Annotated in this window: 44 protein-coding genes (1 of these 44 running past the window's edge); 23 read left to right on the forward strand and 21 right to left on the reverse strand. The window is 68.5% G+C overall.

Annotated features, from left to right (window positions below):
- Nucleotides 1-9, forward strand: the 3' end of a protein-coding gene (locus tag DBV10_RS01340) for a hypothetical protein (protein ID WP_233589769.1). It extends 240 nt beyond the left edge of the window; 9 of the gene's 249 nt are visible here — the last part of the coding sequence; the start codon falls outside the window, past its left edge; the stop codon is at nucleotides 7-9.
- A 34-nt stretch (nucleotides 10-43) separates the two neighbouring features.
- Here the strand turns inward: DBV10_RS01340 and DBV10_RS01345 are convergent, their stop codons facing one another.
- Complete coding sequence (locus tag DBV10_RS01345) at nucleotides 44-691, reverse strand: YitT family protein (RefSeq protein ID WP_124509959.1); 648 nt, start codon at nucleotides 689-691, stop codon at nucleotides 44-46.
- Between the two features lie 311 nt (nucleotides 692-1,002).
- Here DBV10_RS01345 and DBV10_RS01350 point away from each other — a divergent pair, with 311 nt between their 5' ends.
- Entirely contained in the window at nucleotides 1,003-2,673 is a 1,671-nt protein-coding gene (locus tag DBV10_RS01350; RefSeq protein ID WP_124509870.1) for a SulP family inorganic anion transporter, read from the forward strand.
- Between the two features lie 130 nt (nucleotides 2,674-2,803).
- Here the strand turns inward: DBV10_RS01350 and DBV10_RS01355 are convergent, their stop codons facing one another.
- Complete coding sequence (locus DBV10_RS01355) at nucleotides 2,804-3,316, reverse strand: outer membrane protein assembly factor BamE (RefSeq protein WP_124509872.1); 513 nt, start codon at nucleotides 3,314-3,316, stop codon at nucleotides 2,804-2,806.
- Between the two features lie 43 nt (nucleotides 3,317-3,359).
- On the opposite strand from DBV10_RS01355, the gene DBV10_RS01360 reads away from it, so the two are divergent.
- The 9 genes from DBV10_RS01360 (at nucleotide 3,360) to bioF (ending at nucleotide 10,834) form a co-directional block, all read left to right on the forward strand.
- Entirely contained in the window at nucleotides 3,360-3,566 is a 207-nt protein-coding gene (locus DBV10_RS01360) for a DUF3460 family protein (RefSeq protein WP_124509874.1), read from the forward strand.
- A 64-nt stretch (nucleotides 3,567-3,630) separates the two neighbouring features.
- Nucleotides 3,631-4,494, forward strand: coding sequence for a ScpA family protein (locus tag DBV10_RS01365; RefSeq protein WP_233589764.1), 864 nt, complete (start codon nucleotides 3,631-3,633; stop codon nucleotides 4,492-4,494).
- Between the two features lie 59 nt (nucleotides 4,495-4,553).
- The gene (nadB, locus tag DBV10_RS01370; RefSeq protein WP_124509876.1) at nucleotides 4,554-6,143 is read left to right on the forward strand and encodes an L-aspartate oxidase; all 1,590 of its coding nucleotides are present in this window, start codon (nucleotides 4,554-4,556) and stop codon (nucleotides 6,141-6,143) included.
- Entirely contained in the window at nucleotides 6,140-6,775 is a 636-nt protein-coding gene (gene queE, locus DBV10_RS01375) for a 7-carboxy-7-deazaguanine synthase (RefSeq protein ID WP_124509878.1), read from the forward strand. Before nadB ends, queE begins: the two co-directional genes overlap by 4 nt.
- Before the next feature lie 23 nt (nucleotides 6,776-6,798).
- Nucleotides 6,799-7,173: a 6-carboxytetrahydropterin synthase gene (locus tag DBV10_RS01380; protein ID WP_124509880.1), complete on the forward strand. Its 375-nt coding sequence runs from the start codon at nucleotides 6,799-6,801 to the stop codon at nucleotides 7,171-7,173.
- A 55-nt stretch (nucleotides 7,174-7,228) separates the two neighbouring features.
- Nucleotides 7,229-7,609, forward strand: coding sequence for an aspartate 1-decarboxylase (gene panD, locus DBV10_RS01385; protein WP_124509882.1), 381 nt, complete (start codon nucleotides 7,229-7,231; stop codon nucleotides 7,607-7,609).
- A gap of 2 nt (nucleotides 7,610-7,611) precedes the next feature.
- Nucleotides 7,612-8,937: an adenosylmethionine--8-amino-7-oxononanoate transaminase gene (gene bioA / locus DBV10_RS01390; protein WP_124509884.1), complete on the forward strand. Its 1,326-nt coding sequence runs from the start codon at nucleotides 7,612-7,614 to the stop codon at nucleotides 8,935-8,937.
- A complete protein-coding gene (bioD, locus tag DBV10_RS01395; RefSeq protein ID WP_124509886.1) occupies nucleotides 8,937-9,608 on the forward strand; it encodes a dethiobiotin synthase in 672 nt (223 codons plus the stop codon). Before bioA ends, bioD begins: the two co-directional genes overlap by 1 nt.
- The gene (gene bioF / locus DBV10_RS01400) at nucleotides 9,605-10,834 is read left to right on the forward strand and encodes an 8-amino-7-oxononanoate synthase (protein WP_124509888.1); all 1,230 of its coding nucleotides are present in this window, start codon (nucleotides 9,605-9,607) and stop codon (nucleotides 10,832-10,834) included. Before bioD ends, bioF begins: the two co-directional genes overlap by 4 nt.
- 53 nt (nucleotides 10,835-10,887) lie before the next feature.
- Here the strand turns inward: bioF and DBV10_RS01405 are convergent, their stop codons facing one another.
- Entirely contained in the window at nucleotides 10,888-11,646 is a 759-nt protein-coding gene (locus DBV10_RS01405; protein ID WP_124509890.1) for a carbonic anhydrase, read from the reverse strand.
- Nucleotides 11,647-11,916: 270 nt separating this feature from the next.
- Between DBV10_RS01405 and DBV10_RS01410 the strand changes: the two genes are divergently transcribed.
- Nucleotides 11,917-12,276: a 5-carboxymethyl-2-hydroxymuconate Delta-isomerase gene (locus DBV10_RS01410; protein WP_124509892.1), complete on the forward strand. Its 360-nt coding sequence runs from the start codon at nucleotides 11,917-11,919 to the stop codon at nucleotides 12,274-12,276.
- Nucleotides 12,277-12,337: 61 nt separating this feature from the next.
- On the opposite strand, the gene DBV10_RS01415 is transcribed toward DBV10_RS01410, so the two are convergent.
- From DBV10_RS01415 to nadC, 3 genes are all read right to left on the reverse strand, one after another.
- Entirely contained in the window at nucleotides 12,338-14,134 is a 1,797-nt protein-coding gene (locus tag DBV10_RS01415) for a chorismate-binding protein (protein ID WP_124509894.1), read from the reverse strand.
- Between the two features lie 79 nt (nucleotides 14,135-14,213).
- The gene (gene nadA / locus DBV10_RS01420) at nucleotides 14,214-15,344 is read right to left on the reverse strand and encodes a quinolinate synthase NadA (protein WP_124509896.1); all 1,131 of its coding nucleotides are present in this window, start codon (nucleotides 15,342-15,344) and stop codon (nucleotides 14,214-14,216) included.
- A complete protein-coding gene (nadC, locus tag DBV10_RS01425; RefSeq protein WP_124509898.1) occupies nucleotides 15,341-16,192 on the reverse strand; it encodes a carboxylating nicotinate-nucleotide diphosphorylase in 852 nt (283 codons plus the stop codon). Before nadC ends, nadA begins: the two co-directional genes overlap by 4 nt.
- 166 nt (nucleotides 16,193-16,358) lie before the next feature.
- Here nadC and panB point away from each other — a divergent pair, with 166 nt between their 5' ends.
- Entirely contained in the window at nucleotides 16,359-17,240 is an 882-nt protein-coding gene (gene panB / locus DBV10_RS01430; RefSeq protein WP_124509900.1) for a 3-methyl-2-oxobutanoate hydroxymethyltransferase, read from the forward strand.
- Between the two features lie 36 nt (nucleotides 17,241-17,276).
- Nucleotides 17,277-18,122: a pantoate--beta-alanine ligase gene (panC, locus tag DBV10_RS01435; protein ID WP_124509901.1), complete on the forward strand. Its 846-nt coding sequence runs from the start codon at nucleotides 17,277-17,279 to the stop codon at nucleotides 18,120-18,122.
- Nucleotides 18,123-18,193: 71 nt separating this feature from the next.
- Here panC and DBV10_RS01440 read toward each other — a convergent pair whose 3' ends face one another.
- Nucleotides 18,194-18,916: an alpha/beta fold hydrolase gene (locus DBV10_RS01440; RefSeq protein WP_124509903.1), complete on the reverse strand. Its 723-nt coding sequence runs from the start codon at nucleotides 18,914-18,916 to the stop codon at nucleotides 18,194-18,196.
- 154 nt (nucleotides 18,917-19,070) lie between these two features.
- On the opposite strand from DBV10_RS01440, the gene DBV10_RS01445 reads away from it, so the two are divergent.
- The 3 genes from DBV10_RS01445 (at nucleotide 19,071) to DBV10_RS01455 (ending at nucleotide 26,316) form a co-directional block, all read left to right on the forward strand.
- Nucleotides 19,071-22,568, forward strand: a complete 3,498-nt coding sequence (locus DBV10_RS01445; protein ID WP_124509905.1) for a DUF2126 domain-containing protein — start codon at nucleotides 19,071-19,073, stop codon at nucleotides 22,566-22,568.
- Between the two features lie 158 nt (nucleotides 22,569-22,726).
- Nucleotides 22,727-25,384 carry a circularly permuted type 2 ATP-grasp protein gene (locus tag DBV10_RS01450; RefSeq protein ID WP_124509907.1) on the forward strand — a complete coding sequence of 886 codons (2,658 nt, stop codon included), beginning with the start codon at nucleotides 22,727-22,729 and terminating at the stop codon, nucleotides 25,382-25,384.
- A gap of 2 nt (nucleotides 25,385-25,386) precedes the next feature.
- A complete protein-coding gene (locus DBV10_RS01455) occupies nucleotides 25,387-26,316 on the forward strand; it encodes a transglutaminase family protein (protein ID WP_124509909.1) in 930 nt (309 codons plus the stop codon).
- Here the strand turns inward: DBV10_RS01455 and DBV10_RS01460 are convergent.
- From DBV10_RS01460 to DBV10_RS01480, 5 genes are all read right to left on the reverse strand, one after another.
- A complete protein-coding gene (locus tag DBV10_RS01460) occupies nucleotides 26,282-27,241 on the reverse strand; it encodes an alpha-E domain-containing protein (protein ID WP_124509911.1) in 960 nt (319 codons plus the stop codon). The two genes, DBV10_RS01455 and DBV10_RS01460, sit on opposite strands and share 35 nt — an antisense overlap.
- The gene (locus DBV10_RS01465; protein ID WP_124509913.1) at nucleotides 27,235-27,390 is read right to left on the reverse strand and encodes an alpha-E domain-containing protein; all 156 of its coding nucleotides are present in this window, start codon (nucleotides 27,388-27,390) and stop codon (nucleotides 27,235-27,237) included. The genes DBV10_RS01460 and DBV10_RS01465 overlap by 7 nt, the downstream gene beginning before the upstream one ends.
- Before the next feature lie 104 nt (nucleotides 27,391-27,494).
- A complete protein-coding gene (locus DBV10_RS01470) occupies nucleotides 27,495-28,652 on the reverse strand; it encodes a putative zinc-binding metallopeptidase (protein WP_124509915.1) in 1,158 nt (385 codons plus the stop codon).
- A 176-nt stretch (nucleotides 28,653-28,828) separates the two neighbouring features.
- Complete coding sequence (locus DBV10_RS01475) at nucleotides 28,829-29,146, reverse strand: BON domain-containing protein (RefSeq protein WP_124509917.1); 318 nt, start codon at nucleotides 29,144-29,146, stop codon at nucleotides 28,829-28,831.
- 274 nt (nucleotides 29,147-29,420) lie between these two features.
- Complete coding sequence (locus tag DBV10_RS01480; protein ID WP_124509919.1) at nucleotides 29,421-30,824, reverse strand: CHASE3 domain-containing protein; 1,404 nt, start codon at nucleotides 30,822-30,824, stop codon at nucleotides 29,421-29,423.
- 136 nt (nucleotides 30,825-30,960) lie between these two features.
- On the opposite strand from DBV10_RS01480, the gene DBV10_RS01485 reads away from it, so the two are divergent.
- Nucleotides 30,961-31,593, forward strand: a complete 633-nt coding sequence (locus tag DBV10_RS01485; RefSeq protein ID WP_124509921.1) for a response regulator transcription factor — start codon at nucleotides 30,961-30,963, stop codon at nucleotides 31,591-31,593.
- 84 nt (nucleotides 31,594-31,677) lie between these two features.
- Here DBV10_RS01485 and DBV10_RS01490 read toward each other — a convergent pair whose 3' ends face one another.
- The 4 genes from DBV10_RS01490 to gpmA all read right to left on the reverse strand — a co-directional run bounded on the left by DBV10_RS01490 (nucleotide 31,678) and on the right by gpmA (nucleotide 35,356).
- Nucleotides 31,678-32,103 carry a response regulator gene (locus DBV10_RS01490; RefSeq protein WP_124509923.1) on the reverse strand — a complete coding sequence of 142 codons (426 nt, stop codon included), beginning with the start codon at nucleotides 32,101-32,103 and terminating at the stop codon, nucleotides 31,678-31,680.
- A 113-nt stretch (nucleotides 32,104-32,216) separates the two neighbouring features.
- A complete protein-coding gene (locus DBV10_RS01495) occupies nucleotides 32,217-32,966 on the reverse strand; it encodes a HesA/MoeB/ThiF family protein (RefSeq protein WP_124509925.1) in 750 nt (249 codons plus the stop codon).
- 87 nt (nucleotides 32,967-33,053) lie between these two features.
- A complete protein-coding gene (locus DBV10_RS01500) occupies nucleotides 33,054-34,490 on the reverse strand; it encodes a S41 family peptidase (protein WP_124509927.1) in 1,437 nt (478 codons plus the stop codon).
- A gap of 122 nt (nucleotides 34,491-34,612) precedes the next feature.
- Nucleotides 34,613-35,356, reverse strand: coding sequence for a 2,3-diphosphoglycerate-dependent phosphoglycerate mutase (gpmA, locus tag DBV10_RS01505; RefSeq protein WP_124509929.1), 744 nt, complete (start codon nucleotides 35,354-35,356; stop codon nucleotides 34,613-34,615).
- An 87-nt stretch (nucleotides 35,357-35,443) separates the two neighbouring features.
- Here gpmA and DBV10_RS01510 point away from each other — a divergent pair, with 87 nt between their 5' ends.
- The 4 genes from DBV10_RS01510 (at nucleotide 35,444) to DBV10_RS01525 (ending at nucleotide 38,163) form a co-directional block, all read left to right on the forward strand.
- Complete coding sequence (locus DBV10_RS01510; protein WP_124509931.1) at nucleotides 35,444-35,851, forward strand: rhodanese-like domain-containing protein; 408 nt, start codon at nucleotides 35,444-35,446, stop codon at nucleotides 35,849-35,851.
- A 78-nt stretch (nucleotides 35,852-35,929) separates the two neighbouring features.
- The gene (gene grxC, locus DBV10_RS01515) at nucleotides 35,930-36,190 is read left to right on the forward strand and encodes a glutaredoxin 3 (protein WP_124509963.1); all 261 of its coding nucleotides are present in this window, start codon (nucleotides 35,930-35,932) and stop codon (nucleotides 36,188-36,190) included.
- A gap of 271 nt (nucleotides 36,191-36,461) precedes the next feature.
- On the forward strand, nucleotides 36,462-36,920 hold the full coding sequence (gene secB / locus DBV10_RS01520) for a protein-export chaperone SecB (RefSeq protein WP_063458840.1): 459 nt from the start codon (nucleotides 36,462-36,464) through the stop codon (nucleotides 36,918-36,920).
- 220 nt (nucleotides 36,921-37,140) lie between these two features.
- Nucleotides 37,141-38,163, forward strand: coding sequence for an NAD(P)H-dependent glycerol-3-phosphate dehydrogenase (locus DBV10_RS01525; RefSeq protein WP_124509933.1), 1,023 nt, complete (start codon nucleotides 37,141-37,143; stop codon nucleotides 38,161-38,163).
- 24 nt (nucleotides 38,164-38,187) lie between these two features.
- Here the strand turns inward: DBV10_RS01525 and lysA are convergent, their stop codons facing one another.
- Complete coding sequence (lysA, locus tag DBV10_RS01530) at nucleotides 38,188-39,432, reverse strand: diaminopimelate decarboxylase (RefSeq protein ID WP_124509935.1); 1,245 nt, start codon at nucleotides 39,430-39,432, stop codon at nucleotides 38,188-38,190.
- A gap of 122 nt (nucleotides 39,433-39,554) precedes the next feature.
- On the opposite strand from lysA, the gene DBV10_RS01535 reads away from it, so the two are divergent.
- On the forward strand, nucleotides 39,555-40,493 hold the full coding sequence (locus DBV10_RS01535; RefSeq protein WP_124509937.1) for a LysR family transcriptional regulator: 939 nt from the start codon (nucleotides 39,555-39,557) through the stop codon (nucleotides 40,491-40,493).
- An 88-nt stretch (nucleotides 40,494-40,581) separates the two neighbouring features.
- Here the strand turns inward: DBV10_RS01535 and coaD are convergent, their stop codons facing one another.
- The 4 genes from coaD to DBV10_RS01555 form a co-directional block, all read right to left on the reverse strand.
- The gene (gene coaD, locus DBV10_RS01540) at nucleotides 40,582-41,085 is read right to left on the reverse strand and encodes a pantetheine-phosphate adenylyltransferase (protein WP_124509939.1); all 504 of its coding nucleotides are present in this window, start codon (nucleotides 41,083-41,085) and stop codon (nucleotides 40,582-40,584) included.
- 304 nt (nucleotides 41,086-41,389) lie between these two features.
- Nucleotides 41,390-42,067, reverse strand: coding sequence for a 16S rRNA (guanine(966)-N(2))-methyltransferase RsmD (gene rsmD / locus DBV10_RS01545; RefSeq protein WP_124509941.1), 678 nt, complete (start codon nucleotides 42,065-42,067; stop codon nucleotides 41,390-41,392).
- Complete coding sequence (locus DBV10_RS01550) at nucleotides 42,064-43,416, reverse strand: pitrilysin family protein (RefSeq protein WP_124509943.1); 1,353 nt, start codon at nucleotides 43,414-43,416, stop codon at nucleotides 42,064-42,066. The genes rsmD and DBV10_RS01550 overlap by 4 nt, the downstream gene beginning before the upstream one ends.
- 21 nt (nucleotides 43,417-43,437) lie before the next feature.
- A partial coding sequence (locus DBV10_RS01555; protein ID WP_233589765.1) for a pitrilysin family protein occupies nucleotides 43,438-44,556 on the reverse strand: 1,119 nt, incomplete at its 5' end.

Below are 44,556 nucleotides of genomic sequence, written 5' to 3' on the forward strand. Positions count from 1 at the left end.
GCGCCCTGAGCAACGCCCACACCCTGCGGGCTGCAGCGCCCCTTCAGCCTCCCGTGTACCGCCCCGGCCGGTGGCTGATCCACAAAAAGCCGCTCATCACCAGCACGGCCAGCACCGAGTAGGCCACGCGTTCCACCGGCACCACACACAGCGCCAGCAGCACCACGGTGCCGTCGATCATCATCTGCACCTTGCCGGCCCGCATGCCGTAGCGGCTTTGCAGGTACAACGACACCACGGTGGCCCCGCCCAGGCTGGAGCGGTGGCGCGCCAGGAACAGGCAGCCCGTGCCCAGCAGCAGCCCGCCCAGCAGGGAGGCGAACAGCGGGTTGAGGTAGTCCACATGCATCACATGCGGGAACAGCTCGGTCAGCAGCGACAGCAGGGCCACACACACAAAGGTCTTGAGGGTGAACTCGCGCCCCATGCGCGTGAAGGCGAACCAGTAGAACGGCAGGTTGACCACAAAGAACAGCTTGCCGAACGAGATGCCGGTGACGTAGTGCAGCAAAAACGCCGCCCCCGCCGTGCCCCCCACCAGCAGCCCCGCCTGGTTGAACAGCATGAGCGCCATGGCCACGAACAGCGTGCCGGCAAACAGGGCCTGGGCGTCTTCGAACGCGCCGTGGCGCAAGGTGGCCGCCTGGGCGGCGGCATCCACGGCGGAAGCGGAGGTGGGGGTGTCGGGCATGGGGGATTCAACCATGGAGGGTCGGAAGTCGTCGGTCGGAAGACAAGGCCTGGGCCCAGAAAACGCGGCACTGGCCCCACCGGGGCTTGCAAACAACATGCCACGACCTGCCAACCTTGCACCGGGGCCAAGGCCGCATGCATTTCCAGGCGCCAGCGCTGGCGGGGATTGCGCAACAAGCTATAAAAAACAGAGCAACCTCCAGATTCTACGGGGCCAGGGGCTGCGGCATGGCACGCAAGCTGCTTGGCCCCGGGGCCCAGGCTCCCTACACTGAAACCCGTCACACTGCCCCGAAAGCGCCCGCCACCATGCCACTGAGCTTTGCCTTCCGCCCCCGCCTGCTCGATGCACTGCGCAGCTACGACAGAAGCCGCTGGCTGGCCGATGTGGGCGCGGGTGTCACGGTGGGCATTGTGGCGCTGCCGCTGGCCATGGCGTTTGCGATTGCCAGCGGGCTCAAGCCCGAGGCGGGGCTGTGGACGGCGATCATCGCGGGCTTCCTGGTCTCGGCGCTGGGCGGCACCAACGTGCAGATCGGCGGACCAGCGGGCGCCTTCATCGTCATCGTGTACGGCATCGTGGAGCGCTACGGCGTGGCCAACCTGCTGATCTCCACCGCCTGCGCGGGCGTGCTGCTGGTGCTGCTGGGCCTGTTCCGGCTGGGCACGCTGGTGCGCTTTGTGCCGGTGAGCATCGTGATCGGCTTCACCAACGGCATTGCGGTGCTGATCGCGCTGTCGCAGGTGAAGGACTGGCTGGGCCTGTCGATTGACCGCATGCCGGGCAATTTTTTCTCGCAGATCAGCACGCTCGCACAGCACCTGGACAGCTTCAACCCCCATGCATTCGGGCTGGGCGCGGCCTGCGTGGCGGGCCTGTTCCTGTGGCCCCGGCTCACGATGAAGGAATCGCCCGTGATGCGGGTGCTGGAGCAGCACACGGTGCGCACGTTTGCGCGTGTGCCCGCGCCCGTGGTGGCCCTGGTCACGCTGAGCCTGCTGGCCTGGGCGCTCCAGCTGCCGGTGGAGACCATCGGCTCGCGCTTTGGCGGCATTCCGCAGGCGCTGCCAGTGTTTGCGCTGCCCGATTTCTCGTGGGACACGGTGCGCCTGCTGGTCACGCCCACGCTCACCATTGCGCTCTTGGGCGCCATCGAATCGCTGCTGTGCGCCCGCGTGGCCGACCAGTTGGCCACGGATGCGCACCACAAGAAACACGACCCCAACCAGGAGCTGGTGGCCCAGGGCCTGGCCAACATCGTGGTGCCGTTTTTTGGCGGCATGCCGGCCACGGGCACCATCGCGCGCACGGTGACCAACATCCGCTCGGGCGCCACCTCGCCCATCGCGGGCATGGTGCATGCGCTCACGCTGGCCGTGATCGTGCTGGTGGCGGCGCCGCTGGCGCTGCACATCCCGCTGGCGGTGCTGGCGGGCATTCTGCTGTTCGTGGCCTGGAACATGGGCGAGTGGCACGAGTTTGTGCGCCTCAAGCACTTCAGCAACCACTACCGGCTGCTGATGCTGGGCACGTTTTTCCTCACGGTGGTGTTCGACCTCACGGTGGCGGTGGAGGTGGGGCTGTTCATGGCCTGCGCGCTGTTTGTGCGGCGCATGAGCGCGCTGTTCCGCGTGGAGCGGCAGCCTGAAACCGAGAGCGCCACCGCCGGGCAACCCACCGCCCGCCCCGCCACCACCTGGCGCCTGCACGGCGCGCTGTTCTTTGGCGCCGCCGCCAAGCTCGACGCCATCGTCCAGGCCGTGGAAGCCGGCTCGCCGGGCCTGGAAGTGGTGCTGGACGCGAGCGAACTGGTGGCGCTGGACACTACCGGGCTCGATGCGCTGGCCCAGGTGCTCAAGGCCGTGGCGGCGCGCGGCGGGCGGCTCTACATCGAGCACCTGCATGAGCAGCCGCGCTCGCTCATCGAGCGCTCGGGCTTTGGCGCGCGGCTGGCCGCGCAGGAGGACGTGCCAGTCTGACGCGAATTCGCATTCAATCCATAAGAACCAACCGTTCGGGCTGAGCGAGTCGAAGCCCCACGCGGCGCTTCGACCAACTCAGCGTGAACGGATGGATGTCCTTGGATGCATATCGGCCTGGGGTCTGCGGCTACTTGCCGCCCTTGAACTCTGGCGCATCCAGGTCCGCACCGGTCTGCGTGCGCAGCACCACATGGTCGGGCCCATAGACCACCGTGAACACCTTGGCCTGGTTGGGCGCCTCCAGGTAGCGCCAGTCGGCCCAGGTTTCCTTCTTCAATTCATAGGGCGTGGCCTTGGCGGGCTTGCCCAGCAGGCGGCGCACCTCGTCCATGCGCTGGCCGGGCAGCACGCGCGCAAAGTTTTCGGGCGTGAGCACCTGGCGCAGCGCCACCATGCGGCCATCGGTGCCGATGGTGATCATGTAGTTGACCTGGCCGGCGGGCTGGCGGTTGTACTCGAAGGTGCGCGCGCCGCCGGGCTCGTCCCAGACGTTCTCGGGCGCGCCAAAACGGTCGCGCACATCGGCTTCGGTCGACACGCCCTCCTTCAGTTCGCTGATGCGCTGGGGGTCGCAGGCGGTGAGTGCCAGCAGGCAAAAAGCGGCAGCCGCTGCGGTGGCGGCGCGATATATCAAGGGCATAGGGGCTCCCGGTAAAATCCACGAAAACCGAGGTTAACAGTCCATGTCCATTTTCCGCCGCCCCGATTACCAATCCGACGCCACCCAGTTCATCAACCAGCTCAAGTCCAGCCGCCCCGAGCTGGACCAGCAGCAACAGGCCGGCCGTGCCCTGCTGTGGGACAAGCAGGTGGACCGCAAGGTCTGGGGCGAGTACCGCGAAGGCCAGGTCGCGCAAAAGCCCTACGTCTACCAGACGAACGCCGATTAAGCATCCCATTGGCCTCTAGCGCTTGCCCATCAAGCGCTGACAGCTCATATTTTAATAGCACCCAATGACCACCGCGAACGCAGCCGACACGGCCGATTCGCCGGACATGCCCGCCCTGGATGCGGCGGGCATGCCCGACGTGGTGGACCAGGTGGCGCTGGCGCGCCTGTATGGCGAGCCGCTGTTTGCGCTGCCCACCGACCTGTACATCCCGCCCGACGCGCTCGAAGTCTTCCTCGAAGCCTTTGAAGGCCCGCTCGACTTGCTGCTGTACCTGATCCGCAAGCAGAACTTCAACATCCTCGACATCCCCATGGTGGGGGTGACCAAACAGTACCTGGCGTATGTGGACGAGATCCGCAGCCGCAACCTGGAGCTGGCGGCAGAGTATTTGCTGATGGCGGCAATGCTCATCGAGATCAAGTCGCGCATGCTGCTGCCGCCCAAGAAGCAGGCAGAAGGCGAAGAACCCGAAGACCCGCGCGCAGAGCTGGTGCGCCGCCTGCTCGAATACGAGCAGATGAAGATGGCCGCCGCCCGCCTGGGGCAGATGCCGCAGTACGGCCGCGACTTCCTGAAAGCCCAGGTCTACATCGAGCAGAGCCTGCAGCCGCGCTTCCCGGACGTGCATGTGGTGGAGCTGCAAGACGCCTGGCGCGACATCCTGAAGCGCGCCAAGCTCGTGCAGCACCACCGGATCACGCGCGAAGAACTGAGCGTGCGCGAATACATGAGCATGGTGCTCAAGACGCTGCAGGGCCGCCGCTTTGTCGAGTTCGAGGAACTCTTCGAGCCTGAAAAAGGCAGCACCGTGCTGGTGGTCACCTTCATTGCGCTCCTGGAGCTGGCCAAAGAGACGCTGATCGAGATCACGCAGGCCGAGGCCTTCGCGCCCATTTACGTGCGCCTGGCCTATACCCCGGCCTAGGGCCTTCCATCACCGCCTGGCCGGTGGCCATGGCATTTCCCCTTTCCCCATCGCAAGCCATGGCATCCCACGACTTCGACGTTCTCATCGTAGGCAGCGGCCTCGCCGGTCTCTCGGCCGCCCTGCACCTGGCGCCCACGCACCGCGTGGCCGTCATCACCAAGCGCACGCTGCAAGACGGCTCCAGCGGCTGGGCCCAGGGCGGCATTGCCGCCGTGCTGGCCGATGACGACAGCTTTGCCGCCCACATCGAAGACACGCTGGTGGCGGGCGCGGGCCTGTGCGATCTGGCCACCACACGCTTCGTGGTCGAGAACGCGCCCGCCTCCATCGCCTGGCTGCGCCAGCTGGGCGTGCCCTTCACGCTCGAAGGCGACCAGTTGCACCTCACGCGCGAAGGCGGCCACAGCGCACGCCGCATTGCGCATGTGACCGACGCCACCGGCGCAGCGGTGCAGCGCACGCTGATCGACGTGGTGCGCGCCACGCCCGGCATCACCCTGTTCGAGCAGCACACGCTGGTGGACCTGATCACGACCCGCAAGCTGGGTTTGCCAGGCCACCGCTGCCTGGGCCTGTACGCGCTCGACAGCGACACCGATGAGGTCGTGACCTTCCGCGCGCCGCAAACCATCCTGGCCACGGGCGGCGCGGGCAAGGTGTACCTTTACACCACCAACCCCGACACCGCCACGGGCGACGGCATTGCCGCCGCCTGGCGTGCGGGCTGCCGCGTGGCGAACATGGAGTTCATCCAGTTCCACCCCACGGGGCTGTACCACCCGCACGAAAAGTCCTTCCTCATCAGCGAAGCCGTGCGCGGCGAAGGCGGCAAATTGCTGCTGCCGCCCTCGGCCGGCGGCACCCGCTTCATGCTCGACCACGACCCGCGCGCCGAGCTGGCCCCGCGCGACGTGGTGGCCCGCGCCATCGACTTCGAGATGAAAAAGCACGGCCTCGATTGCGTGCACCTCGACATCTCGCACCAGAGCCCCGCGTTTTTGCAGGAACATTTCCCCAACATCCTGGCCCACTGCGCCGCGCTGGGCATCGACATCACCAAGGAACCCATCCCGGTGGTGCCCACCGCGCACTTCACCTGTGGCGGCGTGTTGACCGACCTGGCCGGCCGCACCGACCTGCCCGGCCTGTACGCCGTGGGCGAGGTGGCCTGCACCGGCCTGCACGGCGCCAACCGCCTGGCCAGCAACTCGCTGCTCGAATGCATGGTGTTTGCGCGCGCAGCCGCCCAGGCCATTGCCGCTGCACCCACCGCCGCGCTGCCCGCCGTACCGGCCTGGGACGACAGCCGCGTCATCGACGCCGATGAGTCCGTCGTCATCTCGCACAACTGGGACGAGCTGCGCCGCTTCATGTGGGACTACGTGGGCATCGTGCGCACCAACAAGCGCCTGGAGCGCGCCGCGCACCGCATTGCCATGCTGCAGGGCGAGATAGAGGAGTTCTACGCGCACTTCCACATCACGCGCGACCTGCTGGAGCTGCGCAACCTGGTGCAGGTGGCCGACCTGATCGTGAAAAGCGCGCAGCTGCGCCGCGAAAGCCGGGGCCTGCACTACAGCCGCGACTACCCCGACATGGCGGCCCCCGCTGCCCCCACCCTCTTAGTCCCTCCGGTGCCCCGATGACCTACAGCGTCAAAGAAATTTTCTACACCCTGCAAGGCGAAGGCGGCCAGGCGGGCACTCCGGCCGTGTTCTGCCGCTTTGCAGGCTGCAACCTCTGGACGGGCCGCGAGCAGGACCGTGCGCAAGCCATCTGCCAGTTCTGCGACACCGACTTTGTGGGCACCGACGGCACGCTGGGCGGCAAGTTCGAAACGGCCACGGCGCTGGCCGAGTTGATCGCCGCCCAATGGCCTGCGGGTGCGGGCCACCGGCTGGTGGTGCTGACCGGTGGCGAGCCCCTCCTGCAGGTCGATACGGCGCTCATCGACGCCCTGCACGCACAGCAATTCCGCATCGCGGTCGAAAGCAATGGCACCGTGGCGGCGCCCGAAGGCATCGACTGGCTGTGCATCAGCCCCAAGGCGGGCGCCCCGTGGGTGCAGCGCAGCGGGCAAGAGCTGAAACTCGTGTGGCCCCAGCCCGGCTTTGACCTGCTGGCGCTGGAGCAAGGCACGCAGTTCACCCACCGCTTTCTGCAGCCCATGGATGGCCTGCTGCAGCGCCAGAACACTGCCACCTGCATTGACGCCTGCCTGGCCCACCCCGCATGGCGATTGAGCCTGCAGACCCACAAGCTCACCGGCATCCGGTGAGCGGTTTTCTTTTTGGTTCCCGTATGTTGTTCACCATCTCCCAGCGCTTCTTCTTCGACGCCGCCCACACCCTGCGCCGCGAGATCGAGGCCGAAGGCAGCCGCCGTGTGCATGGCCACACCTACCACGCCGAGGTCTTTTTGAGCGGCCCGCGCGACCCCGCCACCGGCATGGTGCTGGACCTGGGCCTGCTGCGCCAGGGGCTGGCCGTGGTGCGCGAGCAGCTGGACCACCACATGCTCGACGACGTGCCCGGCCTGGGCACGCCCACGCTCGAAAACCTCTGCCTCTTCATCGCCCAGGCCCTGCCTGCCGACCTGCGTGCCAGCGTGAGCCGCGTGCGCGTGTGGCGCGAGGCACTGGGCGACAGCTGCGTGCTGGACTTCACCACGCCCTGAAGCCCTGCCCACGGCAAGCCTCCCCCATTTCACAGACTTCACCCAAGGAAGCCCGATGTTCCGCACCCTGCTCAAATCCAAGATCCACCGCGTGGCCGTGACCCAGTGCGAGCTGCACTACGAAGGCTCCTGCGCCATCGACGAGGACCTGCTCGACGCGGCCAACATCGCCGAGAACGAGCAGATCCACATCTGGAACATCAACAACGGCGAGCGCTTTGTCACCTACGCCATCAAGGGCCAGCGCGGCAGCGGCATGATCTCGGTGAACGGCTCGGCCGCGCGCCGCGCATCCGCAGGCGACCTCATCATCATTGCGGCCTTTGCGCAGGTGCACGACGACCAGGTGGCCGCGCACCAGCCCCAGCTGGTGTTTGTGGACGACCACAACCGCCAGACGGAACTGCGCCACGCCGTTCCCACGCAGGCCCTGTAACGGTGGCGCCGACCCACGACGGGCTGGTAGCCCGCAGCCTCGCCAGCGTGTGGCACCCCTGCACGCAGATGAAACGGCACGAAGCCCAACCGCCCGTGGCCATTGCCCGCGCGCAAGGCCCGTGGCTGTATGGCACCGATGGCCAGCGCTACCTCGACGCCATCAGCTCCTGGTGGGTCAACCTGTTTGGGCACAGCCACCCGCACATCCAGGCGTCGCTCGTGGACCAACTGGGCCAGCTCGACCATGTGATGCTCGCGGGCTTCACCCATGCGCCGGTGGTGGAACTGTCGGAGCGCCTCGCCGCGCTCACCGGCCTGGGCCATGCGTTCTATGGCAGCGACGGCGCCGCTGCCACCGAGATCGCGCTCAAGATGAGCGCGCACTACTGGCGCAACACCGGCCGCCCCGCCAAGAGCCGCTTTGTGGGCCTGGCCGGCGGCTACCACGGCGAAACCGTGGGCGCGCTGGCCGTGACCGACATCGCCATCTTCCGCGAGGCCTATGCACCGCTGGTGCGCCTGGCCGACACCGTGCCCAGCCCCGACGCACGCGGTGCGGCACCGGGCGAAACCGCACAGGACGTGGCCCGGCGCGCCGCCGCCGCACTGGAGGCTTGGCTGCAGGAGCATCACGCCACCACGGCCGCACTCATCGTCGAGCCCCTGGTGCAGTGCGCCGCCGGCATGGCCATGCACGACCCCGAATACCTGCGTCTGGCGCGTGCGCTGTGCAGCCGCTACGAGGTGCACCTGGTGGTCGATGAAATCGCCGTGGGCTTTGGCCGCACGGGCACCATGTTCGCGCACCAGCAGGCAGGCATCCGGCCGGACTTCATTTGTCTGTCCAAAGGCCTCACGGGCGGCACGCTGCCCCTGTCGGCCGTACTGACCACCGATGTGGTGTATGCCGCGTTCTACGACGACGATGTGGCGCGCGGCTTTCTGCATTCGCACTCGTACACCGGCAACCCGCTGGCCTGCCGCGCCGCGCTGGCCACGCTGGAATTGTTCGAGCAGCTGGATGCCCTGAAGGCCAACGGGGCACTCGCGCAGCGCATTGACGCCGCCTGCACGCCCCTCACGCAGCACCCGCGCGTGCAGCATGCACGCCGCCTCGGAATGATCTGGGCCTGGGATGTGGACACCACGCTGCCCGACTTTTCCCGGCGCTACCACCAGCACGCGATGGCGCGGGGGCTGGTGCTGCGCCCCATCGGAAAAACGCTGTACGCCATGCCACCGTATGTGCTCGACGACGAGGCCGTGCAGTGCCTCGCCAGCGGCGCGCTCGATGCGCTGAACGCCACCCTGCAAGAGGAGATTTGATGATGGGATGTTTTGTGACCGGCACCGACACCGGTGTCGGCAAGACGCTGGTGTCCGCCGGGCTGCTGCATGCGCTGGCACGCCACCACCGCCATGTGGTGGGCATGAAGCCCGTGGCGGCCGGCCTGGTGCCCTGGGGTGAAGACTGGGCCAGCGAGGATGCGATCGCGCTGCGCTCGGCCTCCACGCTGGCCGTGCCGCCCGCGCTGGACAACCCCGTGCTGCTGCCCGACCCGCTGTCGCCCCACATCGCGGCCGCGCGGGCCGGGGTACAGATCGACATCGCCGCCATCGTCGCCAGCTACCAGGCGCTCGCGGCCCAGGCCGATGCCGTGGTGGTGGAGGGTGCGGGTGGCTTTCTGGTGCCGCTCACCGACACGCTGACCGGCGCCGACCTGGCCCAGGCGCTGGCCCTGCCCGTGGTGCTGGTGGTGGGCCTGCGCCTCGGTTGCCTGAACCATGCGCTGCTCACCGCCGAGGCCATCCGCGCGCGCGGCCTCACGCTGGCCGGCTGGGTGGCCAACCGCATCGACCCGGAGATGGGCGCCGCCGACGAAAACATCGCCTACCTGCGCGCACGGCTGGGCGCCCCGCTGCTGGCCGAGGTGCCCTACCAGGACCTGCCCGAACCCGGCAGCCTGGTTTTTGACCTGCCGAAGGACTGGCAATGACAAGCTCCACGGCCCCCCAGCCCTCCTGGCTGGACGAGATCCCCGCGCGCCTGGCCGACATCGAACGCGCCCACCTGCTGCGCCGCCGCCGCGTGGTCGAGCCCGCCGGTGGCGCCCGCCTGTGGGTGGACGGCCAGCCCATGCTGGCCTTCTGCAGCAACGACTACCTGGGCCTGGCCAGCCACCCGGATCTGGCCGAGGCTGCACGCGAGGCCACCCACCGCTTTGGCGTGGGCGCGGGCGGATCGCCCCTGGTCAGCGGCCACAGCGCGGCCAACGATGCGCTCGAACACGAACTGGCCGCCTACGTGCAACTGCCCCGCGCGCTGTACTTTTATGCGGGCTACGCCACCAACACCGGCATCATCCCGGCGCTGGTGGGCGAGGGGGATGCGCTGTTCTCCGACGCGCTCAACCACGCCTGCCTGATCGACGGCGCCCGCCTGTCGCGCGCCACCATCCACCGCTACCCGCATGCCGACCTGGCCGCGCTGGAGGCACAGCTCGCCGCCAGCCCCGCGCGGCGCAAGCTGGTGATCAGCGACGCGGTGTTCAGCATGGACGGCGACCTGATCGACATCCCCGCGCTGCTCGCGCTGTGCGAACGCCACGACGCGCTGCTGCTGCTGGACGATGCCCACGGCTTTGGCGTGCTGGGGCCAGAGGGGCGCGGCAGCCTGGCGCAGGCGGGCCTGACGGGTGCCACGGCCTCGCGCCGCGTGCTCTACATGGCCACGCTGGGCAAGGCCGCCGGGGTGGCCGGCGCGTTTGTGGCGGGCGATACCGCCCTCATCGAATGGCTGCTGCAAAAGACCCGCACCTACATCTTTGCCACCGCCGCCCCACCGCTGCTGGCCAGTGCGCTGCGCCAAAGCCTGCAGCTCATGGCAGCGGCCGATGACCGGCGCGCGCACCTGGGCAGGCTCATCGCGCAGTTGCGCCAGGGCTTGGCCACGCTGCCCGCGCAGCTGGGCTGGCACCTGCTGCCGTCGCACACGCCCGTGCAGGCGCTGGTGATCGGCAGCAACGAAGCCGCCTTGGCCGTGATGGAAAGCCTGCGCCTCCAGGGCCTGTGGGTGCCCGCCATCCGCCCGCCCACCGTGCCGGTGGGCACGGCCCGGCTGCGCATTGCGCTGTCGGCGGCCCACACCGAGGCCGACGTGGACCAGCTGCTGGTGGCCTTGGAGCGCTGCGCACAGCACGCGCTGACCCGCGCCCCGGGATAAGCGCCCCCCGGGTACGGCAGGCGGCCCGGAAACAAGGCCGCCCTCGGGTGCCGTCAGGTGCTTTCCTTGATCACCCGGCCATTGAGCGGCTGCAGCGGCCGCGCATTGGCGCTGTACACCTGGCGAAACGCCTTGATCTGCTGAGCGCTGAGCTTCACGGGCTCCTTGAGCACCATCCACTGCACCCCCTCGGAGCAAGGCGGCGTGGTCAAGGACCCGGCAAAGCTGTAGTAGCCCTTGCGCTCGGGCAGCAGGCTGCCCACATCCAGCGTGAGCCCGTCCACCGTCACCTGCTCGCCCACGCGTGGCAGGTGGGCAAAGATGGGCGCCCAGGCGGCATTGGCCTTGCCGGGCTGGATCAACACAGCCACCACACCCAGCCCACCGTCGCTGCCCTTGTGCACGAAGTGCGCCACCATGGCCGCACGTTTGCCGCCAATGGCTTCTTCGCTGGGCGTGTGGAAGTGGAATTGCAGCAGCTCCAGGGCCTTTCCGTCCACCACCAGCTTGCTGCCGGCCGGCAGATTGACCTGCACCGTGTGCCCGTTGTTGACCAGCGTCGGGGCCGCCGGGGTGTACTGGAAGTCGAGCGCGGGCAAGGCCTCCTTCACCGTCTTGCGGATGTCCACCGGGCTCTGGGATGCGCCCCGCGCGCAGGCCTCGAAGCTGGCCTCCAGCGAACCCCAATGGGCCGCCCCGTGTTTACCTTTGTATTCCCAGTGCGGGCGGGCGCCCTCGGCACTGGCAGCCGCCGCAGCGCACAGCACAAGTGCGGCCAGGCTCACTTTCTGGATGCAGGCAAGGTGTTTCATGGCATGGAGCAGGGGTCGTGAACAGGCACCGTCGAACTGCGCGTTACCCGGCCCCATGCCGGGCACGCGACGCCCGGCCAGAACCTGTTCGTGGACCGGGCTGCGCGCATTCTGAGCACTTGCGCCGCGCGCGGCAATGAAAATCGTGCGCCGCCGGACCGGCCGGCCGCAGCGCCGTAAACTGGCGTGGTGCGCGCAGCCCCCCTGCGTGCCCCGCGTGCTCCGGCAGGACACACGGGCCCTCCCCACACAACCGCCATCACCATCACCATGCCCCATCTTGTCGTCGAATACTCCAGCAACCTGCCCCACTTCCCCGAGGCAGAGACCCTGACCGCCCTCAACGCCACACTGTGCGCCCACCCCCAGGTGCAGGACGAGGCCGACCTGAAGACGCGCTTTGTCGTGGCCGACAGCTTCGAGATCGGCACCGCCCCCGCCCACCGCGCCTTTGTGCACGCGCAGCTGCGCCTGCTCGCGGGCCGCACGCCCGAGGCCAAGACAGAGCTGGCGGGCCGCATTGCCGCCGTGCTGCGCGAACGCACGCCCCGGCCGCAGGGCGTGATGGTGCAGCTCAGTGTGGAGATCGTGGACATGGACCGGCCGAGCTATGTGAAGGAACGGCTCTGAAAATTGGATAGCTGCCAGCGCTTGCTCCACGGGCGCTGGGGGCCGATTTTCTTCAAATTTTCTATCTCTCCAGCGTGGCCGCCAGCCAGCCGCGCAGGCTGTTGATGAAGGCCCAGCCCTGCACCCGGGGCACATCGGCCACACGCAGCACGGCCTCCACCACCCGGCCCTCACGCAATGCCACGGCACGGCCCACGCCGGGCAGCAGGCCGCAGGACAGCGGCGGCGTCACCCACCGCCCGTCGATGAGCGCGGCAATGTTGCCGAAGGTGCCCTCGGTGATCTCGCCCGCCGCGTTCCACAGCAGCGTGTCAAACACACCGGGCGTGGTGGGCGCAAACGCCGCATAGTGCGCACGGCGCGTGGTCTTGTAACGCACAAACTCGCTGCGGGCCTCAGCCAGCGGGCGCGGGGCCAGTTGCAGGCGCACGGGTTCGGCCGTGGGCAACAGGGCAAAGGCCTCGGCCCGGGGCCTGCCCGTGGCGCCCAGCAGCAGGCGCACGCGCCATGCGCCCTCGGCATGGTCTGCCGCCACTGCCTGCAGGCATTGCAATACGGCCGCCGCATCCCAGGGCACGCCGAAATGTGCGGCCGCCGACTGCAGGCGTGCCAGGTGGTCGGTCAGATGCCGGAAGCTGCCCGCCTGCAACGCCAGGGTTTCGAGCAGGTCAAAGGGCTGGCTCGCGCGCTCGACAAACGCGCGCTTGTGCTGCCACTCGCTCCACTCGGCATCGGCCAGCGCGCCCGAGGTGATGCCGCTGCCAATGCCGCAGGTGGCGCGCACGGTGCCGCCTTCAGGGCGCAGCACCACGGTGCGGATGGGCACATTGAAGGTTGCGGCCACGGCATGTGGGCCCTGCGCACCGGGCGGGCCGGCCGGGCGCACCACCCCCACGGCGCCGCAGTACACGCCGCGCGGCGCGCCTTCGAGCGCGTGGATCATCCGCATGGCACGCACCTTGGGCGCCCCGGTGACGGAGCCGCAGGGGAACAGCGCGGCAAACACGTCCGTGAGCGTAGTGCCGGGCCGCGTGCGCGCGGTCACGTCCGAGGTCATCTGCCACACCGTGGGCAGGGCCTGCGTGGCAAACAGCACGGGCACGCGCACGCTGTGGGGCAGCGCAATGCGCGACACATCGTTGCGCAGCAGGTCCACGATCATCACGTTCTCGGCACGCTCCTTGGGCGCCGTGCGCAGGTGCGCCGCCTGCTGCGCGTCCTCTTCGGGCGTAGCGCCGCGCGGGGCCGTGCCCTTCATGGGGCGGGCCAGGATATGGCCGCCGCCTGGCGCATCCCGCCAGTCGAAGAACAACTCGGGCGACACCGACAACACCTGCTCGCCCCCGGTGTCGATGTGCGCCGCATACCCGCCGGGCTGGGCGCGCAGCAGCGCCGCAAACAGGGCCGGGGCCGAGCCCTGCAGCGTGCCGTGCAGGGGGGCCGTGTGGTTGACCTGGTACAGCTCGCCCGCCGCAATCGCCTGCTGGATCTGCGCCAGCGCGGCGTCGAATTGCGCGCGGTCGGGGCTGTCGGTCCACGTCACCTGCGCGGGCGGTTCGGCACCTGGGCCGTCATCGCGCTCGGGCCAGGGCAGCGGCGCGTCGTACACCGCAAACCAGGCCAGCGGGCCGTCAGCGGCGTGGGTCAACAGCGCCGCATCGAACGCGGCAGCGGCCTCGTAGCGCACACAACCCACACACCAGCGGCCTTGCTGCGCGGCCGCGTGCACGGCGTCGAGCACGCTGCGCACCTCGTGCAGCGCATGGGCCACCAGCACCTCGCGCGGCGTGCCAAAGGCGTGGCGCAGGCGGGGGGCGCCGGGGTCCAGCGGCTGGGTGAAGTCAATGCGGGATGTCACAACAAAAAAGGCCTCTGGCGCCTGACCAGTGGGCGGAATCAGCTATCAATAACAGAGCAAACCCATGCCTGCAGCTTTCTCAGGCCGCGCCCAAGTGCGGCACCAGCGCCGCCGTGGGCTGTCCGTTCTTGAGCGCCGCCGTGAAGGCCAGCATGCGGTCAATCGGCTGGCGGGCGCGCGGGATCAGGGTGGGGTCCACATGGATCGCATTGGCGCCGGCCTCCAGCACGCGGGCCACGTCGGCCAGGCCGTTCATCGCCATCCAGGGGCAGTGCGCGCAGCTCTTGCAGGTGGCACTGTTGCCAGCAGTGGGCGCTTCGTAGAAGGTCTTGCCGGGGTTGAGCGTGCGCAGCTTGTGCATCATGCCGTTGTCGGTGGCCACGATGAACTCGGTGGCGTCCATTTCGCGCGCTGCCTTGAGGATGGCGCTGGTGGAGCCCACGGCATCGGCCAGGGCCACCACGTCGGCGGGGCTCTCGGGGTGCACCAGCACCTTGGCGGCGGGGTGGTCCTGCTTGAGCAGCCCCAGCTCGACGGCCTTGAACTCGTCGTGCACGATGCAGGCGCCGTTCCAGAACACCATGTCCGCGCCGGTTTCGCGCTGGATGTAGGCGCCCAGGTGGCGGTCGGGCGCCCACAGAATCTTCTGGCCTGCAGCCTTGAGCGCGCTCACGATCTCCAGCGCGCAGCTCGATGTGACCAGCCAGTCCGCGCGCGCCTTCACGGCCGCGCTGGTGTTGGCGTAGACCACCACGGTGCGGTCGGGATGCTGGTCGCAGAACGCGCTGAATTCGTCGATGGGGCAGCCCAGGTCCAGCGAGCAGGTGGCATCCAGGTCGGGCATGAGCACCGTCTTTTCGGGGCTCAAGATCTTGGCCGTTTCGCCCATGAAGCGCACGCCACTCACCACCAGCGTCTGCGCCGCGTGGTCGCGGCCAAAGCGGGCCATCTCCAGCGAATCGCTCACGAGGCCGCCAGTTTCCTCGGCCAAGTCCTGCAGGTCCGGGTGCACGTAGTAGTGCGACACCATGACCGCGTTCTTCTCTTTGAGCAGGCCGCGGATCTTGTCCTTGAGCGCGGCGCGCTCGGCCTGCGAGGGCTCGGGCGGCACGCGCGCCCAGGCGTGTTTGGTGGAGCAGACGGCGCCCGAGGTCGCCTCATCGGGCTGCTCGTATTCGACGTCGATGCGGTGGAGGGTGGCCGTGCTCATGCCAGCTCCTGCAGGCGCATCGAAAAGTCGGTGGCCTTCACGTCCTTGGTCAGCGTGCCGATGGAGATGCGGTCCACACCGGTCTCGGCCAGCGCGCGCAGGCCATCGAGCGTGACGCCGCCCGAGATTTCCAGGATGGCCCGGCCGGCGTTGATGCGCACGGCCTCGCGCAGCTGGGCCAAGGGCATGTTGTCGAGCAGCACCATCTTCGCGCCGGCGTTCAGCGCCTCGGTCAACTGCTCCAGGGTTTCGACCTCGATTTCAATGAACGTCGCTTGCGCGGCCACGGCTTGTGCGGCTTTGAGCACCGCCGTCACGCCGCCGGCGGCTGCAATGTGGTTTTCTTTGATGAGCACCGCGTCGTGCAGGCCGATGCGGTGGTTGGTGCCACCGCCCACGCGCACGGCGTATTTCTGTGCCAGGCGCAGGCCGGGCAGGGTCTTGCGCGTATCGACGATCTGCGCACGCGTGCCGGCCACCGCGTCCACATAGGTGCGGGTCTTGGTGGCCACGGCCGACAGCAATTGCAAAAAATTGAGGGCGGTGCGCTCGGCGCTGAGCAGGGCGCGGGCATTGCCTTCCAGCGCCAGCACCACCTGGTCGGGCGCGCAGCGCTGGCCTTCGGCCACATGCCAGGTGATCTGCACGCCGGGGTCGAGTGCGCGCAGTGCGGCTTCGGCCCAGGGGGCGCCGCAGATCACGGCGTCTTCACGCGCCAGGATGCGCGCGCGGGCGCGGCGGGCGGGGTCGATCAGGCTGGCGGTGAGGTCGCCGGTGCCCACGTCTTCGGCCAGGGCGCGGGCCACATCGGCCTGGGCCAGGGCCTTCACATCGTCGTTGTCTCTCATGGTGCTTTTCGCGGGGGGTAACGCTGCTGTCATGGGCCGCGAGCATACCGGGAACGCAAAGGCCATTGCGCCGACACGGGCCGCGGGCCACAGAGGCGGCAACCAATAAGTACACCCAGTATTGGTCGCATAGACTCGCGGCAATTTTTTGGCCTCACCGCGCTACATGACCGCCACCAGCCCTGTTTCTGCAACGCCCTACGGCACGCTGCCGCCCGCATCCCCCCTGCCCCAGCGCCGGCCCGTGAGCCTGCCCCGCCTGTCGCAAATGCGCGCGGCGGGCGAGAAGATCACCATGCTCACCGCCTACGACGCCACCTTTGCCGCCGTGGCCGATGCGGCGGGCGTGGAATGCATTCTGGTGGGCGACTCGCTGGGCATGGTGTGCCAGGGCCTGCCGAGCACCGTGGGCGTGCAGCTCGACACCATGGCCTACCACACGGCCAGCGTGGCGCGCGGCCTGCACCGCGTGCAGGGCACGGCCTGGCTGGTGGCCGACCTGCCCTACGGCACCTACGCCGAAAGCCGCGAGCAAGCCCTGCGCAGCGCCTGCGTGCTGATGCAGGCGGGCGCGCACATGGTCAAGCTCGAAGGCGGCGGCTGGACGGCGCCCACAGTGGAATTTCTGGTGCAGCGCGGCGTGCCCGTGTGCGCCCACCTGGGCCTCACGCCGCAAACGGTGCACGCGCTGGGCGGCTACCGCGTGCAGGGCAAGACCGACGACGCGGCCCGCACGCTGCGCAAAGAGGCGCATGAGCTGCAGGACGCAGGCGCCACCATGCTGGTGCTGGAGATGGTGCCCGCCGTGCTGGCCGCCGACCTCACGGCCGAGCTGCCGCACTGCCACACCATCGGCATCGGTGCGGGCAATGGCACGGCCGGCCAGGTGCTGGTGTTGCACGACATGCTGGGCATGAACCTCGGCAAGATGCCGAAGTTCGTGCACAACTTCATGCAGGACGCCGGCAGCGTGCGCGGCGCGATGGAGGCCTATGTGCAGGCCGTGAAGCGGGGCAGCTTTCCGGACAACGCCCTGCACGCCTGGTGAGCCCGTTCCCTATCTCCTTCTGACCCTTCCGACCCCATGCTGATTACCCACTCCATCGCCGACCTGCGCCAGGCCCTGGCCCCCTACCACCGCCCCGCCTTTGTGCCCACCATGGGCAACCTGCACGACGGGCACATCGCCCTGGTGCGCCAGGCCAAGCCCCTGGGCGACGTGACCGTGGCCAGCATCTTTGTGAACCGCCTGCAGTTCTTGCCGCACGAGGACTTCGACAGCTACCCCCGCACCTGGGAGGCCGACTGCGCGCAGTTGCAAGCTGCGGGTTGCGATGTGCTGTTTGCGCCGCGCGAGGCCGACCTGTACCCGCAGCCCCAGACCTTCAAGGTGCACCCCGACCCGCAGCTCGCCGACATGCTCGAAGGCCACTTTCGCCCCGGCTTCTTTGTGGGTGTGAGCACGGTGGTCATGAAGCTGTTTGCCTGCGTGCTGGGCGCCACGGGCGGCACGGCCGTGTTTGGCAAGAAGGATTACCAGCAGCTCATGGTGATCCGCCACATGGTGCGGCAGTTTGCGCTGCCCATCGAGATCGTGGCGGGCGAGACCTGCCGCGCGGCCGACGGGCTGGCGCTGAGCTCGCGCAACGGCTATCTGAGCCCGCAAGAGCGCCAGGAGGCGGTGGCCTTGTCACAGGCTTTGCAGCGGCTGGCGCAGCAGTGGCGGAACGCCGCCCCCAGCGACCGCAGCCTGCTGGAGACACTGGCCCTGGACGCCCTGCGCACGCGGGGTTGGGCGCCCGACTACCTCACCGTGCGCCGCCGCGCGGACCTGCAGCCCGCCACGGCCGAGGATGCGGCGGGCACGCTGGTGGCGCTGGGCGCCGCGCGGCTGGGCAGCACACGGTTGATTGACAACCTGGAGTTTTGATTCACTATCAAATTCATAGCTCCTAGCGCTTGTCCATCAAGCGGTAGCGGCCAAAAACACTTCCACCTGGATCAAATCCAGCCCTGGCTGGCCAGCCACTGCACCAGCAGCCCGGTCACGGCCTCGGGCTGCTCCATGGTCAGCATGTGGCCGCTGCCTGCGAGCAGGTGGTGTTCGGCCCCCGGCACCAGCGCAGCGATCTCGGCCGAGCATTCGGGTGGCGTGAGCTGGTCAGCCGCGCCGCACACCACCAGCACCGGGCAGGCCACCTGGGGCAGGTGCAGCCGCGCATCGGGCCGGTGGATGACGGCGCGGTTCTGGCGCACCAGGTGGGCGGCGCCTGCGTCCAGCACAAAGTCCAGATAGGCCTGCACCAGCGCAGGCTGGGCCGCATTCACCGGGTGGAAGGCCAGGGCCACGTTGGGCTCGATGACCTCGCGCACCCGGCCCTGCTCAAACAGCGCGATGGCGCCTTCGCGCAGCGCCCGCATGTCCGGCGTCTCGGGCCGCGCCGTGGTGCCCAGCAGCGCCAGCCCCGCGACCCGGTCCGGCGCCTGGCGTGCGGCCTCCATCGCGATCATGCCGCCCATGGAGGCACCCGCCAGCACCAGCGGCCCCGCGTGCTGACCCAGCAGCCGGGCCGCGAAGTCCTCGATGCGGTGCAGGCCCATGTCCTGGTGGGCCGTGGCGACCTCGGGGCGCAGCGCGGCGGGCAGCAGCGGCAGCACGCCGCGCCACATGCGTTCATCGGCCGCCAGGCCGGGCAGGAGCAGAAGTTGGGGTGGCAGGGGCATGGGGCAAAAAAGGGGTTGTCACCAAGTTGGTGCTTGCTGTGAGCAGAAGGCGCTGCGGCGCCGTGCCATGGATTGTGAACAGGCCATGAACCGCCGGGCCGCGCGCCGGCAATTGTGCCCACGGTGGCTCGGGACTTGCTAGCATGCCCTGCATATGCCCATCCACGCCGCACTCCACCACGTCACGCATTACCAGTATGACCGGCCCATCGGCCTGGGGCCGCAAACAGTGCGGCTGCGGCCAGCGCCCCACTGCCGCAGCAACGTCATTTCGTACTCGCTCAAAGTCGAGCCTGCGCAGCACTTCATCAACTGGCAGCAAGACCCCTTCGCCAACTACCAGGCGCGGCTCGTCTTCCCGGAGAAGACGCGCAGCTTCAAGGTCACGGTGGACCTGGTGGTCGAGATGGCGGTCTACAACCCCTTCGACTTTTTCCTGGAGCCCGAGGCCGAGCACATCCCGTTCCAATACAGCAGCGATGTGCAGCAGGAGCTGGCGCCCTACCTGGCCACCGAGCCGATGACGCCGCTCGTCCAGGCCTACCTCGACAAGATCGACCGCAGTCCGCAGCGCTCCATCAACTTCCTGGTCCAGCTGAACCAGCAGGTCGCGCAGGACGTGCGCTACCTCATCCGCCTGGAGCCCGGCGTGCAGACGCCCGAGGAGACGCTGCAAAAGGCCAGTGGCTCGTGCCGCGACTCGGGCTGGCTGCTGGTGCAGCTGCTGCGCCACCTGGGGCTGGCGGCGCGGTTTGTGTCGGGCTACCTGATCCAGCTCACGCCCGACGTGAAGGCGCTCGACGGCCCGAGCGGCACCGACCACGACTTCACCGACCTGCACGCCTGGTGCGAGGTCTACCTGCCCGGCGCGGGCTGGATCGGCCTCGATGCCACCAGCGGCCTGCTCGCGGGCGAGGGCCATATCCCGCTGGCCTGCACGCCCCAGCCCTCGGGCGCCGCGCCCATCGAGGGCCTGGTGGACGAGGCCGAGGTGGCGTTTGCGCACGAGATGCGCGTCACCCGCATCTACGAATCACCGCGCGTGACCAAGCCCTACACCGAAGACCAGTGGCAGGCCGTGCTGGCCCTGGGCGAGCGGGTGGATGCCGACCTGCAGGCGGGCGATGTGCGCCTGACCATGGGCGGCGAACCCACCTTTGTGGCCGTGGGCGACCGCGATGCGCCCGAGTGGAACACCGACGCCCTGGGCCCCACCAAACGCGGCTTGGCCACCGAACTCACGCACAAGCTGCGCGCCGAATATGGCCAGGGCGGCTTTCTGCACTTTGGCCAGGGCAAGTGGTACCCGGGCGAGCAGCTGCCGCGCTGGGCGCTGTCGATCTGCTGGCGCGCCGACGGCCAGCCGGCCTGGCAGAACCCTGCGCTGTTTGCCGACGAACGCGATCCTTCGCACTGCACCAGCGCCGACGCAGAGCGCTTTGTGCGCCACCTCGCACGCACGCTGGGCATCACCGACCGCCATATCCAGCCCGGCTACGAGGACACCTTCTACTACCTGTGGCGCGAGCGGCGCCTGCCGGTCAACGTGGACCCGTTTGATGCGCGCCTGGACGACGAGCTGGAGCGCGCACGCCTGCGCCGCGTGTTCGAGCAAAAGCTCGACAGCGTGGTGGGCTATGTGCTGCCGCTGCAGGCGGGGGAAGGCGCGGGCACGCTGGCGGGCAGCGTGTGGAGCACGGGGCCCTGGTTCTTCCGCGACGACCGCATGCTGCTCATCCCCGGCGATTCGCCCATGGGCTACCGCCTGCCGCTGGACGCCCTGCCCTGGGTGAAGGCGTCGGACACCGAGCACCTGATCCCACAAGACCCGACCGCGCCCCAGGGCCCGCTGGCTGCCGCCGCCACGCTGCGCGCACGGTACTCCACTCCCTCGGGGCCCATCACCGGCGACCGCGACCTGCCCTACCTGGCAGGCGCCACCGCTCCTGGCGAGGCACGGCGCGTAACGCAGGGCGGCGCAGGGGGCGACCACGCACGCCAGGCGGGCCAGCCCGACCCGCATGCAGGCGTGCAGCCCCCGGGCAAGTTCCAGTCGGCCGCAGGCTTGTCGCGCACCGCCCTGTGCGTGGAAGTGCGCGACCCACGCCGCGCCAGCGGCCCCCAGGCCGAGAAGGTGGGCGAAAAATACGGCGTGCTCTATGTCTTCATGCCGCCCCTGGCGCGCCTGGATGACTATCTGGACCTGCTGGCCGCCATCGAGGCCACGGCCGAAGAACTGGGCCTGAAGATCGTGCTGGAAGGCTACCCGCCGCCACGCGACGCACGCCTGAAGGTGCTGGCGGTCACGCCCGACCCCGGCGTGATCGAGGTCAACATCCACCCCGCCAGCCACTGGAAGGAGCTGGTGCAGCACACCGAGTTCCTGTACCAGGCCGCGTGGGAGACGCGCCTGTCGGCCGAGAAGTTCATGACCGACGGCCGCCACACGGGCACCGGGGGTGGCAACCACTTTGTGATGGGCGGCGCCACACCGGCCGACTCGCCCTTCTTGCGCAAGCCCGAGCTGCTGGCCAGCCTGCTGCTGTACTGGCACAACCACCCCAGCCTGAGCTATTTGTTCAGCGGCCTGTTCATCGGCCCCACCAGCCAGTCGCCGCGCGTGGACGAGGCGCGCAACGACCAGCTGTACGAGCTGGAAATCGCGCTGCGCGAGATCGAGTCCAACCGCGCGCTCTACGGCCAGGACATGCCGCCCTGGCTGGTGGACCGCACGCTGCGCAACATCCTGGTGGACATGACGGGCAACACGCACCGCAGCGAGTTTTCCATCGACAAGATGTTCTCGCCCGACAGCAGCACCGGCCGCCTGGGCCTCCTGGAGCTGCGCGCGTTCGAGATGCCGCCCCATGCCCACATGAGCGTGGTGCAGCAGCTGCTGCTGCGCGCCCTGATTGCGCGCTTCTGGAAGACGCCCTACCGCGCCCCCGCCGCCCGCTGGGGCACCGAGCTGCACGACCGCTTCATGCTGCCCACCTTCATCCAGCAGGACATGCACGATGTGGTGGCCGAGATGAACGCCGCAGGCTACGCGTTTGACGCGGCCTGGTTTGCACCGCAGTTCGAGTTCCGCTTCCCGCTGGTCGGCACGGTGCAGTCGATGGGCGTGGAGCTGACCCTGCGCAACGCGCTGGAGCCCTGGCATGTGATGGGCGAGGAAGGCTCTGCGGGTGGCACCGTGCGCTATGTGGATTCGTCGCTGGAGCGCATCGAGGTGCGCGTGACGGGCATGAACGAAAGCCGCCATGTGGTCACCGTCAACGGCCAGCCGCTGCCGCTGCAAAGCACCGGCACCACCGGCGAATTTGTGGCGGGCGTGCGCTACAAGGCCTGGAACCCACCCTCGGCCCTGCACCCGACCATTGGCGCCCATGCGCCGCTCACGTTCGACATCGTCGATACCTGGATGAACCGCTCGCTGGGCGGCTGCCAGTACCACGTGGCGCACCCGGGCGGGCGCAACTACGACACCTTCCCGGTCAACGCCTACGAGGCCGAAAGCCGCCGCCTGGCACGGTTCTCGCGCATGGGGCACACGCCGGGGCGGCTGGCGGTGCCGCCTGCGACCATCGAGCTGCCGGGCAGCCGGGAGTTTCCGTTCACGCTGGATCTGCGGCGCAAGATGCGGAAGTAGAGAAGCCCCCTGAGTCGCTGCGCGCCTTCCCCCCAGGGGGACGACGCCCTTGCTGCGAGGCGGCCCTTGCTTGGCGTCTCTGGCATTGGCCCCGCCAGTTTCGACGGTGCGGGTTACCCGCAGAGTGTTGTCGACCAAATGCCCGAAAATCGAGTGCAGTGACAAACCCCAACGACCGCCTCTTGCCCACCGACCTCCCCGAAAGCGCGGCCCAGCTGGCGGCTGCGCTGGCGCCCACCGCTGCGGCCGGGCATTTTGACGAGCTGCGGGGCGCTGCGGCCCCCGCGCGCACGGCCCCCACCGACCGCATGGCGGGCGCCTCAGAAGCTCCTTTTTCAATAGCAGACAATCAAGACCTGTCGCGCCCATGGGCCGATTTTTTTGAACAACTGGGGCCCGAAGGCTTCCCCGACCTGGACCGGCGCATGGCGAGCCTGCAGCGCCAGGTGCGCGACAACGGCATCACCTACAACGTGTACGCCGACAGCAACGGCCCGCAGCGGCCCTGGTCGGTGGACCTGTTCCCGCTCATCCTCTCGCCAGGCGACTGGGCGCACATCGAGCGCGGCGTGCAGCAGCGCGCGCGCCTGCTCGACCGCGTGATGGCCGACGTGTACGGCCCGCAGGAGCTGCTGCGCACAGGCCTGCTGCCCAGCGCATTGGTGCAGGGCCACCCGGGCTACCTGCGCGCCATGCACGGCGTGCAGCCCGTGGGCGGCACGCACCTGCCGATCGCGGCCTTCGACATGGCACGCGACGCGCAGGGCGGCTGGTGGGTGGTCACGCAGCGCACGCAGGCGCCGTCGGGCCTGGGGTATCTGCTGGAGAACCGGCTGCTCATCTCGCGCCTGTTCCCCGAGGCCTTCCGCCAGATGCAGGTGCAGCGCCTGGCCGCCACCTACCGGGCGCTGCTCGACGGCCTGCGGCAGATGAGCCCGGCGGGGGCGGATGCGCGCATCGTGCTGCTCACGCCCGGCCCCTACAACGAGACCTACTTCGAGCACGCCTACCTGGCGCGCTACCTGGGGCTCACGCTGGTCGAGGGCAACGACCTCACCGTGCGCGACGCACGCCTGTACCTCAAGACGCTGCATGGCCTGCAGCCCGTGCACGGCATCCTCAAGCGCCTGGACGACGAGTTTCTGGACCCGCTGGAGCTGCGCAGCGACTCGCGCCTGGGCGTGCCCGGCCTGCTGCAGGCCATCCGCGCGGGCAACGTGCTGGTGGCCAATGCGCCCGGCTCGGCCTTCCTGGAGTCGACGGCGATGCTGGGCTTCATGCCTGCGCTGTCGCGCCACCTGCTGGGTGAAGAGCTGGCCCTGCCCTCGCTGCCCACCTGGTGGTGCGGCGAGCCTGCGGCCCGGCAGGCCGTGCTGTCCCAGTTGCCGCACAGCGTGATCCGGCCCACCTGGCCCAGCCTGCAGCGCCCGCCCGTGCTGGGCGGCACCCTGTCGCCGCAAGACCTGGCCCGGTGGACGGAACGCATCCAGGGCCAGGGCGACGAATACACCGTGCAGGCCTACCTGCCGCTGTCGCAGATGCCCACCTGGCGCACGGAAGCCAATGGTGGCGGCAGCCACATCGCCCCGCGCTCGGTGATGCTGCGCGTGTTTGCCGTGTGCGACGGCCCGGGCTCGTGGCGCGTGCTGCCCGGCGGGCTGGCGCGCATTGCCACCGACGAGCGCGAGATCGCCTCGATGCAGCGCGGCGGCAGCAGCGCCGATGTGTGGGTGCAGACCGGTGGCCCGGTGGACACCACCACGCTGCTCGCGCACAACCAGAGCGCCCCCGCCGTGGTGCACCGCAGCCGCCAGGTGACCAGCCGCGCGGCCGAGAACCTGTTCTGGCTGGGCCGCTACACCGAGCGCACCGAAAACGTCACGCGCCTGGCGCGCATTGCGCTGCAGTGCCTGAACGGCGAAGACCAGTCATCCCAGCCGCTGCTGGCCTGGCTGAGCGCCCTGGCCGTGGGCCAGGGCCTGGTGCTGCCGTCGGTGCCGCCCGCCACGCAGGCGCGGCGCGTGTTCGAGCGCTCGCTGATCGCCGGGCTCACCCAGCCCACGCAGGTGACCAGCGTGGGCTACAACCTGCGCGGCATCCTGGGCGCGGCATCGGCCGTGCGCGACCGCCTGTCGCAGGAGCATTGGCACCTGATCGTGAGCACCGAAGCCGAGTTTTTTGCGCAGCGCGCGAACGGCAACGGCGGCGCCGACGACGACGGCGACTATTCACCGCTGGAGGCCCTGCGCCAGCTCGAAACCCTGAGCGGCCGCACCGCCGCCATGACGGGCCAGCAGACCGACCGCATGACGCGCGACGATGGCTGGCGGCTGCTGTCCATCGGCCGGCACCTGGAGCGCCTGGGCTTTCTGGCGGCAGCGCTGGAGGGCGGCCTGCAGACCGGGACGGTGTTCGACGAGAGCGGCTTCGAGGCCATGACAGGGCTGTTCGACAGCACCATCACCTTCCACGCGCAGTACCAGCAGCGGCGCGACATGCCCGCGCTGCTGGATTTGCTGGTGATCGACCGGGACAACCCCCGGTCCCTCGCCTGGGTGGCCCAGACGCTGCGCGGGCGCATTGTCAAGGTCGAAGCGGCGGCCGGCACGCCCGGCGAATCTGCCGCTGCGGGCATCCCCGAGGCGTCGGACCTGTCGCTGGTGGCCCTGTGCACGCAGGATGCCGGGGGCCGGTATGCCGCGCTGGAGCAGTACCTGGGGGCTTGTGTACGGGGCGTGATGGGCCTGTCGGAGGTGCTGGCCACGCGCTACTTCACCCACTCTGCTGATGCGCTGCGGCACAGCGTAGGAGCCTGACCATGCGGCTGCGCGTCATCCACGAAACGGTGTACCAGTACACGCCTGCGGTGCAGAACGCCCAGCACATGGCCCATTTGCGGCCGCGCACCGGCCTGGTGCAGCGGGTGCTCACCCATGCGCTGCAGATCGACCCCGCCCCCGCCCAGTGCGAGGCCACGCAGGACGTGTTTGGCAACACCCGCGCGTTCTTCAGCCTGCCGTTCACCCACGAGCGGCTGCGCGTGCGCGCCGAAAGCCTGCTGGAGACGGCCCCGCCGCCGCCGGCACCGCCCGGCGAGCCCTGGGAGGCCGTGCGCGAGCGCCTGGCCTACCGGCGGGGCATGCCCTACCACCCCGCCACCGAATTCAGCTTTGCCTCGCCCTACATTCCCCGGCATGCCGACTTCGTGGCCTATGCCCGTGCGAGTTTTGCGCCGGGGCGCCCGCTGATGGATGCAGCACGCGACCTGATGGCGCGTATCCACGCCGACTTTGCCTACACCGCCAACGCCACCGACGCGGGCACACCCGCGCTTGAATCGCTGCGGCTGCGCCGGGGCGTGTGCCAGGACTTTGCCCACGTGATGATCGGCTGCCTGCGCAGCCTGGGCCTGGCGGCGCGCTATGTGAGCGGCTACCTGCTGACCGCGCCCCCGCCAGGCCAGCCCCGGCTGGTGGGCGCCGATGCCTCGCACGCCTGGGTGTCGGTGTGGTCGCCCACCGCCGCCAGCAACGGCACGTTGGCAGAGGCCGCGTGGTTTGACTTGGACCCCACCAACGACCGCGCCGCCGGCGAGGACTACGTGACGCTGGCCATCGGGCGCGACTACACCGATGTATCACCGCTGCGCGGCGTGATCCATGGCGGCGACCACCATGTGCTGCAGGTGGCGGTGACCGTGGAGCCCATCGGCCTCACACCGCCGATGGCACCAGAAAATCCCGGCTGATCCGCGCGCCCAGGTCGTTCACCCGCTCCAGGAACTGCGTGAGGTAGGCATGCAGGCCGTTGGTGAAGATTTCGTCGATGCGCATGAACTTCAGGTGCGCCAGCAACTGCCCCGCATGCCGCTGGGTCTCGGCCGACGGGCTGCCGTCCAGCATGCCGAGGTGGCCCATCACCTCCTGCAGGCAGGCGTGCAGCGAGCGCGGCATGTCGGCCCGCAGGATCAGCAGCTCGGCCACGCGCTCGGGCGTGATCACGTCGCGGTAGACCTTGCGGTAGGTCTCGAAGCCCGAGACGCTCAGCAGGACCGCGCTCCAGTGGTAGTAGTCGTGGTCCTGGTCCTGCGCGGTGGCCGCACCCCAACCATCGCTTGGCGCAGCATGGAATTTCACATCCAGCAAGCGTGCCGTGTTGTCGGCCCGCTCCAGAAACATGCCCAGGCGCATGAAATGCAGCGCCTCGTCCTGCAGCATCGTGCCCACCGTGGCGCCCCGCGACAGGTGCGAACGGAACTTCACCCATTCAAAGAAATGCGCAGGGTCGCTCTCCAGCGCGCCGCTGGCCAGCAGCCGGTGCACTTCGAGCCAGGTCTGGTTCTGGATCTCCCAGGCCTCGGTGTTGAGCGCACCGCGCACGGCCCGCGCGTTCTCGCGCGCAGCCTGCAGGCAGGCCACGATGGACCAGGGGTTGGCCGGGTCCTTGGCCATGAAATCCAGCACCTTGGCGGGCGCCACCTCGCCATGCCGGGCGGTGTAGGCGGGCAGCAGATCGCTGATGGACAGCAGGCCCTGCCAGCCCAGCGCGGCCACGTCGGCAGATTGGGGCAGCAGCGCGCTCTGGTGGTTCACGTCCAGCATGCGGGCGGTGTTCTCTGCCCGTTCGGTGTAGCGAGCCATCCAGAACAGGTGGTCGGCGGTGCGGCTCAGCATACGCCCCCCTTGTTCAACGGGGGCAGAGAACCCCGGGCGTGCTGCGCACACTGGCGGTGTTGTCTCGAAAGCCCTGCTGCGCAGGACTTTTCCGCCCGTTCGGTGTAGCGGGCCATCCAGAACAGGTGGTCGGCGGTGCGGCTCAGCATGGTCATGTCCTCCCGGGGCTTGGCGTGGCACTGCCCGCACCAAGCAAGTTCCAGGCCCCGGCCACCAACACTGAACAAAAATAGGATCTACCGCCCGCTCCTGTTCATCTTTTAGCTAACTTTTTGATAGCTGAGGAAACAACGGGCGCAGGGGGCGGCGGTGCTGCAGCCACTTCGGCTGCGGCCGCGCCCGCGGCGCGCACCACCTCGTGCACAAAGCGGAGCTTGGCGAGCGCCTGCTCGGCCAGCGCAAAGGGGTAGGCGTCCAACTGGCCCAGGCTGCGCGTGAGGCTGTTGAGCAGCAGCGTCAGGGGCACGAGGTGCCGCAGCATGGTGTCGAAGTCGGGCGCCGGGGTGGCAAAGGGATCGACGGCACGGCTGTGCTGCGCGCCGTAGATGCCCGGCACCGTGACCTCGGTGGCATAGCTGGCCGAGGTCTCCAGCAGGTCGATCATGTGCAGGTAATGGGCCCAGGTCTCTGCCCAGTCCTCCCAGGGGTGGGCTGAGGCGTAGGCGCTCACATGGTGGTCGGCCCAGTCGCCCAGGTCATTGCCCTTGGCATAGTGGGCCTGGAGCGCAGCGGCGTAGTCTTGGCGCTCGTCACCGAACACGCGGCGGAAGTCGTCGCTGCGGCCGCCGTCGCGCACCAGTTGGTCCCAGTAAAAATGGCCGGACTCGTGGCGCAGGTGGCCGATCAGCGTGCGGTAGGGCTCGCCCAGGGCAATGCGCCGACGGGCACGCTCGTCGTCGTCGGCCTCGGCCACATTGAGCGTAATGGTGCCGCCGTGGTGGCCCGTCAGCACCGGCGGCCCCCCGGGCACCTCGGCCAGCAGCTCGAACACGGGCCCGGCGCGCCCGAGCGCGGGCTCCAGGCCCAGGCGGGCCAGGCCGTAGTACAGGCGCCGCTTGGCGGCCTCGGTCTGCATCCAACGGCCCCGATGGGCAGCTTCGGCCAGATCGGGCGTCGCCCGCGTCTGCCGGCAGGACACGCACAGTTCGGTGTAGTCGTTGGCGGGCACCGCAAAGTTGCAGGCCTGGTGCTCGGTGTGGTTGCGGCACATGCGGTACAGGCGCCCGCTGTGGTCGGCACTGCCTCGCGCCCCTCTGCGCCGCCACAGGTCGGCACCGTCCTGCGGCGCAGGCACCAGGGCCGCCATGGTCAGCACATCGGGCAGGAAGGCCAGCGCGCTGCCGCAGTGCAGGCACTGCACGCTGTCGAAAAAGACCAGATGGCCGCAATGGTCGCAATTGAATACCCGCATGGTGTGGAGCTTATCGGGGGCGCGGCAATGCGCAAGGCATCCGGTGCGCCCGCTGCCGCACCCCTGCAAAAGAAAAAAGCAGGCGCCAGGGCGTGCCTGGTGCCTGCTTTCCAAAAAGTGCCAATGCCGGGCCGGGCCATCGCCCGCCCGGGCATCGGGTCAGGTCTCACCCTTGCTCAGGGCCGGACAACGATGCTGTTGCGCACTTCACGCACATGCTTGGTGGTGCGGGCAATGTTCTCGGCCTGGTTCTTCTCGGCCTGCGACTTGGCAAAGCCCGAGAGCTGCACCGTGCCGTTGAGCGTCTCCACGCTGATGGAGGTGGCCGACACGTTCTTGTCTTCGGCCATCTTGGCCTTGATGGCGGTGGTGATGCCGGCGTCATCCACATAGGCGCCCACGGTCTGCTGGTCGCGGGCCACCGAACAGCCAGTGGCCGTGGCGATGGTGATGCCGGCGACAGCGGCGAAAGCAAGGGCACGTGCGTATTTCATGGTGTTTTCCTTCGTCAAGAATGGTTGGGAACACGGGGCAAAAGCGCATCCAGTCTACCGGCCCGCAGCGCCTTGCGCGGTGGGTGAGCATTGGAACACGGCCCCACTGTAGGCAGCGGCCCGGGCCCGGGGTGCCGGCGCTCCGCGCACCCCTGTGTCGGCGCCGTGGCGGAGGGTGCGTAGGACAACGCGCCGCAGGTGCGACCCGGCATGGCCACCGAGGGCTGCCCTGGAAAGAGCACAGGGAACAGGCGTCCGGCGTGCCGCGCCCCCATCATTCCCCCTGGCCAGCCACCGGCGGCGGCTCCACCGGCGCCCGCTGCAGCGGCAGCACCGCCGACAGCAAGGTGCCATGGCCAGGGCGCGAAGTGAGCGCCAGGCGCCCCCCTGCCGCCTCGACGCGGTGGCGCATGCCGGCCAGCCCGTGCGAGGTGGGCCGCACGGCGGCGGGGTCGAAGCCCACCCCATCGTCGCGCACCTGCACCGCCACATGGGTGGGGTGGGCATGCACCGAGACCAGCACCTTCGTGGCCCGGGCGTACTTGCCGATGTTGGTCAGGGCTTCCTGCACCATGCGGTACACCGTGAGCTGGGTGGCATCGGGCAGCTGCACGGCCTCCAGGCTGGTCTCGACCTGGATGCCCGCGCGCTCGGCGTATTCGCGCGTCAGGATTTCCAGCGCGGCTGTGAGCCCCAGGTTGGACAGGGACGAGGGGCGCAGGTCTTCGATGATGCGGCGCTTGAGCGCAATGCCGCTGTTGAGGGTGTCCGTGAGGTGCTTGAGGCGCTCGGCGATGTCGGGTGCCGTGGCATTGATCTTGGATTTGAGGCGCGCCACATCGAGCTTGGCGGCCGTGAGCAGCGCACCCAGCTCGTCGTGCAACTCGCGCGCCAGGTGTCCGCGCTCTTCTTCGCGCACCTGCTGCAGGTGGTTGGCCAGCTCCGACAGCGTGGCAGTGCGCTCGCGCACCAGGCCTTCCAGCCGGTCCCGCTCGCGCTCCAGCAGCGCCTGCTCCCGCTGGTTCACGGCCTGCACGGCCTGCGCCTGGCGCAAATACATGTAGAAGGCCAGCAGGCCGATCACGGTGACGGTGGCGATGCCCAGGCGCGACAGCGTAAGCGACTGCTCGATCTGCGCCCGGCCCTGCGACAGGCGCGCGTCGCTGCGCGCAACCAACTCCTGCGCATGCATGCGGATCGCCTCCATGTGCTCCTTGCCCACATCGGTGTTGAGGATGAACTTCCAGGCATCCTCGTTGCCCTTGCGGCGCAGCCGCAGGCTCAGCTCCATCTCGGCCAGCTTGCGTGCGATCTCCCGGGACAGCAGCGCAAACTCCAGCATGTCATCCGGGGTATCGACGAACTGGCCACGCAGCCGGTCCATGTGGGTCTGCACGGTGGCGACGGCCCTGTCGTAGGGCTCCAGGTAGGTCTCGTTGCCGGTGAGCAGGTAGCCCCGCTGGCCCGTCTCGGCATCCAGCATGCTCTGCAGCAGCTTGTTCACGTCGCCGCGCGTGGCCACGCCCTGGGTCATCTGCTCCAGCGCAGCCTGCGAGCGCATGTGCCCCGTCTCATTGATGCCCACCAGCACCATCGCGGCCAGCAGCGCCATGGGCAGGCTCAGCGCCATTTTGCGGACCTTGGGCAACCAGTGTTGGGTGTTTTCCTGGAGAGTCATATGCCTGTTCTTTATTCTGGATAATGGACCATCACCGGCCAGCGGCCCCAGCCCCGCAACGGCACGCCGGCCCCCGCAGGACACCCCTCGCCCCGCACACCCGCAGCAGCGCGGCGGCCCCACGAAAGAAGCACCAATGATCAAGATCGGCATTGTGGATGACCATGCGATTGTTCGCGCCGGGTTGCGGCAGTTCCTGTCGGAGCACGTGGACCTGCGGGTCGAGGGCGAGGCCGCCAACGGCCGCGAGGCCATCGACCTGGTGCGCAACAAGGAGATCGACGTGCTGCTGATGGACCTGTCGATGCCCGGCCAGAGCGGGCTCGATGCGCTGGCCATGCTGCGCGCCAAGGCCCCCGACATGGGCATCCTGATCCTGAGCGGCTACCCGGAAGAACACTATGCGATCACCCTGATCCGCCAGGGCGCGAGCGGCTACCTGAACAAGGAATGCGAGCCCGCGGAGATCGTGGAAGCCATCCGCACCATCGCGCTGGGCCGCCGCTACCTGACGCCCACCGTGGCCGAGTTGCTGGCGCAGCAGCTCAACCGCAAGGACGACGCCCCGCCCCACGAGCAGCTGTCGGAGCGGGAGTTCCAGGTGTTCCTCAAGCTGGCCAAGGGCGAGACGGCGGGCGACATCGCCAAGGCCCTGTCGCTGAGCGTCAAGACCGTGAGCACCTACCGCACGCGGCTGATGGAAAAGATGGGCCTGTCGTCCAACAGCGACCTGACCTACTACGCGCTCAAGAACCGCCTGATTGATTGACATACAGGTCGCCTGTGCCCACCGCCTGCCCGGGGCAGGGCCGGGTTGGGCCATGCGCCGCACAGGGGCTCACGGCGGCACCCGTCACGCGCCCGAGGGCGGAGTCCGTGAACCGCTCACATCCACGCCCACCGGATGGCTGCTGCTGTGCAGCACGCAGTAGTCCACCAGCGCATCGATTTCGTTGGATTTGTCGAACACCGCATCCACCCCGAGCTGCGCGCAGCGCATGCGCACATCGGGGGTGGCATAGTTGCTCAGCACCACCATCTTCTGCCCCGGGCGGCGCGTGCGGCAGGCTGCCAGCACCCCCAGCCCGCTGCCCTGGCGCAGGAACAGATCGACGATGGCCAAGTCCCATTGCTCGCCATGGGTGGCGAGCCATTGCGTGCCCTCGTCCTCGGTTTCTGCCACCCCCACGGCCTCCACAGACGCCAACTCTTCCAGCGTACCAATGAGGTTCTCGCGGATGGTCGCGTTGTCTTCAACAATGTAGGTGCGCAGCTTCACAGGCGGGTCCACGTTGGCGATCAGCGCAGGGGCACGCTGCTCTCACCCTGAATTTAAGCGTTGGGGTGCCCGGATTCTGCCAGCGGCAACAGGTTGGGGCTGTAGGAGCAGTCCTACCGCGCCGCGCACACCGGGCAGTGGGGAGCACGCTGCACGCGCATCGTGTTCCACTCCATCGAGCGGCCGTCCAGCATCAGCAGCCGGCCCGCCAGCGACGGCCCGATGCCCGCCAGCAGCTTGAGCGCCTCGGCCGCCTGCATGGCACCCACCACGCCCACCAGGGGGGCGAACACGCCCATGGTGGAGCAGCGCACCTCTTCAAACTCCGCGTCCGGCGCAAAGATGCAGGCATAGCAGGGTGATTGTGCGTCGCGGGGGTCCACCACCGTGATCTGGCCGTCGAACTGGATCACCGCGCCCGCCACCAAGGGCTTGCCGTGGCGCACGCAGGCGGCGTTGACCGCGTGGCGCGTGGTGTAGTTGTCGCTGCAGTCGAGCACCACCGTGGCCGCCTGCACCAGGCCCTCCAGGGCCGCCGCGTCCACCCGGGCCTGCAGCCGGGTCACCCGCACCCCGGGGTTGATGGCCGCGATGGCCTCGGCGGCCGAATCCACCTTCGGAAGCCCCACGCGCGCCGTGGTGTGCGCAATCTGGCGCTGCAGGTTGGTGAGGTCCACCACATCGTCATCCACCAGCGTGATGTGCCCCACGCCCGCCGAGGCCAGGTAGAGCGCAGCCGGCGACCCCAGTCCGCCCGCGCCGATGATGAGGACGTGTGCGGCCAGCACCCGCTCCTGCCCCTCAATGCCCATTTCATCGAGCAGGATGTGGCGGGAATAGCGCAGAAGCTGGTCGTCGGTCATGAAGTCTCGGGCGAAAGGGCCAATGGAAGGCGTGAAAAAGGCTGGATTCCTCGCGAAATCCAGCCTGAAGAGCAGAGCGCGAAAGGCTCAATTCTCTTTCTTTTCTTCCTTGCGTTCCGTCAGGGTCTTGCTGACCAGCACCGGGCGGCCCCTGAGCTGGTTGAGCGCCTGCACCAGCTGGAAGTCCTTGTCGGTCCCGAACTCGGGGATCTTGCGCTCGGCGGCCGGCTTCTTGGCCTCGTCTTCCATGCGCTTGCGGGCTTCCTCGCGCGCCTTCTCACGGGCCTCGTCCTTCTTTTCTTCGCCCTGGCCGCTGCCCAGGTGCTTTTCGAGGTCGGCCTCGCGCATGCGCAGGGCCGCAAAGGGGCTGCCCTCTTCCGACTCGTCGATCATCACGTCGGGCACGATGCCCTTGGCCTGGATCGACTTGCCGCTCGGGGTGTAGTAGCGCGCCGTGGTCAGCTTGATGCCGGTGTCCGGGCCCAGGGGGCGCACCGTCTGCACCGAGCCCTTGCCAAAGGTCTGGCTGCCCATGATGGTGGCGCGCTTGTGATCCTGCAGTGCGCCGGCCACGATCTCGCTGGCCGAGGCCGAGCCTTCGTTCACCAGCACCACCAGCGGCACCGACTTGAGTGCGGCGGGCAGGCGCTTGAGCGGGTCGCCCCCGCCCCGGCGCTGGTAGTAGTCGGGCGCGGCCTTGTAGGTGGCTTTGCTGTCGGCCAGCTGGCCGTTGGTGGTGACCACGGTCACGTTCTCGGGCAGGAAGGCTGCCGAGATCGCCACGGCAGCATCCAGCAGGCCGCCCGGGTCGTTGCGCAGGTCCAGCACCAGGCCCTTGAGGTTGGGCTCCTGCTTGTAGACCTCTTCCACCTTGCGCACAAAGTCATCCACCGTGCGCTCCTGGAACTGCGACAGGCGGATCCAGCCATAACCGGGCTCCACCACCTTGCCCTTGACGGACTGGGTCTTGATCTCTTCGCGGGTGATGGTGACGGGGAAAGAGCGGTTCTCGTCCTTGCGGAAGATGGTGAGCGTGACCTTGGTGTTGGGCTCGCCGCGCATGCGCTTGACGGCGTCATTGAGCGCCAGGCCCTTGACGGCCGTTTCGTCGATCTTGGTGATCAGGTCGTTGGTCTTGAGGCCCGCGCGGAAGGCCGGCGAGCCCTCGATGGGGGAAACCACCTTGATCAGCCCGTCTTCCTGGGTGATCTCGATGCCCACGCCCACGAAACGGCCCGAAGTGCCCTCGCGGAATTCCTTGAAGGACTTCTTGTCGAAATACTGGGAGTGCGGGTCCAGGCTGGAGACCATGCCCGAGATGGCGTCGGTGATGAGCTTCTTGTCATCCACCGGCTCCACATAGTCGGTCTTGACCAGGCCGAACACGGCGGACAGCTGCTGGATTTCCTCCAGCGGCAGCGGTGTCATGGCGCCACGCGCCACGGTTTGCAGTGACACCGTGGTGAGCGCACCCGCCACCACGCCTACCGACACCCATCCTGCAATCTTGAGTTTTTGGCCCATACAACACCTTTTACCGCTTCAAAACCAATATACACCTTGGAAGGGCCAAGCCCGCCGCAGTTCCGCATGGATGCTCACTTTGGCGGCGATCAGCGGGGTTTTCCCCCGCCTTTACCTGCAATTTACGCTTTGCCCTGGGATGCGACGGCGGCGGCAGCCTTCGCAGCCGCTTCGGCATCGCCCAGATAGTAGTGACGGATGGGCTTGAGGTCGGCGTCGAGCTCATATACCAGCGGAATCCCGTTGGGAATGTTCAGACCCACGATGTCGGACTCGGAAATGTTGTCCAGGTACTTCACCAGCGCGCGGATCGAGTTGCCGTGTGCGGCCACCACCACCCGCTTGCCCGAACGGATGGCAGGCGCCATGGCCTCGTTCCAGAACGGCAGCACGCGGGCCACGGTGTCTTTCAGGCATTCAGTCAGCGGAACACTCTCGGCCGCCACGCCAGCGTAGCGGCGGTCACCGCGCTCGCTGCGGGGGTCGGTGGCTTCCAGCGCGGGCGGGGGCGTGTCATAGCTGCGGCGCCACACCAGCACCTGCTCGTCGCCATACTGTTTGGCCATGTCGGCCTTGTTCAGGCCCTGCAGGGCGCCGTAGTGGCGCTCGTTCAGGCGCCAGTCCTTCACCACAGGCAGCCAGGTGGAGTCCATCTCGTCGAGCGTGTACCACAGGGTGTGGATGGCACGCTTGAGCACGCTGGTGAACGCCAGGTCGAACTCGTAGCCTTCGGCCTTGAGCAGCTTGCCGGCCGACATGGCCTGGGACACGCCAGTGGGCGTGAGGTCCACATCGGTCCAGCCGGTAAAGCGGTTTTCAAGGTTCCAGGTGGATTCGCCGTGGCGGATCAGAACGAGTTTGTACATGGTTTCCCCAGGAAAGGCGGGTCAAAGAAAAGCGGGCCAAAACCCAGCATTCTAGAATTACGCTGTTCGCCAACCCAAGGAAACTTCGTGAAATTCATTATTGATAACTGGTATCTGTTCCTCGTTGCACTGGCTTCGGGCAGCATGTTGCTGTGGCCGGTCCTCAAGAACGCCAGTGGCGGCTCGCTGACACCCGCACGTGCCGTGCAGCTCATCAACCGCGAAAAAGCCGTGGTCATCGACGTCTGCGAGACCGAGGAATTCGCCGCCGGCCACGTGGGCGGCGCCAAGAACGTGCCCCTCTCCCAACTGGAAGAGCGCCTGCCCACCCTGGTCAAGAACAAGGCCCTGCCCGTGGTGCTGGTCTGCGCCAGCGGCGCCCGCGCCAACCGCGCCGTGGCCATCGCCAAGAAGCTGGGCTACGACAACGCCCAGGCCATGGCCGGTGGCCTCAAGGCCTGGCGCGAAGCCAGCCTCCCTGTGGAAAAGGCCTGATCCAACCCCAGCTATTCGGTCAGCGCTACGCTTGCCGCTGGTTATTCAGCCCCACAGGAAGAAAGAGGAATGTCCGCCATGCAACCCGTGAAGATGTACACCACCGCCGTCTGCCCCTACTGCATCCGGGCCAAGCAGATCCTCAAGGCCAAGGGCGTGGAGCAGATCGAGGAGATCCGCATCGACACCGACCCCGCCGCGCGCAGCCACATGATGGAGATCACCGGCCGCCGCACGGTGCCGCAGATCTACATCGGTGACACCCATGTGGGCGGGCACGACGACCTGGTGGCGCTGGACGGCCGTGGCGAGCTGATGCCCCTGCTGGGCGCCGCCTGACCCCACCCTCGGGCGCTGCATAATGCAGCCCCATGTGCCCGCTGCGGGAGCTGGGCGACGATGAGTAAGTCTCCGCGATGGCGCGCGCCCTGATTTGGGATGGAATGCAAGGCGCAAAGCGCAGCAATAGCCGTAGCTATTGCGAGCATTTGCAACGCAGCAGACCACCCAAACCAGGGATGCGCGGCACGCGAGAGACTTGTTCAGCGTTGCCTTCACCCCGGCGGGTTTTGTTTTGCTAGAAATTTCGTTAGAGCAAAGAGACTTCACCATGGCCGACCAAGAAAATCCCGTGTTCCAGATCCAACGCGTCTACCTCAAGGACATGTCGCTGGAGCAACCCAACTCCCCCGCCATCCTTATCGAGCAAGAGCAGCCGAGCGTGGACATCCAGCTCGGCGTGGAAGCCACCCCCGTGGCCGAAGGCATCTTTGAAGTGTCCGTCACGGCCACGGTGCAGACCAAGATCAAGGACAAGACCGTGTTCCTGGTCGAAGCCAAGCAGGCCGGCATCTTCGAAATCCGCAACGTGCCCGAAGACCAGATGGGCCCCATCATGGGCATCGCCTGCCCCCAGATCGTGTACCCCTACCTGCGTGGCAACGTGGCCGACGTGATCAACCGCGCTGGCTTCCCACCCGTGCACCTGGCCGAAATCAACTTCCAGGCCATGTACGAGCAGCAGCAAGCCCAGGCCGCCGGCCAGGCTTCGCCCATCATCACGCAGTGATGTAAAGCGCCCCCTGAGTCGCTTCGCGCCTTCCCCCTCTCTCTACGCGCTGCGCGCTACGGGAGGGGGACGCAGCCAGCGGCCTGGCAAAGCCAGTTCCGCGGCTACCTCGCCTGGGCCACGCCGGTTCCACAGGCAGCAGGCAAGGCGCAGCGCAATGGACCATTGAAATTAAACATCCTATGGACCTCCAGCGCCCGACACATAAGCGCAAGCAGCTATGAAAATCATAGTCCTAGGCGCTGGCGCCTGGGGGTCGGCCGTCGCCATGAGCGCGGCCCAGCACCCCGCCGGGCATGCGGTCACCCTGTGGGCCCGCGACGCGGCCCAGGCGCAGAGCATGCGCAATCAGGCGCAGAACGCCCGCTACCTGCCGGGCATCGCCTTCCCCCCTTCTCTTTCCGTGGCCGACGGCGATTTCCGTCCGCTGCTGTCCGCTGCCGACCTCGTCGTCGTGGCCACCCCCATGGCGGCGCTGCGCGGCATGTTGCAGGCGCTGGCCGGCTGCACCGCGCCCGTGGCCTGGCTGTGCAAGGGCTTTGAAGCCGTTCCGGCTGGGGCCGGTTCGGCCTCTTTTGGGCTGCTGGCGCACGAAGTGCAAGCGCTGATAGCTCCCGATTTGATAGCAGGCGTGTTCAGCGGCCCGAGCTTTGCGCAGGAAGTGGCGCTGGGCCAGCCCACCGCGCTGGTGGCCGCCAGCGCCCACGCTGCCGTGCGCGACGCGCTGGTCCACGCCTTTCACAGCCCCAGTGTGCGGGTGTATGCCAACGAGGACATCGTGGGCGTGGAAGTGGGCGGTGCGGTGAAAAACGTGCTGGCCATTGCCACCGGCCTGTGCGATGGGCTCGCGCTGGGGCTCAACGCCCGCGCCGCGCTCATCACGCGCGGCCTGGCCGAAATGACCCGCCTGGGCCTGGCGCTGGGCGCGCGGCCCGACACCTTCATGGGCCTGTCGGGCCTGGGCGATCTGGTGCTGACCGCCACCGGCGACCTGTCGCGCAACCGCCGCGTGGGCCTGCTGCTGGCCGAAGGCAAGAGCCTGCAACAGGCCGTGGAATCACTGGGCCATGTGGCCGAGGGCGTCTACAGCGCCCGCACCGTGGCGCAGCGTGCGGCCGTGGTGGGCGTGGACATGCCCATCACCCGCGCCGTCGTGGCCCTGCTGGACGGCCAGCTCACCCCGGCCGCCGCCGTGGCGCAGCTGATGGGGCGGGGCCCGGCGTCCGAGCTGATCGAGCCCTGAGCGGCCCGGTCAACCCCTTTCCTTTTACAAACCCAGTTCCAGCGCGAGCAACTCATCCACCGTCTGGCGGCGGCGGATGAGGCGCGCCTGACCGCCATCCACCAGCACCTCGGCGATCAAAGGCCGCGTGTTGTAGTTGGAGGACATGCTCGCGCCATAGGCCCCCGTGTCGTGGATCACCAGCAGGTCGCCCACCTGCGCGGCGGGCAGGTCGCGCGGCAGCACCACGCCACCGTCGCCCTGGGTGAACACGTCGCCCGATTCGCACAGCGGGCCGGCCACCACGCTCGGGCGTTCAGCGGCCGTTGAGCCATCGCGGCGCAGCACGCTCATGGCGTGGTAGCTGCCGTACATGGACGGACGCATGAGTTCGTTGAAGCCGGTATCGACCAGCACAAAGTGGTTGTTGCCCGCGTTCTTGGTGGCACGCACCTGGCCCAGCAGCACGCCGGATTCGGCCACCAGGAAGCGGCCGGGCTCGATCTCCAGGCCCAGCTTGTGGCCCACGATGGCCTCGGCCTGCTGGCGCGCCGCGTCCCACAGGCCGTGGTAGTGCTGGGTATCGACCACCGGGTCGCCACTGCGGTAGGGGATGGACAGGCCGCCACCGGCCGAGATGGCGTGCAGGTCATGCCCCGCCGCATGGGCCGTGCGCACCAGGTTGACCATGGCGCCACACACTTCCTGCAGGTGGCTGTAATCCACGCCCGAGCCGATGTGCATGTGCAGGCCCACCAGCTTCAGCCCGTGCTGCGCGATGGCGGCCAGTGCTGCAGGCAGATCGGTGTGCCAGATGCCATGCTTGCTGTGTTCGCCGCCCGTGTTGGTCTTGTTGCTGTGACCATGGCCAAAGCCGGGGTTGATGCGCAGCCACACGGCATGGCCTGGCGAGCGCGCGCCCAGCTGGTGCAGCATGTCGATGGAGCCTGCGTTAACCGGCACGCCATGCTCCACCACGCAGTCCAGCGTGGCGGCATCGAACAGGTCGGCGGTGAAAACGATCTCCGAAGGCTCGCCGCCTGCCACGTAGCCCGCCGCCAGCGCGCGCAGGATCTCGCCGCGCGAGACCGCATCCACCTTCACACCCTGCTCGCGCATCAGCTTGAGGATGTGGATGTTGGAGCAGGCCTTTTGCGCAAAGCGGATGGTCTCGAAGTTGGACACCTGCGCAATGCGCTGGCGGATGGTGGCCGCGTCATACACCCACAGCGGGGTGCCGAACTGGTCGACCAGGGCCCAGAGCTGGGCGGGGGAGAAGGGGTTGGACATGGGGAGGCTCCAAAGGCAGAAGGCGTGAACGATGCGCGGATGATGCCGCCATCCGCGTATTCAGTCGAATGCTTTGGTTTACGCCATCCATTCAATATAGATATGCTTTGCACATGACTGGCATGTCCGACCCCACCCTCACCCACCGCATCACCCACCGCCACATCGAGGTCTTCCGCGCGGTGATGACCGCCGGCAGCGCCACGGGCGCGGCCGACCTGCTGCACAGCTCGCAGCCCACCGTGAGCCGCGAGCTGGCGCGGCTCGAAGCGCTGCTGGGCTATGCGCTGTTCGAGCGCGCGCAAGGCCGCCTGCGCCCCAACGCGCGGGCGCTGGCGCTGTGGGACGAGGTGCAGCGCTCCTGGCAGGGGCTGGAGCGCGTGGTGGACCGGGCCGTGGCCCTGGGCCGGCCCGACGCCGTGCAGCTGTCGGTGCTGTGCCTGCCCGCGCTCGCGCACGCGCTGCTGCCCGGCGCAGCGGCGCGGCTGATGCAGCACCACCCGCAGGCGCGCCTGTCGGTCACGCCGCAAGAGTCACCGCTGCTGGAAGAATGGATGAGCGCCCAGCGCTTTGACCTGGGCCTGTGCGAGCAGGCCAGCGCCCCGCCCGGCACCCGCGCCGAGGTGCTGCTCACGCTCGACGAGGTGGCCGTGTTGCCCGCCAGCCACCCACTGGCCCGGCAGCGCAGGCTGCGGCTGGAGGACTTTGCCGGTGAATATTTTGTGAGCCTCTCAGCCGACGACCCCTACCGCCGCCTGATCGACGCGCGTTTTGCCGAGGCCGGCGTGGCCCGCACCCTGCGCATGGAAACCCACAGCGCCGCCGCCGTCTGCGCCATGGTGCAACAGGGCCTGGGCGTGGCCATCGTCAACCCGGTGACGGCCCTGGCCGCCGCCAGCGACCAGCTGGTGCTGCGGCCTCTGGCGTTTTCGATCCCGTTCAGCGTGACGGCGCTCCTGCCGCTGTACCGCCCACCCCTACCCGAGGTGACGCCCATGCTGGAAGCCCTGCGGGCCGAAGCCGCCGCCATTGCGCAGCGGCTGGCGCAACAGGATGTTTAGCTACCATTTATATAGCTAAAAACCCTTTTCCATCGCGCGGCAACGGCCATTTTCTTGCATAGAAGCGGGCCACCACCCGCTGAGCAGGTCAGCCCGGCGCTGCCAGGCTGCGCACCTTGACCGCCAGGCGCTCCTCGACCGACGGCGACACGAACTTGGTCACCTCGCCACCCAGCACGGCGATCTCGCGCACAAAGGTGCTGCTGATGAACTGGTATTTGTCGCTGGGCGTGAGGAACACGGTCTCCACCTGCGGCATCAGGCTGCGGTTCATGCCCGCGAGCTGGAACTCGTAGTCGAAGTCGGTCACGGCGCGCAGGCCGCGCACCATGGCCTTGCCGCCGCGCTCCACCACAAAGTCGCGCAACAGGCCCGAAAAGGGCTCGACCTGCACCTGGGGATACATCTTCACGGCCTCGCGCACCATCTCGATGCGCTCCTCCAGCGAGAACAGGGTCTTCTTGTGGTGGCCCGCAGCCACGGCCACGATCACGCGTTCAAACAACTGGGTGGCCCTGCGCACCACGTCTTCATGGCCCAAGGTGATCGGGTCAAAGGTTCCGGGGTACACGGCGAGCACGTTCTGGGCCATGGCTGGTTGTCTCCTGTATGGCGAATGACGTTGGCCCCCGGCCCCCGGGGCATTCCCCCCGCAGGGCCCGCCGGGCCGCGTGCGCGCATTATGCAGTGCAGTGCAACATAAACCTGCGGGGCCCCGTCTCCTCCGCTACCGGCGGGGAGGCCCGGTGGCGCAATCCCCCGCTGCATGCGGGCGCGATGGGCGCCTGCGATCCGCCAGCAGGGTGTGGCGGCCAGCCCCCCTGCTGCCTCCCGTCTGGCGCATTCCGTCGCCCGGCAACGGAAAACACCTTGAGCACCCAGGGTGGGCGCGGCTTTCAGGCGCGCTTCAACAAATGCGCGTGCACCGCACCGGCCTTGAGGTGGCGGTGCAGCACCAGGCCACTGGCGGCCAGCTCCTCGTCCGTCCAGGCGCGAGGGGCTTCGAGGTAGATGAAGCCCTCTGCAGCCACGGCCTTCGCAGCGGCCTGCAAGGCGGGGGCAAACAGGTCGCCGTCAAACGGCGGGTCGAGCAGCACCAGGTCCACGCTGGCGGGCGCGGCCTGTTTCAGGGCGGCCACACCGTCACCGCGCTGCACGCGCACGGCGCTGGCCTGCAGCTTGGCCTGCAGCACCTGGAGCTGCGCGACCAATGCTGCATCGCTTTCCACCAACTGCACGGCTGCGGCGCCGCGCGACGCGGCTTCGAACCCCAGCGCGCCCGTGCCCGCAAACGCGTCCAGGCAGCGCCAGCCAGAGAGGTCCTGGCCCAGCCAGTTGAAGAGCGTTTCGCGCACGCGGTCGGGTGTGGGGCGCAGGCCCGGGCGCTGGGCCACGGGCAGGCGGGTGCGCTTCCACTGCCCACCGATGATGCGGATTTCGCCCGCGCCTTTGGGGGCAGCGGCGGCGGGCTTGTCCTTGGGGCTTTTCTTGGGGGCCGCCGGGGCAGCGGCCGCTGCCTGGGCCTTGCGGATCTCGGCGTTGATGGCGCTGCCGCGCAGGGTGGACCGGCTCATGGCTGCTTGCCTCCCACCACCACGGTCACCATGCGTTCGGGCTGCAGCTTGCGGGCCATGGCGGCGCGCACATCGGCCACCGTCAGGGCATCCACCTTTTTCGTCCACTGGTCGAGGTAGTCCAGCGGCAGGTCGTTCCAGGCCATGTTGGCCACGTTGGAGAGCAGTTTCTTGTTGCTGTCGATGCGCAGCGCGAAGCCGCCCATGAGGTTGTCCTTGGCGGCACGCAGCTCGGCCTCGGTGGGGCCGTCGGCCACAAAGCGGGCGATCACGTCGCGCGACACCTGCACGGCCTCTCGCGCCTGGTCGGGGCGCGTCTGCAAGCCCACGGTGAAGGCCCCGGCATGCAGGCCCGATGCGAAGTAGCTGTACACGCTGTACGAGAGCCCGCGCTTTTCGCGCACCTCGTGGGTCAGGCGCGAGACAAAGCCACCGCCGCCCAGGATGTGGTTGCCCACCAGCAGCGCCACAAAGTCCGGGTCGCGGCGCTGAAAGCCCGGCTGGCCGATGAGCACATGGGCCTGGGCCGAGGCGAACGGAATGTTCTGCTCGGCCGGCGCGGTGAGCGCGTTGATCTCACCCACCGGCGGCAATGGCGCGCAGCCTGTGCTGGCCGGCAGGCGCGACAGCAGCGTGGCCACCAGCGCCTGCGCCTGGGCGCGCGACACGGCCCCCACGATGCTGACCTTGGCACGGCAGGCGGCGATGTGCTGGGCGTGGAAGGCCTGCATGTCGGCCACGCCGACGCGTGCCAGCGTGGCTTCGGTGGTGCGCACGCCATAGGGGTGGCTGCCATACACGGCAGCGGCGAACGCGTGGTTGGCCACGGTGGCGGGGCGGGTGTTGGCCTCTTTCAGGCTGGCGCCCCAGCGGGCGCGGTCGCGTTGCCAGACCTCGTCGGTCGTCATGGGCTCGGCGATCTGCCGCGCCGCCAGGCGTGCCGCGCGGTCGAGCAGCGGCGCGTCGGTCAGCGAGCGCAGCGCATAGTGCAGCGCATCGTTGTCGGCGGCGGCCTCGAAGCTGGCACCCAGGTCGGCCCAGGCTTCGCCCAGGGCGTTCTCGTCGAGCGCGGGCTCGGCGGCGCCCGCCGCCTTCACGCCCTTGCCGGCCATGGCGGCCACGGCGCTGGCCAGGCCCGACTGGCCCGCCGGGTCGCGGCGGCTGCCGGCGTCAAAGTCGATCTGCACGTCCACCATGGGGATGACCGGGCTTTCCACCAGGTACACCTTGGCGCCGCTCGGTTCCGTCCAGTGCTGGATGGGCAGCAGCGCCCAGGCGGGGTTGGAGTAAATAATGGCTGTAGCGCCTGCCAACAATGCGCGAGCAGCTATATTTTTGATAGTAATCATGTGCAAAGGCCCAGTGCGGGTTCAGCGGATGACCGCGCCGGGCGGCAGCGTGGCGCGCGGGCGTGGGGCATCCAGGGGCTGTGGCAGCAGGGTGGCCACGGTGAGCTGGTCGTCGCCAAAGTACTTGGCGGCCACGGCCTGCACCTGGGCCGGGGTCACGGTGCGCAGCAGGGCCAGCAGGCGCTCGTTGGCATCCAGCGGAAAGCCCTGCACCCAGTTGCCGCCCAGCTCCTGCGCCTGGCTCATCACCGAATCGCGCTCGTACACGGTCGAGGCGATCCATTGCGTCTTCACGCGGGCCAGTTCCTCCTCGCTCACGCCGTCACGCGCCACACGGGCCACCTCGGCGCGCAGCGCGTCTTCGACCTGCTGGGCGGTCTTGCCTGCGGCCGGCACGCCGCTGAGCATGAACAGGCTGGGGCCGCGCCCCGTGACCATGGCCGAGCTGCTGGCGCTGTCGGCCACGCGGCCCGCGCCCTGCGTCAGGGCCCGGTCCAGCCGGGCGCCGTCATAGCCGTTGAACACGGCCGACAGCACCATCAGCGCCAGCGCGTCACGGTCGCTGTCGGTGAGCGTGTCCAGCCGCTTCAGGCTGGGCGCACGGAAGGCCAGCGCCACATAGGCCTGCTCGGCCGGGGCCTTGACCGCGATGCGGCGCAGGCCGGGCTGCACGGGCTCGGTGCGCGGCTTGCGTGCGGGCAGCGCATGCACGGGCAGGCTGCCGTAGTACTTTTCGGCCAGCGCGCGCACCTGCGCCGCATCCACATCGCCGGCCACCACCACGGCGGCGTTGGTGGGCGTGTACCACTGGCGGTGGAAAGCGCGCACGTCCTCGGGCGTCATCGCATCCAGGTCGCTCATCCAGCCCACGATGGGCCGGCGGTAGGGCGAGGCACTGAAGGTGGCGGCAAACAGCTGCTCGGCCAGCACGGCGCGGGGCTGGTCTTCGGTGCGCAGGCGGCGCTCTTCCTTGACGACCTCGATCTCCTTCTTGAACTCTTCGTCGGGCCAGTGGTTGTTGGCAAACCGGTCCGATTCGAGCTTCATCACGTCTTCGAGGCGATTGGACGGAATCTGCTGGTAGTAGCCCGTGTAGTCGCGGCTGGTGAAGGCATTCTCCCGCCCGCCCAGGGCCGCCAC

Origin of the sequence: Acidovorax sp. FJL06 (genome assembly GCF_003852545.1) — a bacterium.
GTDB lineage: Bacteria > Pseudomonadota > Gammaproteobacteria > Burkholderiales > Burkholderiaceae_C > Acidovorax.

What these genes read in the sequence shown, in the direction of transcription:
- lysA (WP_124509935.1), bottom strand. Translation starts at nt 39,432, where the DNA reads ATGTCCAACCCCTTCTCCCCCGCCCAGCTCTGGGCCCTGGTCGACCAG.
- DBV10_RS01495 (WP_124509925.1), bottom strand. Translation starts at nt 32,966, where the DNA reads ATGACCGACGACCAGCTTCTGCGCTATTCCCGCCACATCCTGCTCGAT.
- DBV10_RS01440 (WP_124509903.1), bottom strand. Translation starts at nt 18,916, where the DNA reads ATGCCCCTGCCACCCCAACTTCTGCTCCTGCCCGGCCTGGCGGCCGAT.
- DBV10_RS01365 (WP_233589764.1), top strand. Translation starts at nt 3,631, where the DNA reads ATGACCACCGCGAACGCAGCCGACACGGCCGATTCGCCGGACATGCCC.
- DBV10_RS01460 (WP_124509911.1), bottom strand. Translation starts at nt 27,241, where the DNA reads ATGCTGAGCCGCACCGCCGACCACCTGTTCTGGATGGCTCGCTACACC.
- coaD (WP_124509939.1), bottom strand. Translation starts at nt 41,085, where the DNA reads ATGGCCCAGAACGTGCTCGCCGTGTACCCCGGAACCTTTGACCCGATC.
- panD (WP_124509882.1), top strand. Translation starts at nt 7,229, where the DNA reads ATGTTCCGCACCCTGCTCAAATCCAAGATCCACCGCGTGGCCGTGACC.
- DBV10_RS01470 (WP_124509915.1), bottom strand. Translation starts at nt 28,652, where the DNA reads ATGCGGGTATTCAATTGCGACCATTGCGGCCATCTGGTCTTTTTCGAC.
- DBV10_RS01500 (WP_124509927.1), bottom strand. Translation starts at nt 34,490, where the DNA reads ATGGGCCAAAAACTCAAGATTGCAGGATGGGTGTCGGTAGGCGTGGTG.
- DBV10_RS01480 (WP_124509919.1), bottom strand. Translation starts at nt 30,824, where the DNA reads ATGACTCTCCAGGAAAACACCCAACACTGGTTGCCCAAGGTCCGCAAA.
- secB (WP_063458840.1), top strand. Translation starts at nt 36,462, where the DNA reads ATGGCCGACCAAGAAAATCCCGTGTTCCAGATCCAACGCGTCTACCTC.
- DBV10_RS01350 (WP_124509870.1), top strand. Translation starts at nt 1,003, where the DNA reads ATGCCACTGAGCTTTGCCTTCCGCCCCCGCCTGCTCGATGCACTGCGC.
- DBV10_RS01405 (WP_124509890.1), bottom strand. Translation starts at nt 11,646, where the DNA reads ATGAAACACCTTGCCTGCATCCAGAAAGTGAGCCTGGCCGCACTTGTG.
- DBV10_RS01455 (WP_124509909.1), top strand. Translation starts at nt 25,387, where the DNA reads ATGCGGCTGCGCGTCATCCACGAAACGGTGTACCAGTACACGCCTGCG.
- panC (WP_124509901.1), top strand. Translation starts at nt 17,277, where the DNA reads ATGCTGATTACCCACTCCATCGCCGACCTGCGCCAGGCCCTGGCCCCC.
- nadA (WP_124509896.1), bottom strand. Translation starts at nt 15,344, where the DNA reads ATGAGCACGGCCACCCTCCACCGCATCGACGTCGAATACGAGCAGCCC.
- DBV10_RS01360 (WP_124509874.1), top strand. Translation starts at nt 3,360, where the DNA reads ATGTCCATTTTCCGCCGCCCCGATTACCAATCCGACGCCACCCAGTTC.
- DBV10_RS01535 (WP_124509937.1), top strand. Translation starts at nt 39,555, where the DNA reads ATGTCCGACCCCACCCTCACCCACCGCATCACCCACCGCCACATCGAG.
- nadB (WP_124509876.1), top strand. Translation starts at nt 4,554, where the DNA reads ATGGCATCCCACGACTTCGACGTTCTCATCGTAGGCAGCGGCCTCGCC.
- DBV10_RS01445 (WP_124509905.1), top strand. Translation starts at nt 19,071, where the DNA reads ATGCCCATCCACGCCGCACTCCACCACGTCACGCATTACCAGTATGAC.
- DBV10_RS01485 (WP_124509921.1), top strand. Translation starts at nt 30,961, where the DNA reads ATGATCAAGATCGGCATTGTGGATGACCATGCGATTGTTCGCGCCGGG.
- grxC (WP_124509963.1), top strand. Translation starts at nt 35,930, where the DNA reads ATGCAACCCGTGAAGATGTACACCACCGCCGTCTGCCCCTACTGCATC.
- DBV10_RS01345 (WP_124509959.1), bottom strand. Translation starts at nt 691, where the DNA reads ATGCCCGACACCCCCACCTCCGCTTCCGCCGTGGATGCCGCCGCCCAG.
- bioD (WP_124509886.1), top strand. Translation starts at nt 8,937, where the DNA reads ATGATGGGATGTTTTGTGACCGGCACCGACACCGGTGTCGGCAAGACG.
- panB (WP_124509900.1), top strand. Translation starts at nt 16,359, where the DNA reads ATGACCGCCACCAGCCCTGTTTCTGCAACGCCCTACGGCACGCTGCCG.
- DBV10_RS01380 (WP_124509880.1), top strand. Translation starts at nt 6,799, where the DNA reads ATGTTGTTCACCATCTCCCAGCGCTTCTTCTTCGACGCCGCCCACACC.
- DBV10_RS01475 (WP_124509917.1), bottom strand. Translation starts at nt 29,146, where the DNA reads ATGAAATACGCACGTGCCCTTGCTTTCGCCGCTGTCGCCGGCATCACC.
- bioF (WP_124509888.1), top strand. Translation starts at nt 9,605, where the DNA reads ATGACAAGCTCCACGGCCCCCCAGCCCTCCTGGCTGGACGAGATCCCC.
- DBV10_RS01465 (WP_124509913.1), bottom strand. Translation starts at nt 27,390, where the DNA reads ATGCTGAGCCGCACCGCCGACCACCTGTTCTGGATGGCCCGCTACACC.
- DBV10_RS01410 (WP_124509892.1), top strand. Translation starts at nt 11,917, where the DNA reads ATGCCCCATCTTGTCGTCGAATACTCCAGCAACCTGCCCCACTTCCCC.
- DBV10_RS01525 (WP_124509933.1), top strand. Translation starts at nt 37,141, where the DNA reads ATGAAAATCATAGTCCTAGGCGCTGGCGCCTGGGGGTCGGCCGTCGCC.
- nadC (WP_124509898.1), bottom strand. Translation starts at nt 16,192, where the DNA reads ATGAGAGACAACGACGATGTGAAGGCCCTGGCCCAGGCCGATGTGGCC.
- DBV10_RS01355 (WP_124509872.1), bottom strand. Translation starts at nt 3,316, where the DNA reads ATGCCCTTGATATATCGCGCCGCCACCGCAGCGGCTGCCGCTTTTTGC.
- gpmA (WP_124509929.1), bottom strand. Translation starts at nt 35,356, where the DNA reads ATGTACAAACTCGTTCTGATCCGCCACGGCGAATCCACCTGGAACCTT.
- rsmD (WP_124509941.1), bottom strand. Translation starts at nt 42,067, where the DNA reads ATGAGCCGGTCCACCCTGCGCGGCAGCGCCATCAACGCCGAGATCCGC.
- DBV10_RS01550 (WP_124509943.1), bottom strand. Translation starts at nt 43,416, where the DNA reads ATGATTACTATCAAAAATATAGCTGCTCGCGCATTGTTGGCAGGCGCT.
- queE (WP_124509878.1), top strand. Translation starts at nt 6,140, where the DNA reads ATGACCTACAGCGTCAAAGAAATTTTCTACACCCTGCAAGGCGAAGGC.